This is a genomic window from Pradoshia sp. Z5_111 (genome assembly GCF_058267535.1).
Map to the genome: position 1 here is coordinate 1 of NZ_JBZCPQ010000014.1, position 57,671 is coordinate 57,671.

General features: G+C 38.8%; 60 protein-coding genes and 1 riboswitch (1 of these 61 running past the window's edge). Of the genes, 26 read left to right on the plus strand and 34 right to left on the minus strand.

Going from position 1 to position 57,671, the window contains the following annotated elements; translation table 11 throughout:
* The 3 genes from AC4D4A_RS17820 to AC4D4A_RS17830 all read right to left on the minus strand — a co-directional run.
* The coding region (locus tag AC4D4A_RS17820; protein WP_490997096.1) for a thiolase family protein at nucleotides 1-921 on the minus strand (921 nt) is incomplete at its 3' end.
* A gap of 20 nt (nucleotides 922-941) precedes the next feature.
* Nucleotides 942-1,775: an SDR family NAD(P)-dependent oxidoreductase gene (locus tag AC4D4A_RS17825; protein WP_490997097.1), complete on the minus strand. Its 834-nt coding sequence runs from the start codon at nucleotides 1,773-1,775 to the stop codon at nucleotides 942-944.
* A gap of 2 nt (nucleotides 1,776-1,777) precedes the next feature.
* Nucleotides 1,778-3,658: an AMP-dependent synthetase/ligase gene (locus AC4D4A_RS17830; RefSeq protein WP_490997098.1), complete on the minus strand. Its 1,881-nt coding sequence runs from the start codon at nucleotides 3,656-3,658 to the stop codon at nucleotides 1,778-1,780.
* Between the two features lie 44 nt (nucleotides 3,659-3,702).
* Here AC4D4A_RS17830 and AC4D4A_RS17835 point away from each other — a divergent pair, with 44 nt between their 5' ends.
* A complete protein-coding gene (locus AC4D4A_RS17835) occupies nucleotides 3,703-4,038 on the plus strand; it encodes a hypothetical protein (RefSeq protein ID WP_490997099.1) in 336 nt (111 codons plus the stop codon).
* Here AC4D4A_RS17835 and AC4D4A_RS17840 read toward each other — a convergent pair.
* The 6 genes from AC4D4A_RS17840 to AC4D4A_RS17865 form a co-directional block, all read right to left on the minus strand.
* A complete protein-coding gene (locus AC4D4A_RS17840) occupies nucleotides 4,033-4,398 on the minus strand; it encodes an SCP2 sterol-binding domain-containing protein (RefSeq protein WP_490997100.1) in 366 nt (121 codons plus the stop codon). The two genes, AC4D4A_RS17835 and AC4D4A_RS17840, sit on opposite strands and share 6 nt — an antisense overlap.
* Nucleotides 4,399-4,510: 112 nt before the next feature.
* A complete protein-coding gene (locus tag AC4D4A_RS17845; protein ID WP_490997101.1) occupies nucleotides 4,511-5,728 on the minus strand; it encodes an acyl-CoA dehydrogenase family protein in 1,218 nt (405 codons plus the stop codon).
* On the minus strand, nucleotides 5,688-6,860 hold the full coding sequence (locus tag AC4D4A_RS17850) for an acyl-CoA dehydrogenase family protein (protein WP_490997102.1): 1,173 nt from the start codon (nucleotides 6,858-6,860) through the stop codon (nucleotides 5,688-5,690). Before AC4D4A_RS17850 ends, AC4D4A_RS17845 begins: the two co-directional genes overlap by 41 nt.
* A gap of 29 nt (nucleotides 6,861-6,889) precedes the next feature.
* Nucleotides 6,890-7,501 (minus strand): TetR/AcrR family transcriptional regulator, encoded by a 612-nt coding sequence (locus AC4D4A_RS17855; protein ID WP_490997103.1) that lies wholly within the window; start codon nucleotides 7,499-7,501, stop codon nucleotides 6,890-6,892.
* A gap of 152 nt (nucleotides 7,502-7,653) precedes the next feature.
* Nucleotides 7,654-8,619 carry an ABC transporter substrate-binding protein gene (locus tag AC4D4A_RS17860; RefSeq protein WP_490997104.1) on the minus strand — a complete coding sequence of 322 codons (966 nt, stop codon included), beginning with the start codon at nucleotides 8,617-8,619 and terminating at the stop codon, nucleotides 7,654-7,656.
* A gap of 112 nt (nucleotides 8,620-8,731) precedes the next feature.
* A riboswitch (cobalamin riboswitch) is annotated at nucleotides 8,732-8,926 on the minus strand.
* Nucleotides 8,927-8,960: 34 nt separating this feature from the next.
* Complete coding sequence (locus tag AC4D4A_RS17865; RefSeq protein ID WP_490997105.1) at nucleotides 8,961-9,263, minus strand: DUF6509 family protein; 303 nt, start codon at nucleotides 9,261-9,263, stop codon at nucleotides 8,961-8,963.
* Nucleotides 9,264-9,413: 150 nt separating this feature from the next.
* Between AC4D4A_RS17865 and AC4D4A_RS17870 the strand changes: the two genes are divergently transcribed.
* Nucleotides 9,414-10,103 carry a polysaccharide deacetylase family protein gene (locus AC4D4A_RS17870; RefSeq protein WP_490997106.1) on the plus strand — a complete coding sequence of 230 codons (690 nt, stop codon included), beginning with the start codon at nucleotides 9,414-9,416 and terminating at the stop codon, nucleotides 10,101-10,103.
* A 152-nt stretch (nucleotides 10,104-10,255) separates the two neighbouring features.
* Here AC4D4A_RS17870 and AC4D4A_RS17875 read toward each other — a convergent pair whose 3' ends face one another.
* The 5 genes from AC4D4A_RS17875 to AC4D4A_RS17895 form a co-directional block, all read right to left on the minus strand.
* Nucleotides 10,256-10,588, minus strand: coding sequence for an antibiotic biosynthesis monooxygenase family protein (locus AC4D4A_RS17875; protein ID WP_490997107.1), 333 nt, complete (start codon nucleotides 10,586-10,588; stop codon nucleotides 10,256-10,258).
* A 61-nt stretch (nucleotides 10,589-10,649) separates the two neighbouring features.
* On the minus strand, nucleotides 10,650-11,678 hold the full coding sequence (locus tag AC4D4A_RS17880) for a siderophore ABC transporter substrate-binding protein (protein WP_490997108.1): 1,029 nt from the start codon (nucleotides 11,676-11,678) through the stop codon (nucleotides 10,650-10,652).
* A gap of 302 nt (nucleotides 11,679-11,980) precedes the next feature.
* Nucleotides 11,981-12,745 (minus strand): iron ABC transporter ATP-binding protein, encoded by a 765-nt coding sequence (locus tag AC4D4A_RS17885; RefSeq protein ID WP_490997109.1) that lies wholly within the window; start codon nucleotides 12,743-12,745, stop codon nucleotides 11,981-11,983.
* Nucleotides 12,742-13,698 (minus strand): iron chelate uptake ABC transporter family permease subunit, encoded by a 957-nt coding sequence (locus tag AC4D4A_RS17890; protein WP_490997110.1) that lies wholly within the window; start codon nucleotides 13,696-13,698, stop codon nucleotides 12,742-12,744. Before AC4D4A_RS17890 ends, AC4D4A_RS17885 begins: the two co-directional genes overlap by 4 nt.
* On the minus strand, nucleotides 13,685-14,641 hold the full coding sequence (locus AC4D4A_RS17895; RefSeq protein ID WP_490997111.1) for an ABC transporter permease: 957 nt from the start codon (nucleotides 14,639-14,641) through the stop codon (nucleotides 13,685-13,687). Before AC4D4A_RS17895 ends, AC4D4A_RS17890 begins: the two co-directional genes overlap by 14 nt.
* 395 nt (nucleotides 14,642-15,036) lie before the next feature.
* Between AC4D4A_RS17895 and AC4D4A_RS17900 the strand changes: the two genes are divergently transcribed.
* Nucleotides 15,037-16,101, plus strand: a complete 1,065-nt coding sequence (locus AC4D4A_RS17900; protein WP_490997112.1) for a YeeE/YedE thiosulfate transporter family protein — start codon at nucleotides 15,037-15,039, stop codon at nucleotides 16,099-16,101.
* 21 nt (nucleotides 16,102-16,122) lie between these two features.
* On the plus strand, nucleotides 16,123-16,350 hold the full coding sequence (locus AC4D4A_RS17905) for a sulfurtransferase TusA family protein (protein WP_490997113.1): 228 nt from the start codon (nucleotides 16,123-16,125) through the stop codon (nucleotides 16,348-16,350).
* Nucleotides 16,351-16,400: 50 nt separating this feature from the next.
* Here AC4D4A_RS17905 and AC4D4A_RS17910 read toward each other — a convergent pair whose 3' ends face one another.
* Together AC4D4A_RS17910 and AC4D4A_RS17915 are read right to left on the minus strand one after the other, a co-directional pair.
* Nucleotides 16,401-17,318: an MBL fold metallo-hydrolase gene (locus AC4D4A_RS17910; protein ID WP_490997114.1), complete on the minus strand. Its 918-nt coding sequence runs from the start codon at nucleotides 17,316-17,318 to the stop codon at nucleotides 16,401-16,403.
* 24 nt (nucleotides 17,319-17,342) lie between these two features.
* The gene (locus tag AC4D4A_RS17915) at nucleotides 17,343-18,779 is read right to left on the minus strand and encodes an NAD-dependent succinate-semialdehyde dehydrogenase (protein ID WP_490997115.1); all 1,437 of its coding nucleotides are present in this window, start codon (nucleotides 18,777-18,779) and stop codon (nucleotides 17,343-17,345) included.
* A 190-nt stretch (nucleotides 18,780-18,969) separates the two neighbouring features.
* Between AC4D4A_RS17915 and AC4D4A_RS17920 the strand changes: the two genes are divergently transcribed.
* From AC4D4A_RS17920 to AC4D4A_RS17950, 7 genes are all read left to right on the plus strand, one after another.
* The gene (locus AC4D4A_RS17920) at nucleotides 18,970-21,051 is read left to right on the plus strand and encodes a peptidoglycan D,D-transpeptidase FtsI family protein (RefSeq protein ID WP_490997116.1); all 2,082 of its coding nucleotides are present in this window, start codon (nucleotides 18,970-18,972) and stop codon (nucleotides 21,049-21,051) included.
* Nucleotides 21,052-21,184: 133 nt separating this feature from the next.
* On the plus strand, nucleotides 21,185-21,625 hold the full coding sequence (locus tag AC4D4A_RS17925) for a hypothetical protein (protein ID WP_490997117.1): 441 nt from the start codon (nucleotides 21,185-21,187) through the stop codon (nucleotides 21,623-21,625).
* 127 nt (nucleotides 21,626-21,752) lie between these two features.
* Nucleotides 21,753-23,216 (plus strand): hypothetical protein, encoded by a 1,464-nt coding sequence (locus AC4D4A_RS17930; protein WP_490997118.1) that lies wholly within the window; start codon nucleotides 21,753-21,755, stop codon nucleotides 23,214-23,216.
* A gap of 260 nt (nucleotides 23,217-23,476) precedes the next feature.
* Nucleotides 23,477-24,937, plus strand: coding sequence for a spore germination protein (locus AC4D4A_RS17935; protein WP_490997119.1), 1,461 nt, complete (start codon nucleotides 23,477-23,479; stop codon nucleotides 24,935-24,937).
* A gap of 7 nt (nucleotides 24,938-24,944) precedes the next feature.
* Nucleotides 24,945-26,063, plus strand: a complete 1,119-nt coding sequence (locus AC4D4A_RS17940; protein ID WP_490997120.1) for a GerAB/ArcD/ProY family transporter — start codon at nucleotides 24,945-24,947, stop codon at nucleotides 26,061-26,063.
* A gap of 3 nt (nucleotides 26,064-26,066) precedes the next feature.
* Entirely contained in the window at nucleotides 26,067-27,188 is a 1,122-nt protein-coding gene (locus AC4D4A_RS17945; RefSeq protein WP_490997121.1) for a Ger(x)C family spore germination protein, read from the plus strand.
* Between the two features lie 30 nt (nucleotides 27,189-27,218).
* Nucleotides 27,219-27,986: a potassium channel family protein gene (locus AC4D4A_RS17950; protein WP_490997122.1), complete on the plus strand. Its 768-nt coding sequence runs from the start codon at nucleotides 27,219-27,221 to the stop codon at nucleotides 27,984-27,986.
* A gap of 18 nt (nucleotides 27,987-28,004) precedes the next feature.
* On the opposite strand, the gene AC4D4A_RS17955 is transcribed toward AC4D4A_RS17950, so the two are convergent.
* From AC4D4A_RS17955 to AC4D4A_RS17965, 3 genes are all read right to left on the minus strand, one after another.
* The gene (locus AC4D4A_RS17955; RefSeq protein WP_490997123.1) at nucleotides 28,005-28,418 is read right to left on the minus strand and encodes a YugN family protein; all 414 of its coding nucleotides are present in this window, start codon (nucleotides 28,416-28,418) and stop codon (nucleotides 28,005-28,007) included.
* A gap of 157 nt (nucleotides 28,419-28,575) precedes the next feature.
* Nucleotides 28,576-29,928, minus strand: a complete 1,353-nt coding sequence (locus AC4D4A_RS17960; RefSeq protein WP_490997124.1) for a glucose-6-phosphate isomerase — start codon at nucleotides 29,926-29,928, stop codon at nucleotides 28,576-28,578.
* Between the two features lie 146 nt (nucleotides 29,929-30,074).
* On the minus strand, nucleotides 30,075-31,238 hold the full coding sequence (locus AC4D4A_RS17965; RefSeq protein WP_490997125.1) for an iron-containing alcohol dehydrogenase: 1,164 nt from the start codon (nucleotides 31,236-31,238) through the stop codon (nucleotides 30,075-30,077).
* 140 nt (nucleotides 31,239-31,378) lie between these two features.
* On the opposite strand from AC4D4A_RS17965, the gene AC4D4A_RS17970 reads away from it, so the two are divergent.
* Entirely contained in the window at nucleotides 31,379-31,621 is a 243-nt protein-coding gene (locus tag AC4D4A_RS17970) for a DUF378 domain-containing protein (RefSeq protein WP_066106678.1), read from the plus strand.
* A gap of 44 nt (nucleotides 31,622-31,665) precedes the next feature.
* On the opposite strand, the gene AC4D4A_RS17975 is transcribed toward AC4D4A_RS17970, so the two are convergent.
* Nucleotides 31,666-32,868: an ornithine--oxo-acid transaminase gene (locus AC4D4A_RS17975; protein ID WP_490997126.1), complete on the minus strand. Its 1,203-nt coding sequence runs from the start codon at nucleotides 32,866-32,868 to the stop codon at nucleotides 31,666-31,668.
* A gap of 203 nt (nucleotides 32,869-33,071) precedes the next feature.
* Nucleotides 33,072-33,476, minus strand: coding sequence for a S1 domain-containing post-transcriptional regulator GSP13 (yugI, locus tag AC4D4A_RS17980; RefSeq protein WP_490997127.1), 405 nt, complete (start codon nucleotides 33,474-33,476; stop codon nucleotides 33,072-33,074).
* Between the two features lie 248 nt (nucleotides 33,477-33,724).
* On the opposite strand from yugI, the gene AC4D4A_RS17985 reads away from it, so the two are divergent.
* Together AC4D4A_RS17985 and AC4D4A_RS17990 are read left to right on the plus strand one after the other, a co-directional pair.
* Nucleotides 33,725-35,062, plus strand: coding sequence for a sodium-dependent transporter (locus tag AC4D4A_RS17985; protein WP_140461709.1), 1,338 nt, complete (start codon nucleotides 33,725-33,727; stop codon nucleotides 35,060-35,062).
* 49 nt (nucleotides 35,063-35,111) lie between these two features.
* Nucleotides 35,112-35,456, plus strand: a complete 345-nt coding sequence (locus AC4D4A_RS17990; RefSeq protein ID WP_490997128.1) for a helix-turn-helix domain-containing protein — start codon at nucleotides 35,112-35,114, stop codon at nucleotides 35,454-35,456.
* 970 nt (nucleotides 35,457-36,426) lie between these two features.
* Here the strand turns inward: AC4D4A_RS17990 and AC4D4A_RS17995 are convergent.
* Both AC4D4A_RS17995 and AC4D4A_RS18000 read right to left on the minus strand, forming a co-directional pair.
* Complete coding sequence (locus tag AC4D4A_RS17995; RefSeq protein ID WP_490997129.1) at nucleotides 36,427-37,593, minus strand: aminotransferase; 1,167 nt, start codon at nucleotides 37,591-37,593, stop codon at nucleotides 36,427-36,429.
* A complete protein-coding gene (locus AC4D4A_RS18000) occupies nucleotides 37,590-38,090 on the minus strand; it encodes an Lrp/AsnC family transcriptional regulator (RefSeq protein ID WP_066106655.1) in 501 nt (166 codons plus the stop codon). Before AC4D4A_RS18000 ends, AC4D4A_RS17995 begins: the two co-directional genes overlap by 4 nt.
* A gap of 228 nt (nucleotides 38,091-38,318) precedes the next feature.
* Between AC4D4A_RS18000 and AC4D4A_RS18005 the strand changes: the two genes are divergently transcribed.
* Nucleotides 38,319-39,488: a MalY/PatB family protein gene (locus AC4D4A_RS18005; protein WP_490997130.1), complete on the plus strand. Its 1,170-nt coding sequence runs from the start codon at nucleotides 38,319-38,321 to the stop codon at nucleotides 39,486-39,488.
* Between the two features lie 109 nt (nucleotides 39,489-39,597).
* Here AC4D4A_RS18005 and AC4D4A_RS18010 read toward each other — a convergent pair whose 3' ends face one another.
* The gene (locus AC4D4A_RS18010) at nucleotides 39,598-39,801 is read right to left on the minus strand and encodes a hypothetical protein (protein WP_490997131.1); all 204 of its coding nucleotides are present in this window, start codon (nucleotides 39,799-39,801) and stop codon (nucleotides 39,598-39,600) included.
* Nucleotides 39,802-39,954: 153 nt separating this feature from the next.
* Complete coding sequence (locus tag AC4D4A_RS18015) at nucleotides 39,955-40,695, minus strand: peptidylprolyl isomerase (protein WP_490997132.1); 741 nt, start codon at nucleotides 40,693-40,695, stop codon at nucleotides 39,955-39,957.
* Nucleotides 40,696-40,825: 130 nt separating this feature from the next.
* Here AC4D4A_RS18015 and kapB point away from each other — a divergent pair, with 130 nt between their 5' ends.
* Nucleotides 40,826-41,212, plus strand: coding sequence for a kinase-associated lipoprotein KapB (gene kapB, locus AC4D4A_RS18020; RefSeq protein ID WP_490997133.1), 387 nt, complete (start codon nucleotides 40,826-40,828; stop codon nucleotides 41,210-41,212).
* Nucleotides 41,213-41,253: 41 nt separating this feature from the next.
* On the opposite strand, the gene kapD is transcribed toward kapB, so the two are convergent.
* Nucleotides 41,254-41,874, minus strand: a complete 621-nt coding sequence (gene kapD, locus AC4D4A_RS18025) for a 3'-5' exonuclease KapD (RefSeq protein WP_490997134.1) — start codon at nucleotides 41,872-41,874, stop codon at nucleotides 41,254-41,256.
* 116 nt (nucleotides 41,875-41,990) lie between these two features.
* Here kapD and AC4D4A_RS18030 point away from each other — a divergent pair, with 116 nt between their 5' ends.
* Nucleotides 41,991-43,850, plus strand: a complete 1,860-nt coding sequence (locus AC4D4A_RS18030) for a transglycosylase domain-containing protein (RefSeq protein ID WP_490997135.1) — start codon at nucleotides 41,991-41,993, stop codon at nucleotides 43,848-43,850.
* A 21-nt stretch (nucleotides 43,851-43,871) separates the two neighbouring features.
* On the opposite strand, the gene AC4D4A_RS18035 is transcribed toward AC4D4A_RS18030, so the two are convergent.
* On the minus strand, nucleotides 43,872-44,429 hold the full coding sequence (locus AC4D4A_RS18035) for a DUF5366 family protein (RefSeq protein WP_490997136.1): 558 nt from the start codon (nucleotides 44,427-44,429) through the stop codon (nucleotides 43,872-43,874).
* Between the two features lie 233 nt (nucleotides 44,430-44,662).
* On the opposite strand from AC4D4A_RS18035, the gene AC4D4A_RS18040 reads away from it, so the two are divergent.
* From AC4D4A_RS18040 to mnhG, 7 genes are read left to right on the plus strand one after another with little or no spacing between them, the layout of a single operon-like run.
* Nucleotides 44,663-47,071 (plus strand): Na+/H+ antiporter subunit A, encoded by a 2,409-nt coding sequence (locus AC4D4A_RS18040; protein ID WP_490997137.1) that lies wholly within the window; start codon nucleotides 44,663-44,665, stop codon nucleotides 47,069-47,071.
* Complete coding sequence (locus AC4D4A_RS18045; RefSeq protein ID WP_490997138.1) at nucleotides 47,068-47,490, plus strand: Na(+)/H(+) antiporter subunit B; 423 nt, start codon at nucleotides 47,068-47,070, stop codon at nucleotides 47,488-47,490. Before AC4D4A_RS18040 ends, AC4D4A_RS18045 begins: the two co-directional genes overlap by 4 nt.
* Nucleotides 47,490-47,831: a Na(+)/H(+) antiporter subunit C gene (locus AC4D4A_RS18050; RefSeq protein WP_066106626.1), complete on the plus strand. Its 342-nt coding sequence runs from the start codon at nucleotides 47,490-47,492 to the stop codon at nucleotides 47,829-47,831. Before AC4D4A_RS18045 ends, AC4D4A_RS18050 begins: the two co-directional genes overlap by 1 nt.
* Complete coding sequence (locus tag AC4D4A_RS18055; protein WP_490997139.1) at nucleotides 47,824-49,308, plus strand: Na+/H+ antiporter subunit D; 1,485 nt, start codon at nucleotides 47,824-47,826, stop codon at nucleotides 49,306-49,308. The genes AC4D4A_RS18050 and AC4D4A_RS18055 overlap by 8 nt, the downstream gene beginning before the upstream one ends.
* A 7-nt stretch (nucleotides 49,309-49,315) precedes the next feature.
* On the plus strand, nucleotides 49,316-49,792 hold the full coding sequence (locus AC4D4A_RS18060) for a Na+/H+ antiporter subunit E (protein ID WP_490997140.1): 477 nt from the start codon (nucleotides 49,316-49,318) through the stop codon (nucleotides 49,790-49,792).
* Nucleotides 49,792-50,073 (plus strand): Na(+)/H(+) antiporter subunit F1, encoded by a 282-nt coding sequence (locus tag AC4D4A_RS18065; protein WP_490997141.1) that lies wholly within the window; start codon nucleotides 49,792-49,794, stop codon nucleotides 50,071-50,073. Before AC4D4A_RS18060 ends, AC4D4A_RS18065 begins: the two co-directional genes overlap by 1 nt.
* A complete protein-coding gene (mnhG, locus tag AC4D4A_RS18070; protein ID WP_490997142.1) occupies nucleotides 50,060-50,413 on the plus strand; it encodes a monovalent cation/H(+) antiporter subunit G in 354 nt (117 codons plus the stop codon). Before AC4D4A_RS18065 ends, mnhG begins: the two co-directional genes overlap by 14 nt.
* 52 nt (nucleotides 50,414-50,465) lie before the next feature.
* Here mnhG and AC4D4A_RS18075 read toward each other — a convergent pair whose 3' ends face one another.
* Nucleotides 50,466-50,831, minus strand: a complete 366-nt coding sequence (locus AC4D4A_RS18075; protein WP_490997156.1) for a hotdog fold thioesterase — start codon at nucleotides 50,829-50,831, stop codon at nucleotides 50,466-50,468.
* Nucleotides 50,832-51,037: 206 nt separating this feature from the next.
* On the opposite strand from AC4D4A_RS18075, the gene AC4D4A_RS18080 reads away from it, so the two are divergent.
* Both AC4D4A_RS18080 and AC4D4A_RS18085 read left to right on the plus strand, forming a co-directional pair.
* A complete protein-coding gene (locus tag AC4D4A_RS18080) occupies nucleotides 51,038-51,217 on the plus strand; it encodes an asparagine synthase (protein ID WP_490997143.1) in 180 nt (59 codons plus the stop codon).
* A gap of 121 nt (nucleotides 51,218-51,338) precedes the next feature.
* Nucleotides 51,339-51,752 (plus strand): YuzC family spore coat inner layer protein, encoded by a 414-nt coding sequence (locus tag AC4D4A_RS18085; RefSeq protein WP_490997144.1) that lies wholly within the window; start codon nucleotides 51,339-51,341, stop codon nucleotides 51,750-51,752.
* Nucleotides 51,753-51,796: 44 nt separating this feature from the next.
* Here AC4D4A_RS18085 and AC4D4A_RS18090 read toward each other — a convergent pair whose 3' ends face one another.
* From AC4D4A_RS18090 to AC4D4A_RS18115, 6 genes are all read right to left on the minus strand, one after another.
* Nucleotides 51,797-52,039: a hypothetical protein gene (locus AC4D4A_RS18090; RefSeq protein WP_490997145.1), complete on the minus strand. Its 243-nt coding sequence runs from the start codon at nucleotides 52,037-52,039 to the stop codon at nucleotides 51,797-51,799.
* A 125-nt stretch (nucleotides 52,040-52,164) separates the two neighbouring features.
* Nucleotides 52,165-53,673: a leucyl aminopeptidase gene (locus AC4D4A_RS18095; RefSeq protein WP_490997146.1), complete on the minus strand. Its 1,509-nt coding sequence runs from the start codon at nucleotides 53,671-53,673 to the stop codon at nucleotides 52,165-52,167.
* A 509-nt stretch (nucleotides 53,674-54,182) separates the two neighbouring features.
* Nucleotides 54,183-54,989: an ABC transporter ATP-binding protein gene (locus AC4D4A_RS18100; protein ID WP_490997147.1), complete on the minus strand. Its 807-nt coding sequence runs from the start codon at nucleotides 54,987-54,989 to the stop codon at nucleotides 54,183-54,185.
* A 15-nt stretch (nucleotides 54,990-55,004) separates the two neighbouring features.
* Entirely contained in the window at nucleotides 55,005-56,027 is a 1,023-nt protein-coding gene (locus tag AC4D4A_RS18105) for a FecCD family ABC transporter permease (protein WP_490997148.1), read from the minus strand.
* The gene (locus AC4D4A_RS18110) at nucleotides 56,020-57,024 is read right to left on the minus strand and encodes a FecCD family ABC transporter permease (RefSeq protein WP_490997149.1); all 1,005 of its coding nucleotides are present in this window, start codon (nucleotides 57,022-57,024) and stop codon (nucleotides 56,020-56,022) included. The genes AC4D4A_RS18105 and AC4D4A_RS18110 overlap by 8 nt, the downstream gene beginning before the upstream one ends.
* Before the next feature lie 13 nt (nucleotides 57,025-57,037).
* Nucleotides 57,038-57,671, minus strand: the 3' portion of a protein-coding gene (locus tag AC4D4A_RS18115) for an iron-hydroxamate ABC transporter substrate-binding protein (protein ID WP_490997157.1). The gene runs 341 nt beyond the window's last position; only the last 634 of its 975 coding nucleotides appear in the window; the start codon falls outside the window, past its right edge — the gene reads right to left on this strand; its stop codon occupies nucleotides 57,038-57,040.

Here is a 57,671-nt window from a genome sequence, read left to right on the forward strand (position 1 = left end):
TTCATTCACTTCAAAAATATCGATATCATTAATGGAAAGACCTGCCTTATCCAATACCTTTTGTGTTGCCGGGATAATACCTGTCAGCATAATTTCAGGATCTACACCTGCAAGAGCAGTGGCTAGGACCTTCGCTTTTGGCTTTACACCCAATTCCTTAGCTTTTTTTCTGGATGCTACTAATACTGCAGCAGCTCCATCACTGATTTGACTTGAATTCCCTGCCGTTACTCCCCCCTCAGGCATAAATGCAGATGAGAGACTAGCAAGCCGCTCAATGGATGTATCAGCACGTGGTGTTTCATCATCAGCTAAAATACTCTCTTCATTGTCAGCGTTTTTTACGGAAATGGGGACAATTTCATTTTCAAACCTTCCTTCCTTAATGGCCTGAAGGGCTTTTTGGTGACTTTTGTATGAAAAATCATCCATTTCTTCTCTTGAAATTTCCCAGCGCTCTGCAATTAATTCTGCAGAAAACCCCTGAGGTATAATCGTATGTTGATCTAAGAGACTATCACTGAAATCTCCTCCATCGCTTCCCATAGGTATACGATTCATACTTTCCACGCCTGCTGCAATAACACAATCAGACATACCCGCCATTACGGAGTGAGCAGATTGGGCAAGAGTATCCAAACTCGAACCACACATGCGATTCACACTCACACCGCATACCTCGACCGGAAATCCTGCAATCAAGCCGGCTAATCGGCCGATATTATAACCTTGTTCACCAATTTGTGTTACACAGCCCATCTTGATATCTTCAACCTCTATAGGATTAATCCCTGTGCGGTTGATTAATTCTTTTAAAACATGTGCTGCCATCTCATCAGGACGGTTATTCGCAAGTGATCCTTTCTTTCTGCCAATCGACGTTCGAACCGCATCAATAATGACCGCATCCAAATCTTTCATGATTCGCTTCCCTCCTTTACTTAGAAAGTAAATAGATCAATACCGCCCGCAACTGGCAAACCAACTCCTGTAATATAAGAGGCCTCTTTACTTGCTAAGAAGGCTATGGCATTTGCAATATCATCTGGTTCTCCAGGACGTTTAAAGGCAGTTCTGGCAATCATCCGCTCCCGCATAGCCGGGTTTGTCATTTGAAAAGCCTCCGTATTAATAATTCCAGGAACAATCGCATTTACAGTAATATTGTATTTGGCCCCTTCTAAAGCCAACGATTTCGTAAATCCCAAAATCCCTGCTTTTGTCGTTGCATAGCTTGTCTGTCCATATCCGCCCAATGTACCTGCAACAGAAGCCATATTAATGATGCGTCCATATTTTTCGTTCTTCATATATTTCCAGACTGATTTACAACAATTATAGGCACCCGTTAAATTAACATTTAAATCCCTATTCCAATAATCATCATTTTGGTCTTCCAGCCTCGCTGTATGATCCAGCGTTCCAGCATTATTCACCAGAATATCTATGCGGCCATATTGGTCAACCACTTCAGCCATCACCCGTTCAACCTCTTCACGGTTCGTAACATCCATTCGAAAGGCAGACGACTTACGCCCAAGCTCTTTAATTTGTTCAGTCGTTGATTTTGTGAAGATTGTTTTCGATTGAACCATGATTTGTGAAATCGGACCAAGCCCCTCTGATGTTGAATCCAGATTTTCATCATCCTCTATCAGAATATCAGTCACGATTACATCAGCACCTAATGCTGCCAATTTTAGCGCATCTGCTCTGCCAAGCCCTCTGGATGCACCGGTAACAAGAGCTACTTTTCCTTCCAGTGAAAATGACATACTTAATAATCTCCTTTCGATTTAGGCAATGACAGACCGACTGCCACTTCATTAGCAGCAACCTCGATCTCTGCATATGCGTCTTCTTCATACATTTGTTCAATAACTTCTTTATACTTTTCTTCTATTTCTTTAAAACGTACCTTTAAGGACGGAGTCATCTCCCCATCCTCCACAGTCCATTCTTTCGTTACAATGATTAGTTTTTTGGGCTGTTCATAGCGCGCGAATTTATGAGTATTGGATTTTACTTCTCTCGTAATCAATTCCTGTACTTTTTTATTCGTAACCATCTCATTGACAGAACCACGAATGCCCTTCCTTTTGCACCAGCTCTTAAGATTTTCATAATTTAAAGTTAATAAGGCGATTACATACTTCTGATTTTGTCCAACTAAAACGGCATTTTCGATATAAATACTTTGGTGAAGTGCATTTTCCACGGGCTGGGGAGCCACATTCTTTCCCGAAGTAAGTACAATAATCCGCTTCTTTCGATCCACAATTTTTAGGAAGCCATCATCATCAAACTCGCCTATATCGCCAGTCTTGAACCACCCATTTTCAAAGTGTTCCTTGGTTGCCTCTTCATCATGATAGTAACCTTTCATGATACTTGGGCCTTTAACCAGTACCTCACCATCCTCTGAGATATGGACATCCAGGTTGGGCAATGGTTTTCCAACTGTTCCAACTTTGGTTCTGGAAAATGGATTTACGCAGATAACGGGGGAGGTTTCTGTCAGACCATATCCTTCAAGGACCGGAAGATCAACACTCCAGAAAAACTTTCCGATTTCCGGATTTAAAGCTCCTCCACCTGATATAAAGCCTCTGATTCTTCCACCCAGTTGTTTTTTTACTTTTTGATAGACAAGTTTATCAGCTATTTTCCACTTTCTCCTAAACTCTTTCGGTAGTTCACTCTTACGAACCATTACATCTGTAGCACTGGATAAATAATATTGATATCTTGTATCTCCGACTCTAAGTGCCCAGTCAAAAATTTTCCTGCGAATAGGGGTACCGGATTCGACCATCTTTTGAGCCTGGGCATATACTTTTTCAAATAACAATGGGACACTGACTAGGACGGTTGGTTGTACTTCTAGAAGGTTTTGTTGTACGGTATCAATATTTTCTGCATAAGCAATTGTTGCACCAACTGACAAAGGAAAAAATTGACCTGCCATACGTTCAAATATGTGGGATAGTGGTAAGTGGGATAACATGATGTCGTCAGGCCGGGCCTCCAACACCCAAAACTGAACGCCTTCAACATTTGATAAAATATTTCCATGCGTTAACATCGCACCTTTTGGATAACCGGTTGTTCCCGAGGTATGAATAATCGTTGCTAAATCATCTCTCGTTATTGTCTGGAAGCCATCTTCCCAGTTAACTAAAGGATGTTTTTCACCTGCTGACATTAATTGCTCCATTGTCAGCATATCTTCTTTCTCTTTTGCTAAGGAATCACCGGGGTAAAAGATAATCAGTTTTTCGAGAGCAGAATTGCCTTGAATCTTTTGCAGTTGCTTTTGATTCTCTACAAAAAGAAACTTACAATCTGCATTACTGAGAATGTAAGAAATCTGATCAGATGGTAAAGTTGAATGGATTGGCACACTGACTGCGCCCAAACTCATAATTGAAATATCGCTTATGGCCCAGTAAGGATTATTATCAGATAATATAGCTACATGGTCATTAGGACCAACCCCATAATGTGCCAGTCCGGCAGCTGTTTGTGAAACCTGTATCCAAAAATTCCTGTATGTGATCCCCTTATATTCACCCGCTACTTTTACTAAAAAACCATTCTTCTGTGAATTTTTTTGGGCTGTTCTCCAAACCATCTCTACCAAATTTGCAGGTTTCATAAAACACCTCCCTTAGGCCTAAACGTCGTAGAGTCACAAAGACGTTGCCACACACTGTGGCGTTATTGTTCTTTGATCATCTATACAGTTGTTCCAGCCTATCGTTTGATTCAGTTTCGGACATAAGTGATGCTGCTGCAGGAGAGAAAGAGCACTCTCTTGTAGCAGCACCTCCTCTTATGCTTGTCGCGGGTCAACACGATGTGGCGTTTTTAGTCTTTGGTCCACCTTACATCGTTTCAGCTTTTCGCGAGATCCAGCTTCAGGGCCTAACCGCTCGAGTCATAAGTGTAGCTGCTGCAGGAGAGAAAGAGCGCTCTCCTTACGCACCTCCTCTTATGCTTGTCGCGGCTGACCAGGCCCTTCAGCCTTTCTTATAAATATTCCTTTATGTTATATTGTTTCAATATCCCTTCTAGTTTGATGGCTTTGCCGATGTCGCCTTTGATTTTTAGTTTGCCGGACATGAAGGCTACGGTTCCGTTTAGTTTGCCGAGAAGGAATTGGCGGAAGTTTTCGACAGACATGGTGAGTGTACAATCTGCTGGTGTTTCTTCTCCTTCGACTACCTCGGCCTGGCCATCTTGGATATTAAGTTGATAGATTCCTTCTTCGGAGCCGGTGATTGTGAACTGATAGCGTGTCGTAATTCCTTGGATTGGTTGAGGATCACTTTTAAGTGCTTCCTCAATTTTTTCAAAAGACTCTCTTAATGTATAATCTTCAATTGCTTTTCCCATTTTAAAATTCCTCCCTTTATTATTAAAGAATATTTTTTTGATTTTTCAGTTTTATTTAGATGCAGAATTATTGTCCTGCCGTTTCACCACCTCCTGAACGTATATAAAATCATTACACGCGGATACCATATGGTTCATACAGATGACGTGCAATGATTAATTGCTGAATTTGATTAGTCCCTTCAAAAATGTCATAAATTTTTGCGTCACGATATAATTTCTCTACTAGATGTCCCTCAAGACCATATGGACCGAGTATTTCCTGACAGGCTGAAGTGACCTCCAATGCAATCTTTCCACCATAGGCCTTACACATGGCGGCTTCTTTTGCATTCGGTTTTCCCAAATCTGCTTTCCAGGCTGCTTCCCAGGTTAACAAACGAGCTCCCTGAATTTTTTGCTGCATCTCTGGAAGGAGTCTAAGCGCTTGATGATAATGGTTGCCGTGCTGAGGATATTCTCTTTTCACAAAATCCAATGTATATTCATAGGATGCTCTTGCAATTCCGGTAGCCATGGCTGCGATTATCGGCCTAGTGTTATCGAATGTTTTCATAGCGACCCTGAAACCACCTGATCCATCCGCTTTATTGACATAGGCCTCTTCTCCACCTAAAAGGTTTTCGTCCGGAACAAAGCAATCCTCAAATACAAGCTCTGCTGTTTCAGAAGCACGAAGGCCCATTTTTTCCGCTAGCCTCGAGCATGAAAAGCCAGGTGTATCTTTTTCTACGACGAATGCCCGATGCCCGGCTCTACCTAAATTACGGTCTACCGTAGCAAATACAACAACCCAGGAAGCTCTTTTACCGTTTGTAATAAATATCTTCTGTCCGTTTATCACATAACCGCCGTCTACTTTAACAGCTGTGGTCTGTAAACCGGATACATCAGAACCTGCCTCTGGTTCAGTCAAAGCATATGCTCCCCACTTCGGTTTCTCATCTCTGGAGAAAATGGATAAAAAACGTTCCTTTTGTTCCGGTGTCCCACTATGCTGAACAGGCGGACCTCCAAGCCCTGGCCCGGGTAGCGTCAAGGCAATCGCGCAATCTCCCCAGCCTAATTCCTCAGAGGCAATGACTCCCAATCGATTTCCTTGGCGCTCCTTCGCTTTTTTAGAATCTTTTTTCTTTTTATCATCAGTGGACTCTCCGAAAGAAGACATGCTTAAAGAAATTCCGAGTTGATTTACTTTATCCAGCCAATCATCCGGTACTTTCTTTAATTGATCGGCAATCATGGATACCGGCCGTATTTCATTTTCAGCAAACCAATGGACTACTTCCTTAACTTGACTTTGATGCGGCGTCAACTCGTATGTGATCATGGCTCATCCCCCTCTCCTTACCATACATAATCCAGTTTCCGGCTCTGATTTCTAAATCACCCTCTTGTTCAAACCAGCCGACTTGTGCCTGACCGTCCCTCATCCATTTCTCTACGGGATGCTCTTGAACATATCCATGCCCACCAAGGAGCTGTACAGCTGAATCTGTTACATATCGGAGCGATTGATGTGCTTTGTTAAGTGCCTGGATACTGTGGAAAACAGCATCAGATTCACCTTCATCAATTTGTTTTGCCGCATATAAAACAAGATGCCTTGCTGCACCCGTCTGGATAGCCATTTGTGCAAGGTTAAAAGAAACACCCTGGAATTTTGCAATTTCTACCCCAAACGCTTTTCTCTGGGAGGTATATTCAGCTGTGTAATCAAGGGCAGCTGCCATAACACCAATTTCTTTGGCAGCCTCTAATGTTCGTATACGGCTCAATGATTCATCCATCCAATTTTCAGCTTCTATACCACTGGCCAAAACACTCTCGTTGGAAACGCTTACTTCATTTAGCTGAATTCTTGAAAAGCCGGCACTCAATAGCCCCAAACGATAATCACCTTCTAGCACTTTCCATGAATGATTATTTTCTTGGTCTATCCAGAGCAATACTGTTTCTCCATTAGTAGCAGTTCCTGCAATTAATAGATATTCAGCCTTTTTGGCATTTTTCAGCGGACTCGTCTCTCCATCAATGATGTATCCATTGTCTATTTTTTTGATTTGGAGTTTATGTTGATTTGGATAAACAAAGGCGACTGTTGGACAAATTCCCGTTTCACATTGAGCTTGATAAAAAGAAAATGCATTATGTTCCTCTCTAAGTCGAATAAACGAAGCTCCCTCCCCGGCTCCCGGAAGCCCCTGAATAGTATCAAGGTCACCATAGGCAAGCGCCTCAACAATCTGTATCTGGGAAACGAGCGGCAATTCCAGCCCACCGTATGATTGAGGCAGTTCTAAATTTAATAATCCAAGGTCACTCAACTTTCTAACTATGTCCTTACTTACACCCTGATTTTTTTCCGTTTGCCTGGCATAGGGACGGATCTTTTGAATCGCAAAATCCTTTGCTACATTAACAAATGCCTTTTCTTCCTCACTTGGCAAAAAAGAAACCAACTTTCTCCCTCCTTCATATCAATAGTTTATTAATTTGAGAGACTGCTAAATGATCGCATGACCAATCGGTTTAATAATCTAGCAAGATATTCTACATCTGTCTTTTGATGATTTGGTTCCCGGAATTTTTGAATGACGACTTCATTAATTGCTCCAACCATTGCCTGAGAGATGATCTTAACTTCCTGTTCATTCACATTCTCCGGAAACTCCCGGTAGGCAAAAACAAAGATGAGATCCGCGAAACTTTTAAGTGCTTCACGTCTGACCAGTTCTACTTCGAAAGAAACTCCGACTGATTCGAGTAAAATAAAATTGGCAACAGCCTTATTGGAAAAGCAAATTTCCAAATAGCGAAAAATTCCGGCATATGCTTTATAACCAATTCGTGGTTCCCGTAAGGCTGCAAGCTTAATCTCTTCTGCAACTTCTCCAATCAAGCTTTCACAAAGAGCAACAATCAACGTCTCTTTATTGCCGAATTGTTGGTAGAACGTTGTTTTCGAGACATGTGCATACTCAACTATATCCAGGACTGATGTATTCTTGTAGCCTCTTGTAGTAAATAATTGCAAGGCTGCGTATAGCATTTTATCTCTGGCTTCGGTCGGCAGATCATTAACATATAACATTCTTATCATTCCAATCCCATATGTGAGTACGAATACGTATCGGTATCATCATACCTGCACAAAAGGGAAATTTCAACATAATTGACAGAAAATTTAATTTATTTCATTCGACAAAAAAAGAGCCTCCCAAAGTGTATGGGCGTAGCTCTTAAATGAAATGTTTATTTAAATGTCTCAGGATAGATTTTTTCAGCTATCAGTTGCAAGCCTTCTGTTAAACGTGGTCCTGGTCTTGATACTGTGTCATTATCTACATCATAAACCTGCTTATTTTTAACGGCAGGTACCTCGGACCAAGCTTTTCTTCCATATACCTTTTCTTCAGGATTTTCAATATAATAGCCATATGTAGTAAGAATAACATCTGGATTGCGTTCAATGACTTGTTCTTCATTCATTGTTACCCAACCCTCTTGATCAGCGGCAATATTCTCTGCCTGAATGATATCAAGCATTTCGTCTATATAGGTTCCGTTGGCCGCTGTATATAAATCCGGTGAGGAAGATACTTCAATCCAAACCTTCTTCTTATCTTTTATAGCGTTTGCTTTCTCTTTAATTTCCGCTACTTCTTTTTTCATATCTGAAATAATTTCATCAGCTTTGTCTGATGTTCCTGTTGCTTTAGCAATCAATTCAATTGTTCCATATGCACCATCAAACGAATTGGCGTCAGGTACGATAATGACATCAATACCCGCTGTTTGGAATTGTTTAATGGTATCCTTGGCATTATTAAAATGACTGGCGGAAAGCAGTAGGAGATCCGGATTCAATTCCAGCACTTTTTCAATATTGATTTCTAACCCGCCAACCTTAGGTTTATTAGCAGCTTCTGTAGGGAAATTACAATAATCTGATACACCAATGATTTTCTCTCCAATACCTAGTGCATAAACCGTTTCAGTATTGCTTGGCAGCAAGGATACGATGGTTTCCGGCTTTTCCTCAATCTTGATGCTTTCTCCTGATCCATCTCTTACCTCAATAGGAAAGCCAGAGGAGGTTGATTCAGAATTCTCTTTCTTCTGGTTTGAGTCATCTTTAGTTGACGAACACCCAAACATTAACATAGACAGCATAAGCACTAGTATAAATAAAAATAAATGATTTCGCTTTTTTAACATAGTTATTCCCCTTTCCAACATAATAAAAAAACCTTAGCTCGAAAAAAGCTAAGGCGAAAACCCATATTAAAGTAACAGGATTGGACTCGCCCACTTTTCCCTCCGAAAAATAGTATATACGAAAGTAAGAGCAGGTCTCCTGGCTCTACGCATCAATTTACTCTGATTTACCTTCCCATGCTCTAAATCGGGAGCCGGTGGTTTACAAATCATTTCATCCGCGTATACAGTAGCGGGGGCTGCACCGGATTTGAACCGGTTTCCCTATTATCCTAATAAATAAGGCACTCTTACATTATTCAATATTCATATTTTTTATATGATCAGTATCAGTGTTTTCATTATTCTTCTTCATATTCAACATCAGTATGTTCCCTGCAAAATTGTAAAACCATCGATAATTCATCTTCCTCAAGCTCAAAATCCAAAATACTTTGTGTTTCACTTTCTATAAACTCATATTTTGAAATTTGGTCCTGATTTTCATCCATCACATATATAACACGCAACAGAAGACCCTTATCTGTATATAGTTCATCTTCCTCGGGAACGGAAATCTCCAGCAAATATTCGAACCTTTCTCCAGAAAGGATACCAAATGGGTCCTCCAGTTTCTCAACTGTATAACTTTGTATCTCGATCATCTTTATCAACCTTTCTAAAATGCTTATGTCTATTATACATGTTACATCTCTTTATTAAACATTTTACCCAATTATTCAGCTCCATTTAGGAATATTTTTTAATAAGATTCAAAAACTATATTAAAATCACTTAACCCATAGGAGTTTATTATGCGTACTCTATCTGTTCTCACATTGCTCATTATCCAGCTTCTCATTCCATCTGAAACATTTGCAAAGACAGCCTATCTCAGTTTTGATGATGGTCCCTCAAATATCACACAGGAAATCCTGGATATCCTCAAAGTCCAGGATGTCAAAGCAACCTTTTTTGTAACGGGAACAGCCAGCCCTGGACATATGTATTTATATAAAGATATTGTAAAAAGAGGACACGCTCTTGGATTGCATTCCTATTCTCATAATTATTCCAAAATTTATCGATCGAAGGATACATTTTTCAAAGACATTATTCAGCTGGAAGAATTCCTGAAAAAGGAAGTAGGCGAAAGTCCAAAAATTTTGCGGTTTCCCGGCGGCTCAAATAATTATGTCGCAAAACAATATGCCGGTACTGATTTAATGGATCAATTAAAGACTGAGGTAGTAAAAAGAGGATATAAATATTATGATTGGAACTGTGATGCTAACGATGGATTAAATCCTCCGATTCCAGAAAAAAAATTACTAAAATTAATTATGCAAGGGGTAGATGAAAAAGAAAATCTCTATATCCTCCTGCATGATTTTAACGGTAATACAACAATCGTGGATGGACTTCCGGAAATTATTCGCCGTCTGAAACATAAGGGATATACCTTCAAGATTATGGACGAATCAACACCATCCCTGGAATTTTAATTTTATTAAATGAAGAATATCATAACATACTGGAATTTCTTTATACTTATATCTGGGCATGTAGGCATATGTTGCAGCGCTGCCGGAAGAGTTTTCCCCACGACTATAGTTTACAAAAAAACGCCCTTTTCATTTGGGCGTTTTGTTTTTTATTATTCGACTACAAGGTAATTGCCATGTTCCATATTGATTACGTATTCTGGCTTTGGTGGCTTACCTCCGTGCTCCTTGATTTTCGCTTTATGGCCAGCGATGTGCTCAGGACTCTTTTCCCATGCTTTCCATGCATCTTCTGATTCCCAGCGGATGATCATGACAACTTCCTCTTGCCCACGTGTTGTTTTTTTCACTAACAACTCCCGGCTGATAAAACCTTCACGCTGTTCAATTAACGACGGACCTTGATCTGGCTTCTTTCTGAAGCGTTCCAATACCTTGTCTGAATTTCCCTCTGTCACTATCCACTTACGGATTTGAACAAACATACTTAATCGCCCCTTATTAAAGGAGCATGTCCCACTTGAGACATGCTCCTTGATATGAAGATTATTTTAATTCATTTAAGATTTCATCTAATTTTTCTGCTTCAGTCGTTACACCGTTACTTGAGAAGTACCAGTTAACACCGTCTAAGTAGACAATTTTGCCTTCTTTGTAAGCACTAGTTTTTTTGATAATATCATTTTCAATATCTTTTTTAATTGTTTCTACATCAGAAGCTGTACGGTCGATAATCAATAATACTTCAGGATTGACAGAAAGGATTGACTCATATGAGAAATCAGAACCGTGAGAAGATGCTTCGATATCAGTTGTTGCTGGCTTGAAGCCAAAGTCATTGTAAACATATGCGAAACGGGAATCTTCACCATTGTCGAAACCAGAGATTTTCTTGTCATTATACATCGCTACTAATGCATTTTCATAACCAGCAGCTTTTTCTTTTACTGCATCAACTTTCGCTTGTAATGAAGCTTTCAATTCTTTGCCCTTTTCTTCTTTATCGAAGATTTTAGCTGCTAAATCTACTGTTTCAAATACACCGTCTATGTAGCTTTCGTTGTCAGAACCGATGAAAATAACGTTTGGTGTAATTTCTTTTAATTGTTCATAAAACGGTGTTTGGCGGCCAGAGATGAAAATAACATCCGGCTCAGCAGCTGCTACTGCTTCAAAATCGATTTGCTTTAATGTCCCTACATCGGCAACACCATCAGTAACATATTTTTCTTTTAAGTGCGCTGGCATATTGCCTTTACCGCCGCCTGCAGCCACTCCTACGATTCCCTCAACACCCATTGCATCAAGTGTATCTAAGAACCCATAGTCAAGTGTAACGATGCGTTCAGGCATTTTATCTAATGTTACATCATCAAAAGCAGTTTTTTTACCTTCTTCGTCTTCACGAGATTCGGTTAAAGAAGATACTGTCATTGGGAATTGAGAACTTTCAGTAGTTCCCTTTTCTTCTGTTTGTTCAGAAGACTCTCCTGTTGTTGATTCTTCGCCTGTATTACAAGCTGTCAGCGCTAATGTTAACGCTGCCATAGCAGTTAATAACTTCCACTTCTTCATCCTTTGTCTCCTCCTAAAATACGTTGTTTTTTTAATTGAAAACGATTATCATTTTCACTCGACATTCTCATTCTAAATGAGAATCACAAAATATGTCAACAGTTTTGAAGTGTTTGATAATTTTTTTAGCATAGCTGTCAATCAAGCCAAGCATCTTAAATAGCTAGGAGGTGACTCAACATAACAAAGGACCTCAAAATAATCAATTACTTTGAGGTCCTCTGGAAAATTTGGTAAAACTTAACTTAATTAAGATCTTACTGATCTATCTTAAAATATTTACCGGAACACTTCCTCAGAAATTAATGTGAATTAAAGTATACACATATACGACATCCATCTTGCTCTTGTACAGGAATATGCATGTCATATACATCACGCAAGGATTCTGAGTTAATAATCTCATGCGCTGGACCATCCTTTATCAGACGCCCATCCTTTAACGCTACGATGCGATCAGAGTATACAGAAGCAAAGTTGATATCATGCAAGACAATTACAACCGTTTTCCCTAACTCATCTACCAGCTTGCGCAGTATTTTCATAATTTGTACAGAGTGTTTCATATCCAGATTGTTTAATGGCTCATCTAGTAAAATATAATCCGTATCTTGTGCAATAACCATTGAAATAAAGGCACGTTGTTTTTGACCGCCTGATAATTCATCCAACAGCTTATCCTGCATTTCTGTGAGATTTAAATATTCCAGAGCTTGATCGACAATTCGTTCATCCTCTGCATTCAGCCGCCCTTTTGAATATGGATAGCGTCCAAAAGAAACAAGCTCGCGTACAGTTAAACGAATATTCAAGTGATTGGCCTGCCTTAAGATAGCCACCCGCTTTGCAAAAGCATCTGATTTCATTTTCTTAACATCAGTTTGATCTAAAAATACTTCACCTGTATCAGCATCTAAGAGACGGCTCACCATTGATAATAACGTCGATTTACCTGCGCCATTTGGACCAATAAAAGAAGTGATGGCTCTTGGTTGGATTTGCAATGTTACATTTTCAATAACAGATTTTTTCCCAAAGCTTTTAGAAAGCCCTTTAATATCAATCATCCTGCTTTCCTACTTTCCCTTAGTAATAAGTAAATAAAGTAAATCCCACCGACAAAGTTAATGACGACACTAATGGTCGTATTCAAATGGAAAACATGCTGGACAAGAAATTGTCCTCCGACAAGTGCAATGATACTGATCAAGCTTGCTCCAATAATTAATATGGAATGCTTATATGTAGCCAAATATTGATAGGCCAAATTCGCTACAATTAACCCTAAGAATGTAACAGGGCCAACCAGTGCGGTAGAAGTAGCGATTAAAATGGACGATAGAATCAGTACTCTCAGTACGATTTTGTCATAGCTGACACCAAGGTTAATCGCATTATCTCGACCTAGTGATACAACATCTAAATCACGTAATAATCGATATCCGTAGATAAAGGCGGCAGATAAAATAACAATAGCAATGCCCAGTAATTCCGTCTTCACGTTCATAAAGCTAGCAAACAAGCGAGCCTGCAAACTTTCATATTCCACAGGATCTATTAGAACCTGCATGAACGTTACCAAACTTCCCAGTAATGTTCCAAGTATCATACCTGCTAATAATAGAAGAAAAATCGGATATTTATCTGCTCTGAATAAAAAACGATACAAGATCAATGCGAATGCTACCATCGCAATGATTGCTACACCAAAGTTTAAGTAACGGCTTACAACGAAGATTGAAGCTGACCCTGCCGTAAAATAAATGACTGTTTGAACAACTTCATACATCGAGTCAATCCCCATAACAGATGGTGTTAACAAACGATTATGTGTGATGGTTTGGAAGATAACAGTTGCATACGCAATTGCCGTTCCGGTAATAACCATAGCAACTATGCGCTCAATACGCTTTGGAAAGGCGTAACTAAAACCGCCCTGAATATTATAGAAAGCAAATAAAGCCATACATCCAATTGCAATAACAGCCAAAATAATTAGCCTTACACTATTTTTTCGCATATGCTTTCCCCCTAAACAACATAATTAAGAAGATCGCACTGCCAATTACTGCAACTGTAGTATTTACAGGTATCTCATATGGATGGACAATCAATCGGCTTAGAATATCACATGCCAATAAGAATGCCGCCCCCATAAATATTGTATGAGGGATTGTTTTACGTAAGTTATCGCCCAGATAAAGAGAAACCAGATTCGGTACAATCAAACCCAAAAACGGAATAATCCCAACCGTTAATATAACTGTTGTAGAAATCACCGATACAATGACAAGACCAATGTTTAACACGGTACGATAACTTAACCCCAAATTTTTTGCGAAATCTTCACCCATACCTGCTACTGTAAATTTATTCGCATATATATAAGCAAAAATAATTGCTGGAACCGCTACATACAACAGTTCATAGCGTCCTGAAACAATCAAGGTAAAGCTCCCCAAGAAAAACGTATCTACATTTTGCAAAACATCCGCTTCATATCCAATGAATGTTGAAATCGCCCCGATGATATTACCGTACATAATCCCGATTAGAGGGACGAATATGACATCTTTAAATTTAATGCGCTCAAGTAAATTCATAAAAATAAATGTACCGATTAATGCGAATGCAAAACTAAATAATATTTGCCCCATATAGGACATATTAGTAAAAAACACCATAGAGACAATGACACCTAGTTTTGCTGCATCTAGCGTGCCTGCCGTTGTCGGTGATACAAACTTGTTTCGGCTTAAGCTTTGCATAATTAAGCCTGCAATTCCCATTCCTGCACCAGCTAAAATAATGGCCATTAACCGAGGTAATCGACTCATCAAGAAGATTTGCGTCTTGTCTGATTCCAAATCAAGCAAATCGCTCGGTTTAATATCAATAGCCCCTATAAATAGCGAAATAAAGGATAGGATAATAGTTGCTAATACTAACATCCATAGTCTCATTTGCAATCCCCGTCAAATTAGTTTCTCAACAACATTATTGATAATGATAATCACTATTGAGTCGCCTTTAATTATAGTCAATGAAAATAGTAAAATCAACAACTAGCGATAATGATTATCAATGATAAAATGAAAATTTAGGAAAATTGTAACGATTTTAAGCTCCTTAAAAAGCTCTTCTAAAATAATACTCCTTTAAGTAACGATAGCTGTAATGAATCATCAACTATGGTTTTTGTAATGGGAAATTCTAAAAAGCATCCCTACTAATTAAATGGGGATTTCATTTAAACTCCTACTTAAGAATCATTTTTATACGATATCCACATAATTCGTAGTAATCTTATATGTTTTATTGTAATATACATCTATCCAATCAACGGAGGGATCTCATCATGATACAAATTATTAGTTATGGTCTTATCGTCGGACTTCTCTTAGGCTTTGTCTTACAAAGAGGACGTTTTTGTGTTGTCGGAGCATACCGTGACCTTCTTCTCGCTAGGGATGGACGCATGTTTCTCGCAACAATGATCGTTATTGCCATTCAGGCAATTGGTGTATATGCACTTGCAGCTAACGGAATCATCACCATCCAAGCGGATGCATTTCCGTGGTTAGGAACGATCGTTGGTGGATTTATCTTCGGAATTGGTATGGTTCTAGCCGGAGGATGTGCTACTGGCACCTGGTATCGGGCTGGTGAAGGGTTAATTGGGAGCTGGATTGCATTAGGCGGCTATGCACTTAGTGCCGCGATGACAAAGTTTGGGATATTAAGCGCAGTGGGCGGAAATGTACTATCCTATAGAACAAGCGATACGTATATCCATGAAACTTTCAACCTATCTCCATGGGTACTTGTCATTGCTTTTGCATTACTTATTGGCTTTTTCGTATACCGTAACTTAAAACAGCCTAAGCTGCCATCTTTTAAAATGAAACAACAGAAAACAGGGATTGCCCATATTTTATTTGAAAAACGCTGGCACCCATTCATCACGGCGCTGCTCGTCGGTCTCATCGCTATTCTTGCATGGCCTTTAAGTGAAGCAACAGGGCGAATGGCCGGTCTTGGGATCACAACTCCAACCGCACAGTTGTTAACATTCTTTGTTAATGGTGATACATCCCTATTAAACTGGGGAGTTTTCCTTGTACTTGGCATCGGCCTTGGATCCTATATTGCCGCTCGCGGCAGCAATGAATTCAAATGGCGCCTTCCGGATAAAAGAACACTTGCATACAATGCTAGCGGTGGACTTATCATGGGGTTTGGTGCATCGCTTGCAGGCGGATGTACCATCGGAAATGGGCTTGTAAATACTGCTCTTTTCACATGGCAGGGCTGGGTTGCTGTTGTCTTCTTCTTATTAGGAACATGGACGGCTACTTACTTTACAATTATTCGAAAACAAAAGAAACAAAAAGCAGGTGCCGGCAATACAGCGGTGGCCTAATTTAATAGGAGGGTATACATTATGGCAAAAGTACTCGAAACAAACGGAATGGTTTGCCCCTTCCCACTAGAAGAGGCGAAAGTGGCAATGGCAGAAATGGCTGTTGGCGAAGAATTAATCATCAATTTTGATTGCACGCAAGGAACAGAAAGCATTCCGCGCTGGGCCGCAAAAGAAGGTCATGCAATTACTAATTTTGAACAAACAGGCAGTGCCGAATGGCAAATCGTCTTGAAAAAAGGCCAATAAATTAAAGAAGGGCAGTCGCATAAATTTATTAGCGACTGCCCCTTGTTAATTCACCACAAAGTCTCTCCTATTAGCAATGCCTTCAATTGTTCTTTCGGTAACTGTCTTCTGCTCCACTCATCCAATAATCGCTCTAATGCTTCTGGTCCTGTATCATCAGCCAATCGATAGGCACCGTAATGCATAGGGATAAAATAGTCCCCTTTCAATTCTAAAAATGCTTTGATAGCATCTTCAGGATTAATATGAGAGCTTGCCATAAACCATTCAGGCTCATATGCTCCAATTGGCATAAGGACATAATTGAGTTGGAACTTCTCCGCAATATCTTTAAATCCTCTGAAATAACCTGTATCTCCAACAAAATAGACCGTTTCAGATGTATTGACTTTTTCAATCACCCATCCTCCCCAGTGGGAAGTATTCATATCAAAAGCCCCTCGTCTTGTCCAATGCTGCGCAGGAACAAAATGAAAGAATACATCTCCATGTTCGAATGTCTCCCACCAGTTTGCTTCATGAACTTTCCCATACCCTCTTTTTAAGAAAGCTTTCCCTAGACCGATGGGTACATAATAAACCGGGTCACCCTTCAATTTTTGGATGGTCGGGAAATCCAGATGATCATAATGTCCATGAGAAATTAAAACGGCATCGATTGATGGTAGGTCATCTATCTTCAAACCCGGTTCTGTCAGTCGGGTTTGAACACCCATCCGCCTCGCCCAAACTGGGTCAGTCAAAATATTTATCCCTGCCATTTGAATTAAAAAGGTTGAATGGCCAATCCAGGTTATAGAAGTTCGGGATTGATTTCTTTTTAGCTCCTCAATCTGCGGGTTATCAACACGGCTAATTTGAGTTTTTAAATCCTTTTGTTTTCTCCGCCGTTCTTTATTCCACCGATACATATCCAGAAATGTATGATCATTCCCTACGCGATCAAGATTTTCAAATTTTTTCATCATATAGATACAATCCCTCACTCTTCTTTATAAACCCAGTGAAATGTATTTAATCTCTAAATATTCATCTATTCCATAATGGCTTCCTTCTCTGCCCAGTCCACTCTCTTTAAATCCTCCAAAAGGTGCCTGCGCTGTTGAAGGCAACCCATCATTAACTCCAACAATCCCATATTCCAGATTTTCAGCTATCCAAACAGCCTCTCGAATATTATCAGAGAAAACATAAGCAGCCAATCCAAATGGTGTATGATTTGCACGTTCGACTGCTTCTTCAACTTGATCAAACACTGAAATTGGAGCAATTGGGCCAAATGTTTCTTCTTTCATACACAGCATATCATCAGTCGCGCCTGATATAACTGCAGGAGTGATAAAATGTCCTGGCATGTCTTTCTGAATAGTTCCACCCGTAAGAATGGTTGCTCCTTTTTCTTTCGCATCATCGAGGTGAGACATAACCTTTTTTACGGCCTCCTCATTTATAAGCGGGCCAATAGTATTTCCCTTTACCATCCCATTGCCGACCTTTAATTGTTTGACTTTTTCCGTATATAGATTCGTAAATTCATCCATAACGGATCTTTGGACAAATATCCGATTGGCACATACACATGTCTGGCCGGCATTACGGAATTTGGAATCAATCGCTCCATCAACAGCCCTCTCAATATCTGCATGTTCTGTCACGATAAATGGTGCCAGTCCGCCAAGTTCGAGAGAAATCTTTTTCACTGTATCTGCAGCATCTTTCATTAAAATCTTCCCTACTTCAGTCGAACCGGTGAATGTAATTTTGCGGACTCTTGAATCCTTCTGCCAAACAGACACGATACGCTTTGCATCACCTGTAACAATGTTAATGACTCCGGCAGGGATATCAGCTTTTTCAGCCAACTCAATTAATTTCAAGGCTGTGAATGGTGTTTCTTCAGATGGCTTCAGAACAACCGTACATCCTGCTGCCAGTGCCGGTGCCACTTTTCTCGTAATCATAGCAGCCGGAAAATTCCAGGGCGTAATCGCTGCTATCACCCCGACAGGTTGTTTTTGAACGAATATCCGTTTATTAGGTGAAGATGCCGGGATTGTCTCGCCATATACACGTCTACCCTCTTCGGCAAACCAGGTAATAAAACTGTTGGCGTAGCGTAATTCCCCTTTCGCCTCTTCAAATGGCTTACCCTGCTCAAGCGTCATAATTTCTGCTAATTCATCTATATGTACATCTATTAACCTGGACCATTCCCGGAGTTTTGTACTCCGCTCCTCTGCAGTTAATTTTGACCATGTCCCTCCACTCTTATAAGCGGCCTCAACCGCATCCTTTGCATCTGATTCCGATCCATTTGGAACGCTTCCTATCACCTTGCATGTAGCTGGATTATATACACTTATTGTATTTTCACTGTCTCTCCATTCTCCATTAATATACATTTGTTGTGGAAAGCATACACTCTTCATCCCACTATTCCCCTCCCTAAAGTAAAAAATATACTATTTACTAGTTTCCCATTCTTTTTTAACTAAAAACAATCATATGTTTCTCCCTTGCGAATTGAATAAGGAAATAGAGCAAAATCAATAGCAATATCCATATTAATCCATTAAAATGAGAATAAGACAGTTTTTATAATTTTTGGAGGTTATGAGATTGAAGAATCCTCAACGAAAGAAAAAGAAAAAAAAGCCATCCGTTAATACTCGTACAAATATATTACTTTTTGTTGTCTTCCTATTATTTACAGCCTTAATATTACGTTTAGGATTTTTACAGATTGCCCATGGTGAATCCTTCAAAAAAGAAGTCGAAAGAACAGAGGATATTACCGTTAATAAACCAGTCCCACGCGGCCTGATTTATGATAAAAATCATAAATTAATAGTTGATAATCAACCTACCAATGCAATCACCTATACGCGCAGTAAAACAGCAAAAACAAAAGAAATGGTAGAGACAGCCGAGAAACTATCTGAATTAATCATTATAAGTAAAGATGACCTAGAAGATATAAAAGAACGGGATCTCAAAGACTTTTGGATTATTATGAATCCAAAGGCGGCAGGAAAAAAAGTAACAAAAAAAGAGCTTGCGGATAAGAAGGATAAAGAATTATATAAACTTCAGCTCGAGCGTATCACTGAAGAGGAGTTATCTTCATTCACAAAGGCAGAGTTAAAAACTCTCGCTGTATTCCGTAAGTTTAACAGCGGAACATATTTGACTCCACAAATTGTTAAGAATAAGGACGTCACCGATGAGGAAATGGCTCGGGTCACTGAGAATCTGGATGAATTACCAGGAGTCGATACCTCAGTCGATTGGAATCGTGAATATCCGTTTGACAGTACTTTAAGATCTATCCTTGGCAGAACAACCTCATCTGATGAAGGTCTTCCAAAGGAAAAAGTCGAATATTATTCTTCCCGTGGATACAGCCTTAACGAGCGTGTTGGTGTTTCAAACCTTGAGCTTCAATATGAAGATATTTTGCATGGCCAAAAAGCCAAGTCAAAAAACAAACTCGATAAAAGCGGAAATATTTTATCTACAGAAGAACTTAGTGACGGTCAACGGGGAAAGGACCTAGTCCTAACACTTGACATAGATTTTCAAAAGAAAGTGGAAACCATTATTGAAGAAGAGTTAAGAGCTAAAAAGGCAGCATATTATGCGCCTTATCTAGATCGAGCATTTGTTGTAGCTATGGATCCTAATACAGGCGAAATATTAGCGTTAGCAGGCAAACAATATGTTTGGGATGATGAAAAAAATAAGTATGAAATGAAGGACTTTGCCCAAGGAACCTATACAACTGCCTATGCCATGGGGTCAGCCGTCAAAGCAGCCACCGTATTAACCGGTTATCAGGAAGGGGTTCTTAGTCCGGGAACCACTCTTTATGATGCACCAATGATAATAAAAGAAACTCCGATAAAAAAATCCTATACAAATATGGGATACGTTTCCGACTTAACTGCCTTACAGCGATCATCCAATGTGTATATGTTTAAAACAGCTATTGCAATTGGTGAAGGTAATTATGTTCCGAATGGACCATTATCTGTTAAACCTGAAGCATTTGATATTATGCGAAATCATTTCTATGAGTTCGGATTGGGTAGACGAACAGGTATCGATTTACCAGGAGAACAAATTGGCTACAAGGGTACAGAATTTGGTGCCGGTAAACTGATGGACTTGGCGATCGGGCAATATGACACATATACTCCGTTGCAGCTTGCCCAATATATCTCTACCATCGCCAATGGTGGATATCGTGTTCAGCCTCGTGTTGTTAAGGAGCTTCGTGAACCAGTACTTGAAAAAGGCCAACTTGGACCAATATTCCAAGAAATTGAACCTAAATTCCAAAACCAATTGAGTATGAACGAAGATTGGATCAATCGTGTTAAAGAAGGGTTACGGCTTGTTACCCAAACTTCAAGAGGAACCGGCTCCAGAGAAATGGGTGGAGAACCATATAGACCAGCTGGCAAGACAGGGACAGCAGAAGCCTTCTATGATGGACCAAAATGGACACCAGGAACCGAACAACCGGAAACATGGAATATCACATTTGCTTCATATGCACCACATGATAATCCGGAAATCGCCATAAGTGTTGTCGTACCATGGGCGTATCAATCCAATGGGCATCGGATGAATATGGATATTGGGAGAAAGGTATTTAGAGCCTACTTTGGAATGGAAAAAGAGAAGGAAGTGAATTAAGGAGACATCCCTTACAAAAAGACATGATACAATACATTCTATTTGAGACATCGCCCAACTTTTAGACGAATAAGCTCCTTCTTTATATAGACACATATACTATAGGGAACCAGGTTCAGAAGGAGTGAATGGAATGTCAAATGAATATGATCAACAGAATGTAAACTTCCCAAATGAAATGAGACAACAAAGCTATTATGGCAGTGGTTATGGACATGGACAACACGGTGGCGGCTATGGGCAACATGGTCATTATGGTGGTGGTATGGGCCATCATCAACATCATCATCACGGATATCACGGTGGTATGGGATACCCTCATTATTCAGGCGGAGGATATGGACACTACATGCCTTACCATCATGGCCATCATCACGGATATGGCGGAGGTCACGGATTCCCACACCACGGCTGGCAGGGACAGCAATGGGGCCAAGGACAGCAGTGGGGTCAAGGATGGGGCCAAGGACAATCAGGTTATGGAGGCTTTTCATCTCAAGGACGCGATCCGTATTCCTATGAGGAATTTGACATGGACCCATCACAATATACAAACCCATATTACCAATATTAATAGATAAAACACACAGGTTTATCCAATCTGTGTGTTTTTTTCGTAAAATTTATCCAGATTAACTTTACGCTTTCAAGGGTAAAAACCTTCAATAAGCTTATTAAGTACTTAGAAAGGAATTTTTCTCATGAAAGAGCTCTCGATAACTGAAAAACAGGTTTCTAGTGCCAACTTCCAATTTGTATTCCCATTTTCTCTTATACGCGGAAAGGAAGATGATTTGGTCGAGAAGTTGAAAAAAAATCAGTTTAAATGGTTTAGACTGGATAACCTTGAAAAAGAAGATGATTTCTATGGCAGGTTTGAAATAAATCACGAGAACATGGAAAATTTTTTTCTTCCTTTTACAAATCGAATTATGTTTCCTAAAAAGGAGGATGGGAAAGGATTTCAACGGTATTCCAGAATGTATCAGGTTTCTGGTACCTTACAAACAAAGTATTGCAACACAAGATTTGTAGTTGAATCCATTGATATAACCGTGTGTCCATATCAATTAGGTTTTTTAACCGTCCGTGTTCATTTGGATGAACAGGATCAATCTTTGAATCTTTCTGAAGTCATTCATTTTGCTTCAGAATTTAGAATCATGGAACAAAATCAGCCGACTTCCAAAATAATCTATGAAGATCAGGAGTTCGACCATGTTGAGCGGTTTTTACTAGATTGTCTCATGCCTGAGATAAAAAAATATATGGATGATAGCACTGAAGATAATGCGTACTTTGAATCCTTCCCATTTTTTGAAAATAATCATTTATACGTCCAGTCCTTGATTGGATTGGTACCTGATGAAAAAATTGAGGATTACGATGTTTACCGATTAGGTAATCTGGATGGATATTCTCAAAATAAAAAGCCATATATCAGTTGCAATAATCAACAATTTATTGATCGATATATGGAGTCGATCGTTTATACCCGTTGGGCACCGTTTACTTATTACATACCCGATGAGCAGGGAATTGCTTGTATAACCAATCGTACAAATGAAGCATTTAATAATATTGCCAGTACTTTTTATGGCGAATACTATTACGGATTAATGCTCACTTTATTTCATAAAATCACCTTGCTTAAGGTGGCAAACGAATATTCACGTGTAAGAATTTCACAGGATACAAAACAAGTAGAAAAATTAATTCATGCCATCAATGCCTTCTCATCCAATTATTATTTCTTCGAACTGGCAACCAACTCGAAGGGCCGTGATATTTTTATCCGGCTAAGAGAAAGGTTTAAGGTAGACGATTTATTTGAGGATACTCGTGCAACGCTGCAAAGTTTAAATCAATATCAAGAAAATTTCACATCCAAGCAAGGCAATATGCTTTTACAAATTTTAACTCTCTATTCTGTCATAACAGGAATATTCGGAATGAATCTAGTATCAGAACAGCTTAAAGGGAATATTAATTGGTCCAGTTTATTATCGAGTTATAATCGGCTCGAATACTTAGCATTATTTGTAACACTAACCGGTGTATTTATCTCCATTATCTTAGGACTTAGATTTATTTTTTTATGGATAATAGATAAAAGGGACCGTAAAAAATGGAGAAAGGAAATTGAATATCCAAATACAAAATAAATTTTATACCAGATAAACCTCCGTTTACATCAATGCAAACGGAGGTTTTTTTATACTCTCGCTCTCTAACTAAAACATAAAGATTTAACTTCAGATTAACCCATGAATCAAAGGCCTGATTTACCTACTGTAACTTTTGGACGACCAATTTGCGATCAAGTATTGCAACGATTTATAATCCAGCAGACCTGTAATCAATTGAATAATATTCCTTAGTTAACTAATACTAACGTTTATCAATTAAGGTTTAGGTGATAGATATGAATTTCTTTAAAAAGAGAACGGAAAGTCAAACTAACGAACAAGAACAATCAAACGAGGCATCTGCTCCAGATATACGGAGCTTACAAACAACCTGTCATGTAGAAGATAATATTGAAAAACTGAAAACAGCCTTCTCTAGTACACAAGATTTTGATACTCGTTATTTCTCAAATGGTGATCAAAAATATGGCTTGGCATTCATCAGGACAATCGTTAAAAAGGATATTATCGATCACTTTTTGATAGAACCATTAGTGGTTAACTCTTCACTCATCCCTGCTAACCTACCGGTGGCACATGTGTCTGCCTATACTTCTTTTAACGATATTATCAGTAATATGTTGGAGGGAAATATTGCTCTGTTTAAAGATGGCGATACAACCTGCTATTTAGTTGAAGCAGCAAATTTTAAGACACGCTCTATTGAGGAACCTGCATCGGAACAAAGTATACGTGGTTCTCATGAAGGGTTTGTAGAGAAAATTGAAGATAATTTAAATCTGATAAGAAAAAGGGTCAAAACCGAGAACTTGGTGGTTAAAACAAAAACACTGGGTTCAAATCCAAAGGCTACAGCCGCTCTTGTTTATATAAAAGGAAAAGCAGACCCGGCGGTTCTAGAAAAAATAGAAAAAAAATTAGATTCTATCCACATTGATAAGGCCATCAATACGGAAGTTATTCAAAATTATATAGAAGATTATGTTTACTCACCGTTTCCTCAAATCTTAAATACAGAAAAACCCAATCGGGTTGCAAATCACTTATCAATGGGTACCATTGGCTTAATGACTGAAGGAAGCTCCACTGTCTTCCTGATGCCAGTTACATTCTTTTCTTTTTTCCATGCAGCTGATGATATTGAAAGTCGGTTTTATATAAGTTCATTCGAAAGACTTTTACGCCTGTTTGCTTTATTTCTAGCTATTACCTTGCCATCCTTTTATATCGCGCTTGTATCATTTGATTTTGAGATTATTCCATTAAACCTTGTCGCTAATGTTAAAGGGTCATTGGAGAATATTCCCTACTCTCCTTTAATTGAGGCTCTTATTATGGTGGTCATCTTGGAGCTTCTTAAGGAATCCGCCATCCGTTTACCCAGTTCCGTTTCACCAACGATTGGTGTGGTAGGTGCTTTGGTCATAGGTACGGCAATTGTTCAGGCTAACCTGGTTTCTAATACGATGTTAATCGTGATTGCGATTACAGCCATTTCGGCATTTACTATTCCAAATCAGGAAGTCGCACAAATGATACGTATTCTAAACATCCCACTCATCATCATAACTTATATTTTTGGCTTAGTTGGAATAGCTATTGGATTCACTTTAATTATCTATCATTTATGTGAATTAGAATCTATGGGAAAACCTTATTTAGCACCGGTCGCACCGTTTAATTTTAAAAGCTTGTCGAAAATGCTATTCAAAATACCATTTAAGAAGGAGAGTTAAATGGACTATGATGGCTTCTAATAAAAAGTTATTATCTGCTCACCAGTTATACTTTTTAACCGTACAATCCGTTAGCTCTGTCATGATTTTTGCCATTCCTTATCTCGTTAATGAGCATAGTAAACATAATGCCTGGATATCTGCCATCTTCACTTTAATCTTCTTTCAACTAATTGGCTGGGTCATCTTTTCATTGCATAAACGATTACCTGATAAGAATTTATTCCAAATGACAGAGATCTTAACAAGCAAATGGATCGGAAAAATAATGAATTGGCTGTATATCATCTATTTCATTGGCCTTGCTACCTATACGGTTTTATATTTTACGTATTTATCAAAGGAATGGACACTGCCTGTCACACCGCTATTTGTTGTTTACCTAATCTTTATTTTAATGGGACTCTATATAGCCAAAGGGACGATAACTACACTCGCGCGGTTCAGCGGCATAACATTACTGGCGTTAACAGGCTTTCTCCTGTTCTCTATTTCTTTTGCCATTCCTAAAATGCATCTTTTATTTCTACTGCCAGTTGGGGATGTTCCAGTTACTAAAATTTTGAATGGTTCATATCATATGGGGATTGGTTATGCAGGCCTAAGTTCATTACTTGTATTATTACCACTTCTTCAAGACAAGTTAAAAACAAAAAAAAGAGTAATTACTTTTTCAATCCTGACTATTTCATTGATTTATCTTTTTTTATTAGTAGTCTGTCTTGCCCATTTCGGTACATATGCATTAGGTCTAGTTCCAATTCCAGTTCTCTATTTACTAAAAATATTGACCGTACTTAGCATTTTTGAACGGATGGATTTGATTATAATGTGCGCCTGGATTGCTCCAATGCTCGTTTCCTATGTCCTATATATTTTTATGGCAGGAATAGGAATATCAGAAAATACTCGATTCAAGAACAAAAAAATGATTGTATTGGTTATTACTTTGATAATCTCATTTCTATGTGTTCTTTTTCCGGAAGCGCAGGATAACATGATTCGTCTTAATAATTATTTGCTACCCTTCACTTATTTGTTCATGATAGGTTTTCCCATTCTTCTACTGGCTATTGCTATGATTCGAAAAATAAATGAAAGTCATCAAGATCAGGCAGGTGATTGATCCGTGAAACTATTAAAGATAGGTTTAATATTATCCATATTGATTGCTACCACAGGATGCTGGGACCAAAATTTTTTATCTAAAACTTCCCTGGCATTCAGTTTAGGTTTTGACAAAGCTAAAGGCCCGGAATCACTGGAATTAATTACAATTATCCGTGCATTAAAGCCTGCAGGCGGGGGACAAATAGAACCCTATAATACAAGTTATAATGTAAAGGGAGCATCTCCATTAATTTTAAGGGAAAAAATGAATCAAATTACGCCCGGCGAATTCTCAATAAATAAATTAAGTAATGTTTTAATAGGCGAGGAATTGGCGAAAACAGATATCTATCCCCTGCTGGATGTGTTATATCGTGATGCAAAAAGTAATGTAAACGCAAAAGTCTTGATTACAAAAGGAAAATCACGAGACATTTTAAAAGACGAGTATATTAAGGGCACTTTAATTAGTAGAGCCTTACAAGAGTTACTCGACAGTGCAGAAGACCATTCCATTATTCCAGAGCAATCATTAGCTACGATTATGCCTGCCATGTTTGATCCAGGTCAGGATTTTGTCGTTCCCTATGTAGAAAAACTTAAGGGTGGCCTGGTAAAAGTAAAGGGAGTAGCTTTATTCGATAAATTAAGGTATACCGGAAAAAATTTAATTGGGGAGGACTCTTCTTTATACTTATTAATGGTTGGCAAAGAAGGAACCTATACTCAATTTACAATAAATAATCCGGAGAAAAAAAATGAAATTGATGAAAAGGTTAGCTTTTTTATTCGAAAAAACACACATAAAATAAAATTAAAAATTAAGGACTCTAAACCGGTCTATTCGGTTTCCTTAAACTTAAGGGTTTCTGTAGCTGAATATACAAAGGGATTGCTCGAAGATGACGAAATTAAAACCCTTGAAGAGCATATATCCAAGGACTTGACGAAACAAGCTAAAAAAGTAACTGATACGTTAGTGAAAAGCAATTGCGATGCACTCGCGCTTGGCCGTAAGCTGATGGTTAAGGATCCAAAATTGTTTGATGAGTATAAGAAGAATGGAATGTTAGATTTAAAAAAAGTCGAGATTAACCCAACTGTTAAAATAAAAGTTGTGGACAATGGAATTTTAGATTGAAATAGATTTTTATAAGAGCGAGGAAGATGTATGAATACTGCTCAATATATTTTCAATAAACTTCATTTAGTTGCTCGTCTGATTATTATTATCGTTGGCATTATTCTGGTCTATGGAATCCTTATGCATCTGATTGAGCCTGAAACATTTTCCAATATTGGGGAGGGAATATGGTTTACCATTGAATCAATTACAACTGTGGGGTATGGAGAAATTGTACCCAAAACTCTTATAGGGAGATTAACTGCCAGTACATTAATCTTAATTGGTGCAGCATTTGTTTCTTACTACTACGCATCTATGTCATCCTATGTGATTAAACGGCAGACAGCCCTGCAGCTTGGTTCTGCCATCTATACAAAGCGTAAGCATCTTATTATAGTTGGTTGGAATGAATGTACTAAAATGCTAATCGATACATGGCATAAGGAGAATCCACGAAGAAATATAGTCATCATAGACGAGACATTAGAATCTCATCCTATGCCAGACACTCATATCTTTTTTTTGAAAAATGACAGTACAAATGAACAGACATGGATTCATGCAAATGTAACCGAAAGTGAATTCATCATTTTAACAGCAGATCGCTCGAAAACTGAACGTGCTTCTGATTTGCATGTCATCGCTTCTTTACTGTGTATTAAAGGCCTTTATCCAGAAGCCACTTGTATCTGTGAAATAATGGCTCCCTTTCAAATGAAAAACGCCAAACGGGCTGGTGCAGATCGTATTATTGCGACTAACACGATTATTAGCCAATCCATTATAAAAACAGTAGAACAAGAGCCGTTCTAAAAGATAAATTTATTTAGTTTACTCATATCCCAACACGGCAATTTCCGCTTCATTTACTAATGCTCTGCCTAAATCTAAATATCTTTCCAAACCCGAATCACCACCATACATGTTATCTGATGGATTTGAGTCACATTCATCGGAATATGGATAATGATTCATATAAAATTGGACACCTGTTTTAGCTTCATAAGATAATAAATAAGGAGTTCCAAAGCGGATTACTCCGTTTTTATCTTCTATGGATCCTTTAATTGTAGTAAAGGGAATCCTAATATAGTTTGATTTATTACCGCTATCCATTAGATAATCAAAATAACCATGCTTATAATCCCAGTTTCCGCCAACGATAAACCCATGGCTTCCAAGCTGATGATGGGCATACACATAATTTGTTATAGCATTTGTAAGACGTGATGGTATTTCAATCATGTTATCCCTTCCTTCCTCTAGATCCTTTATTAATATCCACTGATAGAAGGAAAGGTATGTCTGGTATTGGCAGCCTTCAACACCTAATATTCTCAACTATGGTACATATAAAAAATACCCGGTTCATTTACCGGGTATTTTTTGCACGAACATAATATTAAGAATTTAATCGTTTTTCAAGCTCAGCTTTCTTTTCTTCAAAGCCAGCTTTGCCAAGTAAAGCGAACATATTAACTTTATATGCTTCGACACCTGGTTGATCAAATGGATTTACCCCCATTAAATAGCAACTCATTGCGCATGCTTTTTCGAAGAAGTAGACCATATAACCAAATGTATATTCATCAAGTGCCGGAATGCTCACAACCAAGTTCGGAACTCCGCCATCTGTATGAGCTAGTAATGTACCCTCAAATGCCTTATTATTCACGAAATCTACTGTTTGTCCAGCTAAATAATTGAGGTTATCCAAATCATTTGCTGCCTCTTCAAGAACTAATTCATGGCGTGGTTTTTCTACTTTTATAACTGTTTCAAACAGATCTCTGCGACCTTCCTGTACGTATTGTCCTAATGAGTGAAGATCAGTTGAGAAGTTCGCAGAAGATGGGTAAACTCCTTTTTGATCTTTTCCTTCACTTTCACCAAAGAGCTGTTTCCACCACTCGGAGAAATACTGTAAGGATGGCTCATAGTTAATCAACATCTCAATGGTCTTCCCTTTACGATAAAGAAGATTACGAACAACTGCATATTGATATGCCTCATTGTTCTCTAATTCAGATTCCGAATAATCTTGCTCAGCTGCGGCTGCACCTTTCATGATAGCATCGATATCCGCTCCGCTTGCAGCAATCGGCAGTAATCCAACAGCTGTAAGAACAGAATAACGTCCGCCTACATCATCAGGAATGACAAATGTTTCAAAGCCTTCTTCATCAGCAACTGTTTTTAAAGCTCCTCTAGCTTTATCTGTAGTTGCATAAATGCGGCCCTTTGCTGCTTCTGCGCCATATTTTTCTTCCAATAGCTTACGGAAAATACGGAAGGCAATCGCTGGTTCAGTAGTTGTACCGGATTTAGATATAACATTAATCGAGAAATCTTTTCCTTCAAGAAGATCCATTAAATCGCGCATATATGTAGAACTGATATTGTTACCTGCAAAAATGATTTGCGGAGCTTTACGCTTTTCACTAGGCAGAATATTAAAGAAGCTGTGTTGAAGCATTTCAATTGCCGCTCTAGCTCCAAGATAAGATCCGCCAATCCCAATAACTAATAAGATATCAGAATCGTTTTTAATCTTTTCTGCTGCTTTCTTTATACGTGCAAACTCTTCTTTATCATAATCAGAAGGCAAGGATAACCATCCAAGATAATCACTACCAGCCCCTGTTTTTTCATGAATCGTATGATGCAGTTGCTTTACAGTATCCTTCATATAAGACACTTCATGCTCTTGGAAAAATTCCAACGCTTTTGAATAATCAAATTTAATATGAGTCATTTTTTGTCCTCCATTCAGTTTCCTCATTCTCACTTTACAGAATCCGAAAATGATAATCAAGTTGCGACTAATAGCTTCAAAAATTTCAAACGCTTACATTTCGTAACATTGAGAAAAAGGTCTTACAGGAAGACCTTTTTTTCAAACTATAAAGATGCTTTGAGAATAGATAGTACATCCTCTTTATTAAGCTTTTTAAAGTTTCCGAACTCACCATTCACCATTGCTTTGTCTGCTATTAACTCTATTTTGGAATCGTCTATATCATAATCAGCCAATCGGGATGGAGCACCGATTCCTGTCCAGAAATCTCTTATATTACGGATACAATCATTAGCAATTTCCTCTTTTGATTTACCAGCTGGATCAACGTCAAATACCTCAGTTCCCAATCTGACTAACTTATCAAGATTTTCGTGCATACAGTGCTTCATCCAGTTTGGAAATAGGATTGCCAGACCTCCTGCATGAGGAATATCATAGACAGCTGACACAGCATGTTCGATATTATGCGTTGCCCAATCGCCACGGATACCCACACTCAATGTACCATTTAAAGCCACCGTTCCACAGTAAAGAATTGTTTCCCGATACTGATAATTTTCCATATCGTTCAGTAATTTCGGAGCCGTTTCTTTAACTGTTTTTAATACTGATTCACACATTCTATCCTGTAAAGGAGTATTTTCTGTGTGGTTAAAATACGTTTCCAGTACATGTGACATCATATCAACCATTCCATAAATCGTCTGATCGCGAGGAACTGTGAACGTATTAACCGGATCCAGGATAGAAAACTGAGGGTATGTATAGGGTGAACCCCACCCGTGCTTCTCCTGTGTCTCCCAATTTGTAATCACACTGCCAGAGTTCATCTCAGAGCCTGTGGCTGCCAGTGTTAAAACTGTACCAAACGGCATAGCGCCCTTTACCTTAGCCTTCTTCGTGACTAAATCCCATGGATCTCCCCCATACACAACACCTGCCGCTATTGCCTTCGTACAATCAATAACACTCCCTCCGCCAATAGCCAATAGGAAATCAACCTCATTTTCTCTGCATATATCAATCCCTTTGCGAACAGTAGAGATACGCGGATTTGGTTCAACCCCGGATAATTCATGATAGGTTAGTTCTCTGTGCTTCAGCTCATCAACGACACGGTCATATAAGCCATTCCTCTTTATGCTTCCCCCACCATAAATTAATAAAATATTTTTTGAATCGGCTGGTATTAAATTTTTCAGTTCTTTAACTGTATCCTTACCAAATACTAAATTTGTCGGATTTTTATATGTAAAATTTTGCATAATTCTATTTCCTCCTTATTATTCCGTTTTCTTTATCTTTAATTCCTTTAATTTCATTAATAAAACCTAAAATCATGTATAATATTTTCTTTTTTTAACCACTCTATAACTGAACCATGCTTTTTGAAGGAGGAAATCAAATGAGTGGTATACAACGTACCGCACTTGTCTTAACAATTATAGGCGCCATTAACTGGGGACTGATCGGATTTTTCCAATTCGATTTGGTAGCTACTGTTTTTGGGGGCGGAAGCCAAGCTGGTGGTTTCGCACGTGTTATTTATGCACTTGTTGGAATTGCAGGCCTTGTCAATCTTGGATTATTATTCAAGCCAAGCGAACAAACAAGCAGCCAGGAACAACCAAATCCATCAAAATCATAATATCTAGAATAGGCCCATCCCTTTATTTGGATGGGCCTATTCATTTATACAGACAATACCTTCTTAATTTTTGAAATCGCCCAATCAAGTTCTTCTTTGGTAATGATAAGTGGTGGGGCAAAACGGATGACATTATCATGAGTTTCCTTACATAATAAGCCCTCATTCTTTAACCGTTCACAATATGGGCGTGCTGCTTCCGTTAATTCCATACCAATAAATAAACCGCGACCTCTGATTTCCTTTATAATTGGATTTTCAATCTTCCTTAATTCTTCACTCAGATAGGCTCCCAGCTGTTCGGATTTTTCAGCCAAATTCTCTTCAACTAACACATCAATAGCTTCCATAGATACTGCGCAGGCCAATGGATTACCACCAAAAGTAGATCCATGGGATCCCGGATTAAAAACATCAAGAATATCATGATTGGCCAGAATGCAGGAAATTGGGAATACTCCGCCACCAAGGGCCTTCCCTAAAATATAAATATCAGGAACAACATCCTCCCAATCACAGGCAAACATTCTGCCCGTTCTGCAAAGCCCTACCTGAATCTCATCTGCGATAAATAACACATCATTATCCTTACATACTTCATACGCTTCCTTAAGGAACCCTTCAGAAGGTATATTAATTCCTGCTTCACCTTGGATTGGCTCAATCAAAAAGCCTGCTGTATTGGGCGTAATCGCTTCCTTTAAAGCTTCTATATCGCCAAAGGGGATAAGCTTAATGCCTGGCAGCATAGGACCAAAACCTCGTTTATATTCCTCATCAGAAGAAAGAGAAACAGCAAGCATCGTTCTGCCATGAAAGTTCCCAGTGCAGGCAATAAATTCTGCCTTGTCCTTCTCTACTCCTTTTACGTCATAGGCCCATCTTCTCGCAGCTTTAAAAGCTGTTTCTACCGCCTCAGCACCAGTATTCATAGGAAGTGCTTTATCTTTGTTTGCAAGCTTGCATATTTTTTCATACCATGGACCAAGCTGATCATTATGAAAAGCTCTTGAAGTCAGAGTCACACGATCTGCTTGCTCCTTTAAAGCTCGAATAATTCTTGGGTGACGATGTCCCTGGTTTACAGCCGAATAAGCACTCAGCATGTCCATATATCGGTTTCCCTCTGGATCCTTCACCCAAACACCCTCAGCTTCTGCTATAACAATCGGCAATGGGTGATAGTTCCTGGCACCATATTGTTCTGTTTGTTCAATCACTTCGTTGGAAACAGTTGTCTTTGTCACATGAATCGGCCCCCTATCTAAGTTTTTCATTCGTATAAGGTATAATTCCATTCGACTAAAAACCCATTTAAACGATAATTGAGTCTTGTCTATATTATCCGATAATTCACGAACAATTGGAATTAATAACTGTTTACAACAGAAAAACTGCCCTCATCACAGTCGAAACAAGTGATGAGGGCAGTTTCTGCATTTCTATTCAATTATTTTTTAATAAGATCTTCGCGTTTGGATTGTTCAATCCACTCTTCCAATTTATCTTTAAGTGTATTGAATCCTTGTGGTGTTTCAGCAGGCGGAATTTTAACTGAACTTTGTTGAGATTTTTTCTTAGGCTTACGAGCTTCCTGTTTAACTGCTGGCGGCTCTTCTGTAGCACGGATAGATAAAGCGATTTTTCCAGCTTCTTCATTAACGGAAAGAACTTTAACTTTAACTTCATCGCCTAATTTTAACTGATCATTAATATCTTTCACAAACCCGTACGTAATTTCAGAAATATGAACGAGTCCTTGTGTATTTTCGTCTAAGGCAACGAATGCTCCATAAGGCTGAATGCCAGTTACTTTACCGGTAAAAATTTGACCTACTTCATATTTTGTAGTCATAATAACACTCCTATAAATGTTTAAATTTTTCGTTTATATACGCAATATAAAATTATAGCATAATGTTGAAACATTATCAAAAATGACCTATACACTCTTCTATTTTTATTTACCCTATCGCCTAATAATAAACACCTTTCCCGACAGGAATAACTTACCTGCTCAATCAGATTTAATATTCTGGCAATTATTCCTGTATAATGCTACTATTATACGATTAATAAGATTACAAGCTATGAGGTGCATACATGCAAAAACATGAACAATGGTCATCAAAGATTGGATTTATTTTAGCTGCTGCCGGTTCAGCAATTGGACTGGGTGCCATTTGGAAATTCCCCTACATGGCTGGAACAAATGGCGGTGCAGCCTTCTTCCTTTTATTTATTGCGTTCACACTTTTTATCGGTGCTCCTATTTTAATTGCCGAATTTGTCATTGGACGAAATGCACAAAAAGATGCAGTCAGTGCCTATAAAGTTATAGCCCCTAATTCTAAATGGTTTTTATTGGGGTGGATGGGTGTAATTGCTTCCGTTCTGTTGCTATCCTTTTACAGTGTGGTAGGCGGCTGGATTTTATCCTATCTAGGCAGAAGTCTACTTGGGCAGATAACAGGGGTAGCTAATTATGAATCATTATTTAATAACATTATTGAAAATCCATATGAATCAATCATTTCTCAGATTCTGTTCATATTATTGACAATATGGGTGGTTCAGGGAGGAATCAAAAAAGGGATTGAACGGGCAAGCAAGTATATGATGCCGGCATTATTCATTTTGTTTATTATATTGGCCGTTCGGTCGTTAACCCTGGATGGAGCTATGGAAGGTGTTAGATTCTTCTTGCAGCCAGACTTCAATAAAATCACTGGTGAATCCGTATTGCTGGCACTTGGACAAGCCTTTTTCGCTCTTAGTGTGGGAACATCTGTAATGGTAACCTACGCTTCCTATTTGCCGAAAAACGAGAATTTGATGAAATCCGGCTTTTCTGTTGTGGGATTAAATATTTTAATCTCCTTATTAGCAGGACTTGTTATTTTCCCTGCCGTATTTGCGTTGGGATATGATCCTGCATCAGGTCCAGGGCTAGTTTTTGTCATACTGCCAGCTGTATTTAATGAGATCGCATTCGGAGGATTTTTTATGATCATCTTTATGGTCTTATTGTTATTTGCGACTCTTACCTCCGCCTTTTCCATTTTGGAAATTGTTGTAGCAGTCATTTCAAAAGAAAATCCCGAGAAACGAAAATCTTCCGCATGGCTGGCTGGAATCATCACCTTCATTGTTGGGATTCCGAGTGCTTTATCCTATGGAATCTTAAGCGATGTTCATATTGCAGGTAAAACTTTCTTTGATCTGGCAGATTTTATTGTTTCAAATCTTGCCCTGCCGCTCGGTTCGCTGTTTATTTCTATATTTATAGGTTACGTTATGGATAAAAATGCAGTCAGAACAGAGTTACAAAATGGCTCGAAATTGAAATACTGGATGTTTAACGGTTGGTATATCTTAGTCCGTTACGTATGCCCAGCCGCAATTTTATTAGTCTTCCTGAACTCTATTGGAATTATTTAGTAAGGTGGTAGAATATAAGGAGAACTATTAATATCGGGAGGGATTGATAATGGCTACAATTGGAGAAAATATTCGTAAGTACAGAATTGACAAAGGAATGAGTGTGGAAGAGCTAGCATTACGCTCCAGAATTGGCACTCACAAACTTAAGCAATACGAGGAAAATGAATTGATACCAAGCCTCCAGGTTCTTCTGACTATTTCAACTGCATTGGATTGCCCTGCCTCTGAACTAATGGAGCACGCCAATCCAACAGGACCATGCCAACTAGATCCCGAACTCCATACCCTCATCAATACAATGGGACAAAAACGAGCAAAACTAATACTAAAGAAAACCCAAGACATAACAGAAGCCGAATTTTTGAGGATAATGGGGAATTTAAAAGGCTGAAGGGCCTTAAGACTTAAACCAAAGAATAGGACGCCACACTGTGTGGCGTCCTATTCTTTTTGACCAAAATTCTGTTTTAGATACTTATAAAAGGGATGCCAACCAATTTAATAATCGTGCCTGGCTGGAATTTTGTCTGGGTCAGCTGAATTATTCAAGAGTTTGGCTGGATTAATGTAAAAATCGGCTGGATTATTATAGGATTCGCCTGGATTCCCATCCAACTTGGCTCTATTTCTATTAAAATACGTTTTATTTAAACCCCCAAGTCAGCAAACAAAATGCAGATATTCCATTGAATAGCCTGATTGTTGATAGTCTGCTATAGAAAAGCTGAGCTACTCAACACCTATGGGACACCTATGACCGACCTTTACCCGGGTATAGGTGCCTGAAAGGTAGGTGAAGTATGAAGGATAGCTGCTTTGCTACACCTACGAGGCACCTTTGACCGACCTTTACCCGGGTATAGGTGCCTGAAAGGTGGGTGATGTATGGTGGATAGCTGCTTTGCTACACCTACGAGGCACCTTTGACCGACCTATACCCGGGTGTAGGTGCCTGAAAGGTGGGTGATGTATGGTGGATAGCTGCTTTGCTACACCTACGAGCCACCTTTGACCGACCTATACCCGGGTGTAGGTACCTGAAAGGTGGGTGAAGTATGGAGGATAGCTGCTTTGCTACACCTACGAGCCACCTACGACCGACCTTTACCCGGGTATAGGTGGTTGAAAGGTGGGTGAAGTATGGAGGATAGCTGCTTTGCTACACCTATGAGGCACCTTTGACCGACCCACACTTCACCTACGCCCGACCAAGCCTTTTGAATCAAATTGGACACACATCCCTATCACAAAACAAAGGGCAACCATAAGTCCATTTAACGACTTATAGTTGCCCTCATTTTCTATATTTAAAAATCTTTTCCCTATACTCAGAAAACTCTTTGTATAAGTCCACAAGGAAATTATGAATGGTTGTTTAAAAACCGTTCAATTCTGGTTAAGGCTTCCCGTAATTGATCGATAGATGTAGCGTAAGAGCAACGGATATGCCCTTCTCCTCCTATACCAAATACACTGCCTGGCACGACTGCCACCTTTTCCTCGATCAATAATTTTTCTGCAAATTCCTCGGAGCTCATACCAGTAGATTCAATGGATGGAAAGGCATAAAATGCTCCGCCCGGCGTGTGGCACTTCAAACCAATCTCATTAAATGAACTAACAATATAATTTCTGCGATGATTATAGCTCATACGCATTTCTTCCACATATCTCGCTCCATATCGCAGAGCCTCCAACGCAGCATATTGGGCAGATGTAGGAGCGCACATAATAGCGTACTGATGGATTTTCAGCATTGCTTCAGAGATTTCCTTGTTTGCACAAACAAAACCAAGCCTCCAGCCTGTCATAGCAAATCCTTTTGAGAATCCTGATATTAATATCGTCCGTTCATACATTCCTTCAATGGCCGCAAAGCTAGTATACGCTTCATCATAAACGAGTTCCGCATAGATTTCATCGGAAATCACAAGAACATCATGTTTAATAGCAATTTCAGCTAATGCTTTCAAATCATCCTTAGACAATTGGGTTCCTGTTGGATTATTGGGTGAACAAATCATAATAGCCTTTGTTTTCGGTGTTATAGCTGCTTCTAACTGTTCGGGTAGCAGTTTAAAATCAGATTCTTTCATGGTTCCAACTGAAACAGGCTTACCTCCTGCCAATGCCACTAATGGAGCATAGGATACGAAGCATGGTTCAACGACTATTACTTCTTCTCCTGGGTTGAGAATGGCTCGCAAGGCGATATCGATTGCCTGACTTGCACCGACAGTTACGATAATTTGATCCTCAGGGGAGTATGTTACCTGGAAACGCCTGCTCATATAGGCTGCGATTTCCTCACGTAAATCAAGTAATCCTGCATTGGCTGTATAAGATGTATACCCTTCTTCCATCGAAAGGATAGCAGCTTCCCTGTATCGCCATGGAGTAACAAAATCCGGCTCACCTACACCAAGCGAAACGATACCTTCCATGCCTGCTGCCAAATCGAAAAATTTACGTATTCCGGATGGCTTCATTTCTCGAGCCGTATCAGAAAGATAACTCGTTTTAATCATGGAGTTATCACAATCCTTTTATCCTCATCAAGAGGTGCAAATACAGTCCCATCATGTTTATACTTTTTAAGAATAAAATGAGTCGTTGTAGAAATAACTGAATCAAGAGTCGATAATTTGTCCGAAACAAATCGTGCTACCTCATTCATCGACTTGCCCTCAATGACCACAGATAAGTCATATGCACCTGACATTAAATAAACGGATGTGACCTCTTCATAACGATAAATTCGTTTTGCTGTCTCATCAAAGCCTACGCCTCTTTTAGGGGTTACTTTCACATCAATCATGGCAGTAACTCCCTCATGATCTTTAACCTTAGACCAATCGACCAAAGCGGCATAGCCGACAATAATATTAGATTCTTTCAGTTTTTTTAAGGCTAGTTCAACTTCCTCTTTGGACATTGCTGTCATTTTTACTATATCATCCAGAGGGATTCTGGCGTTTTCTTCGAGAATATTCAAAATCTCAATTTCCTTAGCTGTAAGGTTCATACCCTCACCTCCATTTAAAAGTATCAATAGATATAAAGATATCTGAAAATTTAAATTAAACTTTTTCCATTATAACACTTATTCTATACATATGAATATGTAATCAATTATTTTCTCCTCACATACCCTATTAATTTGAGGAAACAAGCCAATTAATAAATCTTCGAAAACTGGCAGTCTGTAAATATATGATAAAATAAAGGAATCATATAAAGGCGGGGTGAGAAAATGAACAGTACAACAAATACAGAGACCATTTTAGATCGTAAAGGAACAGCTTCGTATAAATGGGATAACGTTGATTCATTATTCGCAGGCAGTGACTTATGGCCAATGTGGGTGGCAGACATGGACTGGGCTTCGCCTGTTCAGGTACAGGAAGCTTTAATTACCCGCATTCAGCACCCAATCTTCGGCTATACATTTGCCTCCGATTCTGTATACCAGGCTATTATAAATTGGATGAAGGAAAAGCATAAATGGCCTCTTGAAAAAGCAAATATTTCTTTTAGTCCAGGTGTAGTTCCGTCCTTAGCAGCAGCTGTTCTTGCATTTACTGAAGCAGGAGATCAAGTGATGATTCAAACACCTGTTTACGGTCCATTTCATAATGTCGTTAAAAGTAACGGAAGAACACTTGTTACCAATAGAATGAAAATCAACCAAAATCAATTTGAAATCGATTATGAGGACTTTGAAAACAAGCTTCGTGATGGAGTGAAATTATTCATCTTATGCAGCCCGCACAATCCTGGTGGAACAGTTTGGGCAAAGGAAGACCTGGAGAGAATGATCGGCCTATGTCAGCACTATCAAGTACCTGTCATTTCCGATGAAATTCACGCTGACCTGATTCTTCATGACAATATTCACACACCTGCCGGAATCATCAGCAAAGATGTTATTACACTGATGGCTCCTAGTAAAACCTTTAATATCGCTGGATTGCATGGCTCCCTGATTCTAAGCGAAAATAAAGAATACCTCTTAAAAATGGAACAGCAATTCCTCAAACAAGGTATTGGCGGCATTAATGTACTTGCCTATACTGCCATGGAAGCAGCCTATACACATGGTGCTGAGTGGTTGAGTGAGACAGTATCCAAAATTGAAGAGAATATTGAAATCCTGACTGATTATGTTTCTAAGCATTTACCGAAAATAAACATCATGATTCCTCAAGCATCTTTCCTTGTTTGGATCGATTTACGGGATTTAGGAATATCAGACATCGAAATTACAGAAAGGCTCATCCATAGAGGGAAATTAGCTCTTGAACCCGGTACGAAATATGGGCCAGATGGCGAAGGATTTGTTCGAATGAATATAGGATGCTCTAAAGAAACTCTCATTGAGGGCTTGCGCAGGTTGCACGAAGCATTCCAAGATCTACACTAATTATGTTACAGGCATTTGCCAATCAGTTTGGCAAATGCTTTTTTCGTTTTAATACGAATCCACTGAGATATTGGGCATAAAAAAACTGCACAATTTGCATGTGCAGCCATCATTGGATATTTTGCTCTTTTAATTTTTCTTCCAATTCTTTTGCCTTCTGTTCCTGCTTACGATTATAAACAATGATAAACCGCATCGTTAACACTGCAAACAATGTAAAAATGGCCATCGTTAATCCGGCTGGAATGTATTCTCTTTTATCTTCAGGAAAATACAAGAATAATCCTATAATAAACGCTAATGGCTGAGACATGTTTTGAGACATCCTTTCCTGATTTGAAAACATTTGAATTTTAACCATATTATAACACGACTAAAGTGAGTATAGGTGATATTTGATTATCCTCATCTATAAACAAGAAAAAAGCTGCCGAATCATATCGACAGCCTTCTTACATTATATAGATTATTTTAGGATGTTGATTTTTTCAATCACAACATCATAAACTGGTTTATCGTTAGGACCTACTTTAGTAGTGGCGATGTCATCTACAACATCCATTCCTTCAGTTACTTGTCCAAACACTGTATGTCTGTGGTCAAGCCAAGGAGTTCCGCCTACTTCCATGTATTTTTCTACTGCTTCCTGAGGATATCCCGCTTGTTCCATTTGTCCTTTTAGATTCGCTTCAACAGCACCTTTTTGAACAATAAAGAATTGACTTCCATTTGTACCAGGGCCGGCATTTGCCATAGACAAAGCTCCACGGAAATTAAATAAATCCATCGTGAATTCATCTTCGAATGATTGGCCCCAAATGCTTTCTCCACCCATTCCTGTTCCAGTTGGGTCTCCGCCTTGAATCATGAAATCATTGATCACACGGTGGAAAATGATTCCCTCATAGTATCCATTTTCTGCATGAGTCAGGAAATTTTCAACCGCTTTAGGAGCTTGGTCAGGGAATAATTTGATTTGGATGGATCCTTTATTCGTTACCATCTCCACTAGTCTTTCATTACCTTGTACTTCTGTAAATTGAGGTAATACTGTCATTTTATCTTCGCCTTCTTTCTCTATAATGGTTTGATCCAGCTTTAAAGTTGTTTGATCACCAGATTGGAATACCTTATCTTTTAGATACAGATTCCAAATCGCTGCACCAAGGAGGATTATTAATAATAGTATCATGGTCTTCCATTTCATTTAAACTACCTCCAATTTTTCACTTTACACGATTCTCAAAAAAAAAGCATCTTTCTGAAGAGCTTTTTCTGGGATTGATTATGGTGCAACGATATGATAGAGAAGTACAGTAATGAATGGGGGGATAGAAATGAATGAACTCACTATCAGCGACCAAGTGATTGCACATTATAAAACAGGTAAATATGTAGGTGAAATTACAAATATCCGAACTAATGGATATATGGTTGTTAAAATACTGGCTGTATTAAAGCATCCTATGCAGGGAGATCTTCATCATCCAAAACAAACAGAGGTTGATTTTTTCCATGAGCGAAAGGCTTTAGCTTACAGGGAACAGACCAACATACCGGCGAACATGGTGAAACCGTTTATAGGGGATATTCCTGATTATACAGAATCTCTCCGCCATTCTCTTGAAACATTAAAACAGGAATTGCAAAAAGAGGAATCAAAGTGGTCAGATATGTCTTTGGCAGCTATATCGAATATAGAGCGCGAGTATTTTCCAATATGATAAACATAAAAAACCAAATCACTCTTCACTGATTTGGTTTTTTACGTCAACCCATTAAATAACTGTGAAAAATCCACTACGTCTCCGATTGTCGTTGGCTTATAGTTATCCACATACCTCCTGTCCTGCTCAATTAATGTAAACAGTTCATACGTCATTCTGGCATCATCCAAAGCACGATGCCAAACACCATTACCCTTATCCCCATATTGTTGAACTGCTTTCCACAGGCCTGTTTGATTTCGGTCACCAAAAAATTTTTGATACTCAATCGATAAATCCAACTGCTTTCCCGTTAAAGGAAATATATGTCCTGAATACTGACAATTTTGCTTCAATACCTTCATGTCCATGTTTCCCCATGTAGCAATCGTTGGAGAGTTCGGATGATCCAATTCTCGCAGTAAACTGTGAAATACCTCAAATTCCACCCCTGTCTTAAGATCATCTTCGGTAATATTCAAAAACTTCTCACATCGTTTTGTTAACGTCTGAAATACTCTGGGCAGCACATAAGAATTGTATTGATTGACGATCGTTCCACTTTTTACCTCGATAATTCCATATTCAATGATTTCTGGAAAGAACCCATTCGGATTATTTCGATCCTCAGGCATTGTAAATTCAAAATCTATGAATAAATAGTGGTCAGCCTTCTTCACAATGATACAACCTCCTTATTTTCGTGTATTCTATTGCCCTTTCCATTTTTTCCTCTTTTAACCATAAAATCAATACGATATAGTTAAATTACGAATAGACTACCGGGTGGGTAAAAATGAGAAAAATAATTGGATTTTGTATGATTTTATTACTGGTTCCGTCCCTATACGGTTTGTGTACATTAACACTGAATGAGTTTTCCAAATTGCAAAGCCTTAATCATGTAATGGACACCAATTTACAAATAGATCAATCAGCCATGCAGCTTAACAGTACAATCACAGATTCCGATGGACAAGCCATCAGAGAAATCTATCAAACAGAGAATCGGAAATATATAAAGGATGCTGATATCCCTCAAATTTTAAAGGATATTTACGTAGTTTCAGAGGATCAGCATTTTTATTCACATAAGGGGTTTGATTTATCAGCTATTAGCAGAGCGTTCATTATTAATACGGGAAGCGGGGGAATTCATCAAGGGGGCAGCACCATTACACAACAGCTCGCTCGAAATTTATTCCTCACCAATGAACGTACATATAATCGTAAATTAACTGAACTGCTTTATGCCTATCAGCTTGAGCGCAATTTTTCAAAGGATCAACTATTAAATACTTACATAAATGCGATTTACTATGGAACCAGTTCCTATGGAATTGAAGCTGCTGCTCATTTTTATTTTTCCAAATCAGCAAAGAATCTCACGAATGGTGAACTCTCTTTTCTGGCGGCAATTCCAAATAACCCTAGTCTTTATGACCCGCTTACCAATTTCCAAAATACAAAAAAACGCCAGGGTAGACTTCTGCAGCAACTTGAGAATAATAATCTCATAACGAAAGTAGAAAAAGAGCAAATTTTAAAGGAATCAATAAAATTAAATCTTTCAAAACGAATCCAAGAATTCCCTGATTATACCGATTATACGCTGGCTGAATTTCGTCAGCTGGTCGCAGAGCAGGATGGTTATCAGTTTTCTGGTTTATCTGAAAAAGAATCTAATCAATTAACAAAGAAATTAGATAACCGAATTAAGGAACTACTTCATTCAGGAATTACTATCCATACATTTCTCGATTCGGATATTCAGAGAAAAGCCACAGCAGCTGTTAGTAGCACCCTGCCTTATAAAAATATTGAAGCATCAGCGGTAGTTATTAATCATTCTACTCATGAGCTTGTCTCGTTGATTGGGGGAAAAACATATAAACCCTCAACATTTAATCGAGCCTATCAAAGTTTTCGCCAGCCAGGATCAACGATTAAACCATTGCTGGTATATGCGCCATATTTGGAAACTAATAAGGATCGTTCCATAAATCAAAAAATAGACGCACGAGCGATATGCATCGAAAATTATTGCCCAGAGAACTATGGTCATTCAACATATAGCAATCTTACTCTTAATCAAGCTATGGCCAAATCGGTTAATACTGCAGCTGTTCGATTACTTCAAAAAACAGGTATTAAGGAATCATTCCTCTATCTGGATAAATTCGGATTCAAAAAGTCAATCCCCGCCGACCGAACATATTCTGCTGCTATAGGCGGTTTTAGGTATGGAATGTCTGTTCTTGAATTATCTCGGGCATATACTGCTTTTATGAATGACGGCAACTATGTTACAGCACATGCCATCAAGAATGTTACAGATTCTAATGGGAAGATGATTTATCAATGGGATATGGAGAGTAAGAAAATATGGAGTCAAGAAACAGCAGATAAAATGCAAACTCTTCTGACTGAGGTTGTAACGAATGGTACTGCTCAATCTGCCTATATGAATAAAGCTTATATAGGGGGTAAAACCGGAACAACAAATGATTACCATGATTTATGGTTTGTTGGGATGACTGCTTCTTATACAGGTGGGGTCTGGGTGGGCAAGGATCAGCCGTCCAGTATAGAATTTTTAAATAAAAGTCAGCCACAAATGCAAATATGGAAAAGCATGATGGATTCTCTCTATTAGAGGTTCATCATGCTTTTTCCTTTACAGCGGAAGTCCAGCCATTATACTATTATACAATTTTAAGACAGAGAGACAGACTGCCAATAACAGAACGGCCCAGATCGTTACATGGAAAAATATAATCCCTATCAATCCTATACCCGATAAGGATGCACTGATTTTATACAGAAAGTATATAAAAGCGAATAATGAAGTAAGTAAAAAGCAACCCGCAAGTAACCAAATAGATAGACTACATAACATGGATACAAGTCCACCTATCAGAAAAATGACAGAAGCCCCTCTCAGCTTTTGCAGATCTTCTCCCACTTTATCCTTTGAAAAAAACAAAAGTGACAGTTCCATGAAGGTATCAACAAGAAGCTTTAGCGCAGCAAATAACATAAAAAAACAGATAAAGAACAATAATAAAAAGGATAATTTAATATTAATCTCTGATAACAACCCAGTCATGCCTGAATAGAGCCCATTGCTTTTTAAAAACACGATCATTCTCACCATAAGATGAACAGCAAAGGACAGACTAAATGCCATTATCGATAATAAGGGAAAATAACCTGTTACGTATGTATTCTTCATTTTTCGTTTTCCTTTTATTTCATATTTTCCCATTATACATCATTTACCGGAAAGGAGAATTGATTTTTTTAATTTTTTTCCTTCATATAATACATGGTTAAAACACATGAATACCAGTCTTTTCAAGTACAGTCTAATATAAATTTGCGGTATAATTTGCTATGCTGAATGTACGGATTGGTACATTTTGTTGTAATTTTTCAATATTTTATAATTTTTTAAGGGAGGTCCTTATGTCAATGCTTCACTTGAGTATATTACTGCCCTTTTTGGCTGCGATATGTATTCCGGTTATAGGCAAATATGCTCGTAAAATACATACCGGATGGTTCGTACTCATCATACCTATCGTGTTATTTGGTTATTTGTTTACGTTCCTGCCTGAAATATCAGATCATCAATCCATAACAGCAAGTTATGCATGGATCCCTTCACTAAACATTTCATTTGATGTTTATGTAGACGGATTAGGCCTGCTCTTCGCTATGCTGATCACAGGCATTGGTACACTCGTTATTCTGTACTCCATCTTTTATATGGACAAAACAAAAGAAAAATTGAGTAATTTTTATGTCTATTTACTATTATTTATGGGGGCTATGCTTGGGGTTGTCCTATCTGATAACTTAATTGTCCTTTATACGTTTTGGGAATTTACCAGCCTTTCTTCCTTCCTGCTAATTGGTTATTGGCATGAGAGAAAAGGATCCCGCTACGGAGCGCAAAAATCATTATTAATCACCTTTTTAGGTGGCTTATCCATGCTCGGAGGTTTTATTACCCTCTCCGTAATGGGAAATACCTTCAGCATCAGAGAATTAATTTCAATGGCTCCAGATTTGATAAACCATCCTCTGTTTTATTTTTCGATGATACTCGTTTTATTAGGGGCATTCACGAAGTCAGCCCAATTCCCATTCCACATTTGGTTACCTGATGCAATGGAAGCACCTACACCAGTCAGTGCTTATCTTCATTCAGCAACGATGGTTAAAGCAGGTATCTATTTAGTAGCACGTTTGAGCCCTATATTTGCTTTATCGGGTGAATGGGTATGGATTATTGGCCTGGTCGGTATCATAACCTTAATTTGGGGTTCCTTTAATGCAGTACGTCAGTATGATTTAAAAGGGATTCTTGCCTACTCAACAGTCAGCCAGCTCGGCTTAATCATGTCCCTGCTTGGCATCGGTGCGGCTTCCCTCCATAGTGGATCAGCTGAGAATAATGTATATATTGCCGCTGTTTCGGCAGCTGTTTTTCACCTGATTAACCATGCAACTTTTAAAGGTTCATTATTCATGGCAGTCGGTATTATTGATCATGAAACGGGAACTAGAGATATTCGTAAACTGGGCGGATTAATGACCATAATGCCAATCACTTTTACTATTGCTGCAATCGGAGCATTCTCAATGGCAGGCTTACCTCCATTCAATGGATTCTTGAGTAAGGAAATGTTCTTTGGCAGCCTATTAGATATAACAAAAGCAGATTTTCTTAACCTGCAAACATGGGGTAATTTATTCCCTGTTATTGGCTGGATGGCAAGTGTATTCACATTTGTTTACTGTATGATTCTTTTATTTAGAACTTTTGGCGGCAAACTTCAGCCTGAAAAATTAACGAAAAAGCCGCATGAGGCACCGATTGGATTATTGATTTCACCAATCACACTTGCAGCCTTGGTTATTATTTTTGGATTATTTCCAAACATCCTTACTTCAACAATTATTGAGCCAGCTACTGCAGCTATTCTGCCGAGCCTGTATGAAAACGGAAATCCTCCGCATCTTCATATACAAATGTGGCACGGAGTAAATGGCGCATTATTGATGACAATCGGAGTTATCATCTTAGGAATTATCTTGTATAAGTTTTATCCAAAATGGAGCAAGATTTATACGTATTTCTCTGACAAATACACATTAAACAATGTGTATAATATGGGATTAAGATCAATGGATACAGGTTCACGTCTTATTACCCGCGGATATATGAACGGGAGTATCCATGATTATTTAGTTTATATATTTGGCTTCATGATCATCAGTTTACTTTATACGGTTTGGAAAACCGATAGCTTTGCATTCGAAACTACCAGCATGACTCCAATTGGGGTATACGAAGTTATTTTGATCTTTATCTTAGTGCTGGCTTCAATCATGATCCTATTTGCAAAATCGAGACTGACTTCAATTATTTTGATGGGAGCGGTTGGTTATACGGTGTCACTTTTATTTGTTCTATTCAGGGCACCTGATTTAGCCTTAACTCAATTTGTCATTGAAACAGTTTCTACATCCCTGTTCTTGCTTTGTTTCTATCACTTGCCGAAGTATAAACCAAAGGAAAAGCGTATGCGCTTTAAATTGACGAACCTGGCAATCTCTCTTGGTGTCGGAATTACGATGACACTTATCGCACTTGCTTCTCACAGTACGAAGCTATTTGAATCCATCTCTGAGTTTTATAAAAAGGTTACGTACAAAGAAGCCGGTGGAGAGAATATGGTTAACGTAATCCTGGTTGACTTCCGTGGTTTGGATACCATGTTTGAAATTACCGTACTATCCATTGCAGCCATAGGAATTTACACCATGATTAAACTCCGTCTCACGAAAAGAGGAGGGGAAGAATGAAAACAAATGATTTAATTTTACAGACGGTCACTAAAATCGCAACTTTTATTATTATTTTGTTCTCAATAAACATTTTCTTTGCCGGACACTATACGCCCGGCGGTGGATTTATCGGTGGTCTTATGACTTCTTCTGCCATCATTCTTTTATTGCTGGCATTTGATTTAAAAACCGTAAAAAGTTTTCTGCCGGTAAATTATTTATCGTTGGTTGCTGTTGGATTGTTGTTATCTGTCGGAACTGGAGCTGGTGCGTTATTCTTCGATGCTCCTTTCCTGACGCACGCATTTGATTATTTTAATTTACCGCTCCTTGGTAAAACATCCCTTCATACAGCAGTTATCTTTGATACGGGTGTTTATCTAGTTGTAATCGGCGTGACAATGACCATTATTCAAACGATTGGGGAGAGTGAATGATGGAGATTTTAATGTGTTTTGCTATAGGAATTCTATTTACGATTTCCACCTATTTACTTTTATCAAAAAGCTTGCTTCGTATCATTATTGGAACAAGCATATTGAGCCATGCGGTGAATTTATTGGTTCTTACCATGGGAGGATTAAAACAAGGAGCTGTGCCTATTTTAAGTGAACACGCCAAATCCTATGTGGATCCACTGCCACAGGCATTAATCCTGACAGCGATTGTAATTAGCTTCGGTGTCACATCTTTCTTCCTGGTATTGGCCTATCGTTCCTATCAGGAACTAGGAACGGATAACATGGATCAACTGAGAGGAAATAAGTCATATGAATAACCTTGTTATATTACCTATTTTACTTCCGTTATTAACAGGAATTTTATTGTTATTCCTTGCGAAAAAAATAAATGCCCAAAGAATAGTCGCCTTGGCCTCTTCAATACTGGTCCTGGTAGTTACCTTTTCACTTTTAATAGAGGTAAAAACAAATGGCATTCTAACCTTGCAGGCCGGCAGCTGGGATGCCCCTTTTGGAATTAGTCTTGTAGCGGATATGCTGGCAGCCTTACTGGTTTTAACTACATCTCTAATTACATTAGTAACAATTATTTATTCTTTTAAAAATATTGATGCAAACCGTGAGAAATATTTCTACTATGCCCTTATCCAATTTTTAATTGTAGGTGTTAACGGGGCATTTTTGACCGGAGATATATTCAACTTATTTGTATTTTTTGAAGTAATGCTAATGTCATCTTATGTATTACTAGTGACAGGTGGGACAAAAGTACAGCTCCGCGAGTCTATCAAGTATTTGCTTGTAAATGTAATTGCTTCTGGCCTTTTTGTCGCTGCTGTTGCTTTTCTTTACTCTGTTGTAGGTACGCTGAATATGGCGGATATCTCAGAAAGAATTGCGGAAGTAGACCAGCCGGGAATCATCACGGTTATCGCTGTTCTGTTTCTAATCGTGTTTGGATTAAAGGCAGCTATTTTCCCTTTATATTTTTGGATGCCCGGCTCATACTTTGCGCCGCCAATTCCAATCCTGGCATTGTTTGGTTCATTATTAACAAAGGTTGGTGTTTATTCCATCCTAAGAACCTATACCATCATGTTTTATCATCAAACTGACTATACGCATACATTGCTGGAGTACCTTGGAATTTTAACCATTGTATTCGGCTGTATCGGTGTATTGGCCTATATGGATGGCAAAAAAATCATCATTTACAATATCGTAATTGCAATTGGTGTTATAATCTTCGGTATTTCAATCATGAATACCGCATCTATATCCGGTTCCATTATGTATACAATCCATGACATGATGATTAAAGCAGCCCTGTTTCTGCTTATTGGAGTTATGATGGCTAAAACAGGGACAAGTAATATTAAGCGCATGGGTGGGCTAATTCACGAATCTCCACTTTTAGCTTGGATGTTCTTCATAGCAGCTATATCGTTAGCCGGGGTTCCACCTTTCAGTGGTTTCACAGGGAAATTACTAATCATTCAGGGTGCCTTTGATGAAAGGCATTACGTTGGAGGATTGGTAGTCCTATTCTCAAGTTTAATTGTTTTATATTCCGTGATGCGCATTTTCATATTCGCATTCTGGGGTGAGAAAAAGGTTTACGATGAGAACTTCTCCAAGAAAGACAATCGTTTCTTACTATTGCCGATTGGCATTTTACTTGTAGTCTCAATATTGTACGGATTGGGCTCTGAGGTTGTTTATACGTATGTGTCTGATGCGGTTGATGTTTTAATGAATCCAACAGATTACATTCAGGCCGTACTAAAGGAGTGATGAAGATATGTCTTATCAAATATTATTAAATGTAATTCTAGCCTTGACCTGGATGTTTCTGACGACGTCAAATACAGCCGCTTCATTTATTATCGGCTATTTAATTGGGGCGATTATTCTTTTTCTATTCAGACGCTTTTTTTCGACTCGATTTTATTTGCATAAGGTATTGGCTGTCCTGCATCTCTTGGGGATATTTATACGAGAATTATTGATTGCAAACTTCGACGTTTTCAAAACAATCATCAGACCAAAGCTTGAACTGAAGCCAGGAATCTTTACTTATGAAACCAAACTTAAATCGGATTGGCAGATCACTCTTCTGTCCTGTCTGATTACCTTGACTCCCGGTACATTAGTTCTGGATATTTCTTCTGATAATAAAACATTATTCATCCATGCATTAAATATATCGGAGATTCCAGAAATGCAAGAAAGCATAAAAAATTCATTTGAACGGCTTATTCTGGAGGTGAGTGAGTAATGATTAGTTTCATCCTTCAGCTTTCTTTAGTCTGTATAGCTATTTCGATGCTCATTCTAATTTATAGAGTAATTAAGGGACCAAGCATCCCTGATCGTGTAGTGGCATTGGATGCTATTGGCATGAACTTAATTTGCATGATAGCCATCCTATCCTTATTGCTCAGCACATCGATGTTTTTAGAGGTTATCCTTCTGATCAGTATTCTTTCGTTCACTGGTACGGTTGCCTTTTCGAAATTCCTGGAGAAAGGGGAAATCATAGAAAATGAACGAAATTAGTTCCTATATTTTTGTATGTATTGTTTTAATCGGTTCTATATTGACCGTTATATCAGCTCTTGGAATACTTCGTCTACCTGATGTATATACGCGGAGCCATGCAGCTTCTAAAACATCCACTTTGGGTGTAACCCTTGTATTGCTGGGCACATTCTTATATTTCTGGCTTACAGAGGGCCATTTTAACTCCCGTATCCTGCTAGCTATTTTGTTTATTTTTATGACAGCTCCAGTTGCCGGACATTTAATCAGCCGTGCAGCCTATAATACAGGCGTTAAATTGTGGAAACATAGTGTGCGTGATGATTTAAAAAAGGCAAAAAAACAGAAAAATAGTTAATGACAGAAAAAGAGGATGCTTACAAGGTCGCTTTAGACCTTGTAAGACATCCTCATTTTTTTATTTGGATCACTGCAAGTGTACATCTGCTGATACATATTAATTCGTTCTCTTCATCCGTTATTTTAATTTCCCATACCATTGTTTTTTTTCCTCTGTGTATAATATTTCCTATTGCGGTCACCAAGCCTTCCCTTTTGCTTTTAAGATGATTCGCATTAATCTCTAAACCAACGACTGCTTCTTTCTCCTCGTCAACCATTGTATATCCACCAAGACTGGCGACCGTTTCGGCAAGAGCAACCGATGCACCACCGTGAAGTAGTCCCATAGGCTGGTGTGTCCGTTGGTCAACGGGCATGGTTGCAACAACCCTTCCTTTACTGACCTCAACTATTTCTATCCCTAATGTACCCATCAATGTTTTACTTAAATCCAATTAAAGGCATCCTTTCCATTGCTTATTTGTTATGAATTAGATAAAGAGCGGAAAAATAAAGGAGTAAAGCTTACTTACAAGTGATTCCTATTCAGATTTTTTAAGGTGAATCCCTTCAAAGATGATGAATGGGCTATCCGTAGGACTTTACAAAAAGCATATCTAGATGATGGAGGTATGGTCAAATGGATCTTCGAGAAGGAATGGTTCCAACTGTATTAGGTACTGCTGTCGCCGCTACTGGTTATGCTCTTAAACAAAAGCATAATAGCAATAAAATGATTGCCAATACACTATTTGGATTTGGGCTTGCCCATATTGCTCTTGGTGTTATTGACTTAGTCGAGCATCGCAACGATATCTAAATGAACATCATCTATCCCCTAAATAAGCAACTTAACCGTTGCTTATTTTTTGGTCTAATACAATCTACCTTCTCCTATATATAGTTATAAGGTAATTTATTTCGTAAGAGGAGGTGCCCATATGTATGCAAATCAACAGTTTTATAACTGGGCTCAAAGTCTAGGTCCTCATTACCACATACCCACATGGATCCATCCATCTGTTATGGGTATGAATTCTTATTCTTCATATAACAGAAAAGTTCCTGCTATAGATACAACAAAATTTAAGAATTCTGCTAATCGAACCGCGTCCTATCTGACTGAAGCATTAAGAATCGCCAATCAGATCTCTACATCTCAAGACTTAGCTCGTCAAATTATGGCAGCCTCGGAGTTTAATAATCTAAGCGAAGTGAATCGATTATTGCTTTCAACCGGTATTCGAATAGCTCCGTCCATCTATTACGATCCGGAGGGAATTCGGCTGGTTTTTGCTGATAAACAAACCAGTCCTCCCTGTTGTGAAGTTGGGGTAGTCATACGATGGAGCTAAAAACCAGCAGTTTGATAACTGCTGGTTTTGTTTATAAATTATTATTAATAAAATCCGCCACCATATCCATAAGGGTATCCATATCCATACGGAGGATAACCATATCCATATCCCAATGGTCTGCTAAGCAATGCTCCACCTATTAATCCGCCGGCTAATCCTAAACCAAATCCCCCGATCGGACCTCCAAATCCAAAACCAAAACCTGGTCTACCCCATGGTCTTCCCCACGGTCCGCCCCACGGTCTACCCCATGGTCTTCCCCATGGTCTCTGTCTATAATCCATCTGTAAAATACCTCCTGTGTGTTTTAATGCCTACACTATTATGTATGCAAAAACCTAACAGCAGGTAAGGGCGAATGCCCTCTTATAAGGATACATTCACATTTAAATCTATTTATGAGTATGAATTATTCTTCACCATCCAAACCAAAACGTTCAACCAATACAGCCAATGTCCTCGCCATTACACCAGTAGCACCTGATGGTCCAAGCTCATAGCTGGAACGTCTTGTTGATGTACCAGCTATATCTAAATGCACCCATGGAGTCTCCTCAGCAAATTCACCAACAAATGCACCTCCCATAATGGCATGCCCCTCTGCTCCCGGCGAATTATTAAGATCAGCTATTTTGCTATTGCGAACACGCGCTTTATCCCTTTCGGTAATTGGCAATCTCCACATGGGTTCTCCAGCTTCATCAGATGCTTTTAAGACTTCCTCAAACCAGCTTTCATGATTTGTCATTGCACCTGTCATTTCTACACCTAATGCTGTAATAACTCCCCCGGTTAATGTAGCTACATCAACTAAATAATCCGCTCCATGCTGTTTAGCATATGTAATCGCATCTGCCAGCACAAGACGCCCCTCGGCATCTGTATTCAAGACCTCAATTGTTTTACCAGCCATGGAAACGATGACATCATCTGGTTTGAAGGCATTTCCGGATATCATATTGTCTGTTGATGGAATAACGGCCACAACATTTTGTTCAGGTCTCAATTCCCCAATTATCTCCATAGCTCCAAGGACAGCGGCTGCTCCCCCCATATCCGTTTTCATTCCAACAATCCCTGCTTTTGTCTTTATTGAATACCCGCCTGTATCAAATGTAATTCCTTTGCCAACCAAACCAATTACATCTGTCCATTCAGATTTCCCTTGATATTTCAGGACAATCATTTTAGGTGGTTCAGCCGATCCTTGGTTGACGGCAAGCAAGGCTCCCATTCCAAGCTCCTGCATATCCTCTTTTTCAAGGATTTCACACTCAAACTGATATTTATCAGCCAGTCCTTTAGCATAATTGGCCATATCTGTAGACGTTAGCATATTACCTGGAAGATTTACTAAAGTCCGAGCTGAATTGGTTCCTTTTCCGTATGTATATCCAACAAAAAGGGAAGATTCAACTAGCTCTTGGTCAGCTTCCGTATATACAGAAACCTCTTCTATTTTCTTATCAGGTTCATTTTTCTTTTGCTTATATCCTTCAAATTCATACGTAGACAAAGCTAATGCTTCTCCTAAAGCGTGTGCTGCATCCTCCACCGTAATGACATCTGTCAGGAATGACGTTAAATCGACGCTAATCTTTGTCCATCCACAATCTTCGACTTTTTGAAACATTTTGCCGAATGCTTCTTTTAGCTCTTCGAATGTTAAATCTTTTTGTTTCCCCAGTCCAACGAACACCAATCTCTCCGGTGGAATTAGACCAAGTGTATGCAATGTCGATACTTTTTTCTTCCTAGCGGAAATATCTCCAACCCTGGCAAGATCCTGAAGCTTACTATTCATCATTTTATCTGCGTCCGATAAAATCGCCGCAAGCGTAACTGGATGATTAAATGCTCCAGTTACCAAAACCGGCATATGTGTTTGACTCGGATTTTCATTATAAACTTTAAACATACTACTCCTCCTGATCGTTTATCTTCATTCATGCCTTTTCTTACTGACATCAACTTTCCTTACCTATTATCTTACCATTGACATCGTAATTTAGAACAAATGATGTATTCCATTCACTGAAAAATTAAACGATTCATTCGACATATCTTGCCTATTTTACCCTTACTTTAGGTATAAAAAAACAGAGGACTGTTATCCTCTGTGAATTAGTTGCGGAGGGCCAACAGGATGTTGGTCATGGAGGCTTTGCTACAGGGTTGGGTGGTTTTAGTCTTCGTTCCTTGTAATCCGGCTTCAACGGCTAGAAACTCAGGACATAAGCATGACCTCTACAGGAGGCCTACAGGATGTAGGTCATGAAGACGTTGCCACAGGACGTGGCGGTTTTAGTCTTCGTTCCTTAAGATAGCCGCTTCAGCACTATATTTAATCCGGCTTCGGCTCCTAGCTCCTCGAGTCATAAGTGTAGCCACTGCGGGAGGGAAAAACGCCTCCCTACGTGCCTCCTCTTATGCTTGTCGGAGCTGACCAGTCGCCTCAGCACTATAACCAACACATACCGGTGCATGATCGTATGGGTCGATGATGATTCTGGCTTCTATTTGGAAGACGGTTTTTAGTACTTCTTGGTTTATGATTTCGGTTGGGGTACCGGATTTGATGATACTGCCGTCTTTCATGGCTATGATATGGTCTGAGTATCTGGATGCATGATTGATATCATGGAGTACCATTACTATTGTGCTTTTTTCTTGGCGATTGAGTTCCTGAATAATTTGCAATACGTCCAGCTGGTGGGCCATATCTAAATATGTTGTGGGCTCATCTAAGAGGATGACATCTGTTTTCTGAGCCAGTGCCATGGCCAGCCAAACCTTTTGCCTTTGGCCACCAGATAAGCTTGCGATGCTTCGATTTCGAAAGGGGGATGTTTTGGTAATTTCCATTGCCCATTCAATGATCTCCATATCTTCCTTCGTCATTATTTTATTGTTTTTACGATGTGGATAACGCCCATAGGATATCAGTTCCTCCACACCCAACAATCCCGGTGCAGCTGGGCTTTGCGGCAGCATAGAAAGCCGTTTGGCAATTTCCTTCGTTGAAACGGTATTCATATCTTGCTCCTGCAAAAATACCTTTCCTTGCTTTTGTTTCAGTACGCGTCCCATCGTTTTTAATAAAGTAGATTTCCCACAACCGTTTGGTCCAATAATAGTCGTTATGTTGCCCTTAGTAATCTCTAAGTTTAAATTTTTAAACACGGTCTTTTTTTCATAACAGGCTTCAAGGTTTTCTGTACGCAGAATACTCATATCAAAAATCCCCCTCTATGCTTTCGCCTTTTTGAGTAAATACAAGAAGAATGGTACCCCAATAATGGATACGATAATACCAACTGGCAGTTCAGCAGGGGCAATGATTGTTTTGGCAATATAATCAGAAGAGACCACCAACAGCGCACCGATTGCTGCACTCACAGGGATAACAAATTTATTTTGAACACCAACAAGATAGCGCGAAATATGCGGTGCCATTAAGCCAATAAATCCAATACTGCCTGATACTGATACACAAGCGCTTATTAAGCCGATACTGCTGAGAAGTAAAATTGATTTTTCTTTATTAATGGCTATACCTAAACTGATAGCGCTACTATCCTCTAATTGGAGCAAATCAAGTATATAGACCTTTTTTAGAATGATCGGTATACATATAAACAGCCAAGGGGCCATGGCAAATATATAAAGCCAATTGGCATCATAAATGCTGCCTGTGATCCACACAACTGCCATTTCAAAATCAGTTGCTTTCATTTTCAGCGACAAATATAAGGAAACGGCACCGAAAGCTGAACCAATCGCAATTCCAGTCAAGATGAGTCTTTCTACATCAAGGGAGCCATTTTTCCATGAAAAGGCGAATATGATTAAGGCCGCCAGCAATCCTCCAACGAGACCAAATAAGGGCATAGCCATAATGGAAAGCCATGTCATTCCTTGAAATACGCTATGAAAGAAAAACATAAATAAAACAACAGCCGTACCAGCACCGGCATTAATACCAAGTATTCCTGGATCGGCCAAGCCATTCTTCGTCACTCCCTGAATCACAGCACCGGCTATTCCAAGCCCAATCCCAACCAGACAGCCAATCAGAATCCTCGGTAACCTAAAATCAAAGATGACCAAATCGTGTTCAGGATTTACGTCTATTCGTGCTAATGTCTTTATTACATCGATAACAGACAATTGAAAGGTTCCAGCCATCAAGCTATAAACGATGACTGCTGTAATAGCGAGTACAATCAGCCATAATGTTATGTAATATCTTCGTTTTGAAACTTTATGCAAGGCCTCTTCCTCCTTTTGTTCTGATTAAATAGAGGAAGAATGGTACACCAATCAATGCAGTCACAACGCCAATCGGTGTTTCAAAGGGATAATTGATAAATCTGCTTAAAACATCACATAGACCGAGAAATACAGCCCCAAGTATGCCTGCACAAGGAATTATCCATTTATAATCAACGCCGACAAGCATACGGCTAATGTGCGGAATGATTAAGCCTACGAAACCAACTTTTCCTACTAATGCAATTGCCGTACCCGTTAAACAGATAACCGACAGAATACAAATCGCTTTGACTAATCCGGTACGCTGACCCAAGCCAATTGAAACTTCCTCACCAAGAGAAAGGATCGTCACGGATTTGGAAACCAGTAAGGCAAGGAAGATTCCAACTATACCAAATGGCACAGCCAGTGCAAGGAGCTCCGAATCTATTTGATGCAATCTCGCATTATACCAAAAACTAATATTTTGGGAGACTTGGTAATAGGAAGCCAATGCTTGAGACAGGCTGCTCAAAAACGTCCCAAGCACAGTACCTATAATGGCCAAGCGAACAGGTGATAAACCATTAGGTAGCATGGAGCCAAATCCATAAACAATTCCTGCACCGAGCGCAGAACCAACCATTGACAACAAAATCATTTCAATAGATGTCATATTCGGCAGAAAAATCATTGATACCGTAATGATAAAAGCTGAACCATCTGCCACACCCATAATGGAAGGGGATGCAAGATAGTTTCTTGTCATCCCCTGCATGAGTGCACCTGATATAGCAAGGAAGGCTCCAACAAGAAGTGCCCCTATTGCTCTCGGTAAACGGGATGTCATAATAATGGCATGGTCCACATTATCGGCATCATAATGAAAAAGGGCATTCCAGATCGTTATATAATCTATATTTTTGGCTCCATAAAAAACGGATAACAGGATGATAAGGAGTATAAGAATGGGTGCCGCACTTATTATCAGTAAAGGTATTTTCCTCTTATCCATACACTCATCAACCTTACTCAGTTAAAGAGCTGGTTGCAGCTTTGAGGAAAGCCGTCTTACTCCATGCCGTTCCACCCTGGGCAAGAGGATCCACAGTATTAACGAATACTTTTCCGTTTTTAGCAGCATTCATACTTTTCCAAATTAGATTAGCTTCTAACTCTTCCAATGCTTTCGGTTTATCAGCATTTTCACTTTCTTCAAATTGAAGGAACACATAATCCGGATTCACTTCCGCAAGTTTTTCCATTGAGATAACTTCCTGTGCCTTCGCAGCTTTTACCACTTCCGGTACCTCAAGTCCTAAATCACTGTACAGAACCGGGTTGAGGTACATACTTTCTGGATACACATAGACATTGCCTCCCCGAATACGAAGGACCATTGCCTTTTTCCCTTTCAGAGATTCACCCAATTGTTCTTTTGCTGCCCCAGCATCTTTCTTATAATCAGAAATAATCTTCTCTGCTTCAGCTTCTTTACCTGTCAAATGAGCCATTAAATTTAAGTTATCTTCCCAGTTTGTTGAGATATGGGAGTATGGGAATGTTGGTGCAATCTTCGTTAACTGTTCAGTGATATTCTCCTTCGCTTTGGAAGTCCAAAGGATCACATCAGGCTTTAATCCAAGTAATGTTTCATAATTT

Coding starts and splice junctions, on each gene's coding strand:
- AC4D4A_RS17825 (WP_490997097.1), bottom strand. CDS start 1,775: ATGTCATTTTCACTGGAAGGAAAAGTAGCTCTTGTTACCGGTGCATCC.
- AC4D4A_RS17830 (WP_490997098.1), bottom strand. CDS start 3,658: ATGAAACCTGCAAATTTGGTAGAGATGGTTTGGAGAACAGCCCAAAAA.
- AC4D4A_RS17840 (WP_490997100.1), bottom strand. CDS start 4,398: ATGGGAAAAGCAATTGAAGATTATACATTAAGAGAGTCTTTTGAAAAA.
- AC4D4A_RS17845 (WP_490997101.1), bottom strand. CDS start 5,728: ATGATCACATACGAGTTGACGCCGCATCAAAGTCAAGTTAAGGAAGTA.
- AC4D4A_RS17855 (WP_490997103.1), bottom strand. CDS start 7,501: ATGATAAGAATGTTATATGTTAATGATCTGCCGACCGAAGCCAGAGAT.
- AC4D4A_RS17860 (WP_490997104.1), bottom strand. CDS start 8,619: ATGTTAAAAAAGCGAAATCATTTATTTTTATTTATACTAGTGCTTATG.
- AC4D4A_RS17865 (WP_490997105.1), bottom strand. CDS start 9,263: ATGATCGAGATACAAAGTTATACAGTTGAGAAACTGGAGGACCCATTT.
- AC4D4A_RS17870 (WP_490997106.1), top strand. CDS start 9,414: ATGCGTACTCTATCTGTTCTCACATTGCTCATTATCCAGCTTCTCATT.
- AC4D4A_RS17875 (WP_490997107.1), bottom strand. CDS start 10,588: ATGTTTGTTCAAATCCGTAAGTGGATAGTGACAGAGGGAAATTCAGAC.
- AC4D4A_RS17880 (WP_490997108.1), bottom strand. CDS start 11,678: ATGAAGAAGTGGAAGTTATTAACTGCTATGGCAGCGTTAACATTAGCG.
- AC4D4A_RS17885 (WP_490997109.1), bottom strand. CDS start 12,745: ATGATTGATATTAAAGGGCTTTCTAAAAGCTTTGGGAAAAAATCTGTT.
- AC4D4A_RS17890 (WP_490997110.1), bottom strand. CDS start 13,698: ATGCGAAAAAATAGTGTAAGGCTAATTATTTTGGCTGTTATTGCAATT.
- AC4D4A_RS17895 (WP_490997111.1), bottom strand. CDS start 14,641: ATGAGACTATGGATGTTAGTATTAGCAACTATTATCCTATCCTTTATT.
- AC4D4A_RS17900 (WP_490997112.1), top strand. CDS start 15,037: ATGATACAAATTATTAGTTATGGTCTTATCGTCGGACTTCTCTTAGGC.
- AC4D4A_RS17905 (WP_490997113.1), top strand. CDS start 16,123: ATGGCAAAAGTACTCGAAACAAACGGAATGGTTTGCCCCTTCCCACTA.
- AC4D4A_RS17910 (WP_490997114.1), bottom strand. CDS start 17,318: ATGATGAAAAAATTTGAAAATCTTGATCGCGTAGGGAATGATCATACA.
- AC4D4A_RS17915 (WP_490997115.1), bottom strand. CDS start 18,779: ATGAAGAGTGTATGCTTTCCACAACAAATGTATATTAATGGAGAATGG.
- AC4D4A_RS17925 (WP_490997117.1), top strand. CDS start 21,185: ATGTCAAATGAATATGATCAACAGAATGTAAACTTCCCAAATGAAATG.
- AC4D4A_RS17930 (WP_490997118.1), top strand. CDS start 21,753: ATGAAAGAGCTCTCGATAACTGAAAAACAGGTTTCTAGTGCCAACTTC.
- AC4D4A_RS17935 (WP_490997119.1), top strand. CDS start 23,477: ATGAATTTCTTTAAAAAGAGAACGGAAAGTCAAACTAACGAACAAGAA.
- AC4D4A_RS17940 (WP_490997120.1), top strand. CDS start 24,945: ATGATGGCTTCTAATAAAAAGTTATTATCTGCTCACCAGTTATACTTT.
- AC4D4A_RS17950 (WP_490997122.1), top strand. CDS start 27,219: ATGAATACTGCTCAATATATTTTCAATAAACTTCATTTAGTTGCTCGT.
- AC4D4A_RS17955 (WP_490997123.1), bottom strand. CDS start 28,418: ATGATTGAAATACCATCACGTCTTACAAATGCTATAACAAATTATGTG.
- AC4D4A_RS17960 (WP_490997124.1), bottom strand. CDS start 29,928: ATGACTCATATTAAATTTGATTATTCAAAAGCGTTGGAATTTTTCCAA.
- AC4D4A_RS17965 (WP_490997125.1), bottom strand. CDS start 31,238: ATGCAAAATTTTACATATAAAAATCCGACAAATTTAGTATTTGGTAAG.
- AC4D4A_RS17970 (WP_066106678.1), top strand. CDS start 31,379: ATGAGTGGTATACAACGTACCGCACTTGTCTTAACAATTATAGGCGCC.
- yugI (WP_490997127.1), bottom strand. CDS start 33,476: ATGACTACAAAATATGAAGTAGGTCAAATTTTTACCGGTAAAGTAACT.
- AC4D4A_RS17985 (WP_140461709.1), top strand. CDS start 33,725: ATGCAAAAACATGAACAATGGTCATCAAAGATTGGATTTATTTTAGCT.
- AC4D4A_RS17990 (WP_490997128.1), top strand. CDS start 35,112: ATGGCTACAATTGGAGAAAATATTCGTAAGTACAGAATTGACAAAGGA.
- AC4D4A_RS17995 (WP_490997129.1), bottom strand. CDS start 37,593: ATGATTAAAACGAGTTATCTTTCTGATACGGCTCGAGAAATGAAGCCA.
- AC4D4A_RS18000 (WP_066106655.1), bottom strand. CDS start 38,090: ATGAACCTTACAGCTAAGGAAATTGAGATTTTGAATATTCTCGAAGAA.
- AC4D4A_RS18005 (WP_490997130.1), top strand. CDS start 38,319: ATGAACAGTACAACAAATACAGAGACCATTTTAGATCGTAAAGGAACA.
- AC4D4A_RS18010 (WP_490997131.1), bottom strand. CDS start 39,801: ATGTCTCAGCCATTAGCGTTTATTATAGGATTATTCTTGTATTTTCCT.
- AC4D4A_RS18015 (WP_490997132.1), bottom strand. CDS start 40,695: ATGAAATGGAAGACCATGATACTATTATTAATAATCCTCCTTGGTGCA.
- kapB (WP_490997133.1), top strand. CDS start 40,826: ATGAATGAACTCACTATCAGCGACCAAGTGATTGCACATTATAAAACA.
- AC4D4A_RS18030 (WP_490997135.1), top strand. CDS start 41,991: ATGAGAAAAATAATTGGATTTTGTATGATTTTATTACTGGTTCCGTCC.
- AC4D4A_RS18035 (WP_490997136.1), bottom strand. CDS start 44,429: ATGAAGAATACATACGTAACAGGTTATTTTCCCTTATTATCGATAATG.
- AC4D4A_RS18040 (WP_490997137.1), top strand. CDS start 44,663: ATGTCAATGCTTCACTTGAGTATATTACTGCCCTTTTTGGCTGCGATA.
- AC4D4A_RS18045 (WP_490997138.1), top strand. CDS start 47,068: ATGAAAACAAATGATTTAATTTTACAGACGGTCACTAAAATCGCAACT.
- AC4D4A_RS18050 (WP_066106626.1), top strand. CDS start 47,490: ATGGAGATTTTAATGTGTTTTGCTATAGGAATTCTATTTACGATTTCC.
- AC4D4A_RS18055 (WP_490997139.1), top strand. CDS start 47,824: ATGAATAACCTTGTTATATTACCTATTTTACTTCCGTTATTAACAGGA.
- AC4D4A_RS18060 (WP_490997140.1), top strand. CDS start 49,316: ATGTCTTATCAAATATTATTAAATGTAATTCTAGCCTTGACCTGGATG.
- AC4D4A_RS18065 (WP_490997141.1), top strand. CDS start 49,792: ATGATTAGTTTCATCCTTCAGCTTTCTTTAGTCTGTATAGCTATTTCG.
- mnhG (WP_490997142.1), top strand. CDS start 50,060: ATGAACGAAATTAGTTCCTATATTTTTGTATGTATTGTTTTAATCGGT.
- AC4D4A_RS18075 (WP_490997156.1), bottom strand. CDS start 50,831: ATGGGTACATTAGGGATAGAAATAGTTGAGGTCAGTAAAGGAAGGGTT.
- AC4D4A_RS18080 (WP_490997143.1), top strand. CDS start 51,038: ATGGATCTTCGAGAAGGAATGGTTCCAACTGTATTAGGTACTGCTGTC.
- AC4D4A_RS18085 (WP_490997144.1), top strand. CDS start 51,339: ATGTATGCAAATCAACAGTTTTATAACTGGGCTCAAAGTCTAGGTCCT.
- AC4D4A_RS18090 (WP_490997145.1), bottom strand. CDS start 52,039: ATGGATTATAGACAGAGACCATGGGGAAGACCATGGGGTAGACCGTGG.
- AC4D4A_RS18095 (WP_490997146.1), bottom strand. CDS start 53,673: ATGTTTAAAGTTTATAATGAAAATCCGAGTCAAACACATATGCCGGTT.
- AC4D4A_RS18100 (WP_490997147.1), bottom strand. CDS start 54,989: ATGAGTATTCTGCGTACAGAAAACCTTGAAGCCTGTTATGAAAAAAAG.
- AC4D4A_RS18110 (WP_490997149.1), bottom strand. CDS start 57,024: ATGGATAAGAGGAAAATACCTTTACTGATAATAAGTGCGGCACCCATT.